The sequence below is a fragment of the Acinetobacter rathckeae genome (assembly GCF_015627125.1).
GTDB classification, from domain to species: domain Bacteria; phylum Pseudomonadota; class Gammaproteobacteria; order Pseudomonadales; family Moraxellaceae; genus Acinetobacter; species Acinetobacter rathckeae.
In genome coordinates this window covers 1-57333 of sequence record NZ_VTDO01000003.1, presented here as the reverse complement: position 1 = coordinate 57333, position 57333 = coordinate 1, and the positions used below count along the sequence as shown (strand labels likewise).

65 protein-coding genes and 5 tRNA genes (1 of these 70 only partly in view) are annotated in these 57333 nt (G+C 39.8%); 56 read left to right on the top strand and 14 right to left on the bottom strand.

Annotated features, from left to right (window positions below):
- On the top strand, positions 1-525 hold the final stretch of the coding sequence (locus tag I2F31_RS05880) for a phospholipase D-like domain-containing protein (protein ID WP_195769364.1). The gene continues 936 nt to the left of window position 1, outside the view; the window shows 525 of its 1461 coding nt (coding positions 937-1461); its start codon lies off the left edge, out of view; the stop codon is at positions 523-525.
- Positions 526-575: 50 nt separating this feature from the next.
- On the opposite strand, the gene I2F31_RS05875 is transcribed toward I2F31_RS05880, so the two are convergent.
- Positions 576-1058 (bottom strand): phosphate-starvation-inducible protein PsiE, encoded by a 483-nt coding sequence (locus tag I2F31_RS05875; RefSeq protein ID WP_195769363.1) that lies wholly within the window; start codon positions 1056-1058, stop codon positions 576-578.
- Positions 1059-1171: 113 nt separating this feature from the next.
- Positions 1172-1372, bottom strand: coding sequence for a hypothetical protein (locus I2F31_RS05870; protein ID WP_195769362.1), 201 nt, complete (start codon positions 1370-1372; stop codon positions 1172-1174).
- A gap of 202 nt (positions 1373-1574) precedes the next feature.
- Here I2F31_RS05870 and baeS point away from each other — a divergent pair, with 202 nt between their 5' ends.
- Positions 1575-3311 carry a sensor histidine kinase efflux regulator BaeS gene (baeS, locus tag I2F31_RS05865; protein WP_195769361.1) on the top strand — a complete coding sequence of 579 codons (1737 nt, stop codon included), beginning with the start codon at positions 1575-1577 and terminating at the stop codon, positions 3309-3311.
- Positions 3312-3326: 15 nt separating this feature from the next.
- Complete coding sequence (locus I2F31_RS05860) at positions 3327-4016, top strand: response regulator (protein WP_195769360.1); 690 nt, start codon at positions 3327-3329, stop codon at positions 4014-4016.
- Here I2F31_RS05860 and I2F31_RS05855 read toward each other — a convergent pair.
- Positions 4013-5455, bottom strand: a complete 1443-nt coding sequence (locus I2F31_RS05855) for a protein adenylyltransferase SelO (RefSeq protein WP_195769359.1) — start codon at positions 5453-5455, stop codon at positions 4013-4015. The two genes, I2F31_RS05860 and I2F31_RS05855, sit on opposite strands and share 4 nt — an antisense overlap.
- 29 nt (positions 5456-5484) lie before the next feature.
- On the bottom strand, positions 5485-6198 hold the full coding sequence (locus I2F31_RS05850; protein WP_195769358.1) for a glycerophosphodiester phosphodiesterase: 714 nt from the start codon (positions 6196-6198) through the stop codon (positions 5485-5487).
- A gap of 160 nt (positions 6199-6358) precedes the next feature.
- On the opposite strand from I2F31_RS05850, the gene I2F31_RS05845 reads away from it, so the two are divergent.
- The 13 genes from I2F31_RS05845 to I2F31_RS05785 all read left to right on the top strand — a co-directional run bounded on the left by I2F31_RS05845 (position 6359) and on the right by I2F31_RS05785 (position 17898).
- Positions 6359-7006 (top strand): phosphoribosylanthranilate isomerase, encoded by a 648-nt coding sequence (locus tag I2F31_RS05845; RefSeq protein ID WP_195769357.1) that lies wholly within the window; start codon positions 6359-6361, stop codon positions 7004-7006.
- The gene (trpB, locus tag I2F31_RS05840; protein WP_195769356.1) at positions 6984-8210 is read left to right on the top strand and encodes a tryptophan synthase subunit beta; all 1227 of its coding nucleotides are present in this window, start codon (positions 6984-6986) and stop codon (positions 8208-8210) included. Before I2F31_RS05845 ends, trpB begins: the two co-directional genes overlap by 23 nt.
- A 364-nt stretch (positions 8211-8574) precedes the next feature.
- On the top strand, positions 8575-9375 hold the full coding sequence (gene trpA / locus I2F31_RS05835; protein WP_195773626.1) for a tryptophan synthase subunit alpha: 801 nt from the start codon (positions 8575-8577) through the stop codon (positions 9373-9375).
- Between the two features lie 2 nt (positions 9376-9377).
- Positions 9378-10274, top strand: coding sequence for an acetyl-CoA carboxylase, carboxyltransferase subunit beta (gene accD / locus I2F31_RS05830; protein WP_195769354.1), 897 nt, complete (start codon positions 9378-9380; stop codon positions 10272-10274).
- Positions 10271-11554, top strand: a complete 1284-nt coding sequence (folC, locus tag I2F31_RS05825; RefSeq protein WP_195769353.1) for a bifunctional tetrahydrofolate synthase/dihydrofolate synthase — start codon at positions 10271-10273, stop codon at positions 11552-11554. Before accD ends, folC begins: the two co-directional genes overlap by 4 nt.
- On the top strand, positions 11541-12602 hold the full coding sequence (locus I2F31_RS05820) for an SPOR domain-containing protein (RefSeq protein ID WP_195773625.1): 1062 nt from the start codon (positions 11541-11543) through the stop codon (positions 12600-12602). Before folC ends, I2F31_RS05820 begins: the two co-directional genes overlap by 14 nt.
- A gap of 207 nt (positions 12603-12809) precedes the next feature.
- Positions 12810-15509: a preprotein translocase subunit SecA gene (secA, locus tag I2F31_RS05815; protein WP_195769351.1), complete on the top strand. Its 2700-nt coding sequence runs from the start codon at positions 12810-12812 to the stop codon at positions 15507-15509.
- Positions 15510-15627: 118 nt separating this feature from the next.
- Entirely contained in the window at positions 15628-15990 is a 363-nt protein-coding gene (locus tag I2F31_RS05810; RefSeq protein ID WP_228285127.1) for a hypothetical protein, read from the top strand.
- A 69-nt stretch (positions 15991-16059) separates the two neighbouring features.
- The gene (argJ, locus tag I2F31_RS05805; protein WP_195769350.1) at positions 16060-17280 is read left to right on the top strand and encodes a bifunctional glutamate N-acetyltransferase/amino-acid acetyltransferase ArgJ; all 1221 of its coding nucleotides are present in this window, start codon (positions 16060-16062) and stop codon (positions 17278-17280) included.
- 233 nt (positions 17281-17513) lie between these two features.
- Positions 17514-17590: transfer RNA gene (locus tag I2F31_RS05800), tRNA-Pro, on the top strand.
- A 41-nt stretch (positions 17591-17631) separates the two neighbouring features.
- Positions 17632-17708, top strand: a tRNA-Arg gene (locus tag I2F31_RS05795).
- Between the two features lie 32 nt (positions 17709-17740).
- Positions 17741-17816, top strand: a tRNA-His gene (locus I2F31_RS05790).
- Between the two features lie 5 nt (positions 17817-17821).
- A tRNA-Pro gene (locus I2F31_RS05785) sits at positions 17822-17898 on the top strand.
- Between the two features lie 834 nt (positions 17899-18732).
- On the opposite strand, the gene I2F31_RS05780 is transcribed toward I2F31_RS05785, so the two are convergent.
- Both I2F31_RS05780 and I2F31_RS05775 read right to left on the bottom strand, forming a co-directional pair.
- Entirely contained in the window at positions 18733-19755 is a 1023-nt protein-coding gene (locus I2F31_RS05780; protein WP_195773623.1) for a phage portal protein, read from the bottom strand.
- On the bottom strand, positions 19752-21524 hold the full coding sequence (locus I2F31_RS05775; protein WP_195773621.1) for a terminase large subunit domain-containing protein: 1773 nt from the start codon (positions 21522-21524) through the stop codon (positions 19752-19754). The genes I2F31_RS05780 and I2F31_RS05775 overlap by 4 nt, the downstream gene beginning before the upstream one ends.
- Positions 21525-21702: 178 nt before the next feature.
- Between I2F31_RS05775 and I2F31_RS05770 the strand changes: the two genes are divergently transcribed.
- The 25 genes from I2F31_RS05770 to I2F31_RS05650 all read left to right on the top strand — a co-directional run bounded on the left by I2F31_RS05770 (position 21703) and on the right by I2F31_RS05650 (position 42180).
- Positions 21703-22518 (top strand): GPO family capsid scaffolding protein, encoded by an 816-nt coding sequence (locus I2F31_RS05770; protein ID WP_195773619.1) that lies wholly within the window; start codon positions 21703-21705, stop codon positions 22516-22518.
- 33 nt (positions 22519-22551) lie between these two features.
- Positions 22552-23565, top strand: a complete 1014-nt coding sequence (locus I2F31_RS05765; RefSeq protein ID WP_195773617.1) for a phage major capsid protein, P2 family — start codon at positions 22552-22554, stop codon at positions 23563-23565.
- Between the two features lie 2 nt (positions 23566-23567).
- Positions 23568-24299: a phage terminase small subunit gene (gene gpM / locus I2F31_RS05760; protein ID WP_195773615.1), complete on the top strand. Its 732-nt coding sequence runs from the start codon at positions 23568-23570 to the stop codon at positions 24297-24299.
- A 104-nt stretch (positions 24300-24403) separates the two neighbouring features.
- Positions 24404-24856 carry a head completion/stabilization protein gene (locus I2F31_RS05755; RefSeq protein ID WP_195773614.1) on the top strand — a complete coding sequence of 151 codons (453 nt, stop codon included), beginning with the start codon at positions 24404-24406 and terminating at the stop codon, positions 24854-24856.
- A complete protein-coding gene (locus I2F31_RS05750) occupies positions 24853-25065 on the top strand; it encodes a tail protein X (protein ID WP_195773613.1) in 213 nt (70 codons plus the stop codon). Before I2F31_RS05755 ends, I2F31_RS05750 begins: the two co-directional genes overlap by 4 nt.
- Before the next feature lie 2 nt (positions 25066-25067).
- Positions 25068-25442 (top strand): putative holin, encoded by a 375-nt coding sequence (locus I2F31_RS05745; RefSeq protein WP_195773612.1) that lies wholly within the window; start codon positions 25068-25070, stop codon positions 25440-25442.
- Positions 25443-25445: 3 nt separating this feature from the next.
- Positions 25446-25727 carry a phage holin family protein gene (locus I2F31_RS05740; RefSeq protein ID WP_195773611.1) on the top strand — a complete coding sequence of 94 codons (282 nt, stop codon included), beginning with the start codon at positions 25446-25448 and terminating at the stop codon, positions 25725-25727.
- Positions 25724-26581, top strand: a complete 858-nt coding sequence (locus I2F31_RS05735) for an N-acetylmuramidase domain-containing protein (RefSeq protein WP_195773610.1) — start codon at positions 25724-25726, stop codon at positions 26579-26581. The genes I2F31_RS05740 and I2F31_RS05735 overlap by 4 nt, the downstream gene beginning before the upstream one ends.
- Entirely contained in the window at positions 26578-27015 is a 438-nt protein-coding gene (locus I2F31_RS05730; RefSeq protein WP_195773609.1) for a DUF2570 family protein, read from the top strand. Before I2F31_RS05735 ends, I2F31_RS05730 begins: the two co-directional genes overlap by 4 nt.
- Positions 26906-27133: an Rz1-like lysis system protein LysC gene (gene lysC, locus I2F31_RS13490; protein WP_407647867.1), complete on the top strand. Its 228-nt coding sequence runs from the start codon at positions 26906-26908 to the stop codon at positions 27131-27133. The genes I2F31_RS05730 and lysC overlap by 110 nt, the downstream gene beginning before the upstream one ends.
- Positions 27117-27641, top strand: a complete 525-nt coding sequence (locus I2F31_RS05725; protein WP_195773608.1) for a phage tail protein — start codon at positions 27117-27119, stop codon at positions 27639-27641. Before lysC ends, I2F31_RS05725 begins: the two co-directional genes overlap by 17 nt.
- Before the next feature lie 2 nt (positions 27642-27643).
- Complete coding sequence (locus I2F31_RS05720) at positions 27644-28090, top strand: phage virion morphogenesis protein (protein ID WP_195773607.1); 447 nt, start codon at positions 27644-27646, stop codon at positions 28088-28090.
- Positions 28091-28488: 398 nt separating this feature from the next.
- On the top strand, positions 28489-29133 hold the full coding sequence (locus I2F31_RS05710) for a phage baseplate assembly protein V (protein WP_195773665.1): 645 nt from the start codon (positions 28489-28491) through the stop codon (positions 29131-29133).
- Entirely contained in the window at positions 29130-29474 is a 345-nt protein-coding gene (locus I2F31_RS05705; protein ID WP_195773605.1) for a GPW/gp25 family protein, read from the top strand. The genes I2F31_RS05710 and I2F31_RS05705 overlap by 4 nt, the downstream gene beginning before the upstream one ends.
- Complete coding sequence (locus I2F31_RS05700; RefSeq protein WP_195773603.1) at positions 29471-30367, top strand: baseplate assembly protein; 897 nt, start codon at positions 29471-29473, stop codon at positions 30365-30367. The genes I2F31_RS05705 and I2F31_RS05700 overlap by 4 nt, the downstream gene beginning before the upstream one ends.
- Entirely contained in the window at positions 30364-30894 is a 531-nt protein-coding gene (locus I2F31_RS05695) for a phage tail protein I (RefSeq protein WP_195773602.1), read from the top strand. Before I2F31_RS05700 ends, I2F31_RS05695 begins: the two co-directional genes overlap by 4 nt.
- 4 nt (positions 30895-30898) lie before the next feature.
- On the top strand, positions 30899-33847 hold the full coding sequence (locus tag I2F31_RS05690; protein WP_195773600.1) for a phage tail-collar fiber domain-containing protein: 2949 nt from the start codon (positions 30899-30901) through the stop codon (positions 33845-33847).
- 2 nt (positions 33848-33849) lie between these two features.
- Entirely contained in the window at positions 33850-34341 is a 492-nt protein-coding gene (locus tag I2F31_RS05685) for a hypothetical protein (protein ID WP_195773598.1), read from the top strand.
- A 96-nt stretch (positions 34342-34437) separates the two neighbouring features.
- On the top strand, positions 34438-35607 hold the full coding sequence (locus tag I2F31_RS05680) for a phage tail sheath protein (RefSeq protein ID WP_195773596.1): 1170 nt from the start codon (positions 34438-34440) through the stop codon (positions 35605-35607).
- A gap of 13 nt (positions 35608-35620) precedes the next feature.
- On the top strand, positions 35621-36136 hold the full coding sequence (locus I2F31_RS05675) for a phage major tail tube protein (protein ID WP_195773594.1): 516 nt from the start codon (positions 35621-35623) through the stop codon (positions 36134-36136).
- Positions 36137-36202: 66 nt separating this feature from the next.
- A complete protein-coding gene (locus I2F31_RS13295) occupies positions 36203-36538 on the top strand; it encodes a phage tail assembly protein (RefSeq protein ID WP_195773593.1) in 336 nt (111 codons plus the stop codon).
- Positions 36505-36666 (top strand): GpE family phage tail protein, encoded by a 162-nt coding sequence (locus I2F31_RS13290; RefSeq protein WP_195773664.1) that lies wholly within the window; start codon positions 36505-36507, stop codon positions 36664-36666. Before I2F31_RS13295 ends, I2F31_RS13290 begins: the two co-directional genes overlap by 34 nt.
- Positions 36663-40502, top strand: a complete 3840-nt coding sequence (locus tag I2F31_RS05660; RefSeq protein WP_195773591.1) for a hypothetical protein — start codon at positions 36663-36665, stop codon at positions 40500-40502. The genes I2F31_RS13290 and I2F31_RS05660 overlap by 4 nt, the downstream gene beginning before the upstream one ends.
- A 5-nt stretch (positions 40503-40507) precedes the next feature.
- Positions 40508-40927, top strand: coding sequence for a phage tail protein (locus I2F31_RS05655; protein WP_195773590.1), 420 nt, complete (start codon positions 40508-40510; stop codon positions 40925-40927).
- 2 nt (positions 40928-40929) lie between these two features.
- Complete coding sequence (locus I2F31_RS05650) at positions 40930-42180, top strand: contractile injection system protein, VgrG/Pvc8 family (protein ID WP_195773588.1); 1251 nt, start codon at positions 40930-40932, stop codon at positions 42178-42180.
- Positions 42181-42184: 4 nt separating this feature from the next.
- On the opposite strand, the gene I2F31_RS05645 is transcribed toward I2F31_RS05650, so the two are convergent.
- Entirely contained in the window at positions 42185-42988 is an 804-nt protein-coding gene (locus I2F31_RS05645) for a DNA adenine methylase (RefSeq protein WP_195773587.1), read from the bottom strand.
- Positions 42954-43154 (bottom strand): Com family DNA-binding transcriptional regulator, encoded by a 201-nt coding sequence (locus I2F31_RS13485; protein ID WP_195773585.1) that lies wholly within the window; start codon positions 43152-43154, stop codon positions 42954-42956. The genes I2F31_RS05645 and I2F31_RS13485 overlap by 35 nt, the downstream gene beginning before the upstream one ends.
- 82 nt (positions 43155-43236) lie before the next feature.
- Here I2F31_RS13485 and I2F31_RS05635 point away from each other — a divergent pair, with 82 nt between their 5' ends.
- A complete protein-coding gene (locus tag I2F31_RS05635; RefSeq protein ID WP_323127566.1) occupies positions 43237-43521 on the top strand; it encodes an ogr/Delta-like zinc finger family protein in 285 nt (94 codons plus the stop codon).
- Between the two features lie 186 nt (positions 43522-43707).
- On the top strand, positions 43708-44064 hold the full coding sequence (locus I2F31_RS05630; RefSeq protein WP_195773582.1) for a Gp49 family protein: 357 nt from the start codon (positions 43708-43710) through the stop codon (positions 44062-44064).
- 292 nt (positions 44065-44356) lie between these two features.
- Here I2F31_RS05630 and I2F31_RS05625 read toward each other — a convergent pair whose 3' ends face one another.
- Positions 44357-44965: a hypothetical protein gene (locus I2F31_RS05625; protein WP_195773581.1), complete on the bottom strand. Its 609-nt coding sequence runs from the start codon at positions 44963-44965 to the stop codon at positions 44357-44359.
- Between the two features lie 22 nt (positions 44966-44987).
- Entirely contained in the window at positions 44988-45428 is a 441-nt protein-coding gene (locus I2F31_RS05620) for a hypothetical protein (RefSeq protein ID WP_195773580.1), read from the bottom strand.
- A 320-nt stretch (positions 45429-45748) separates the two neighbouring features.
- On the opposite strand from I2F31_RS05620, the gene I2F31_RS05615 reads away from it, so the two are divergent.
- The 3 genes from I2F31_RS05615 to I2F31_RS05605 are packed head-to-tail and all read left to right on the top strand — an operon-like array spanning position 45749 to position 47349.
- Positions 45749-45985, top strand: coding sequence for a hypothetical protein (locus I2F31_RS05615; RefSeq protein WP_213014823.1), 237 nt, complete (start codon positions 45749-45751; stop codon positions 45983-45985).
- A gap of 3 nt (positions 45986-45988) precedes the next feature.
- Positions 45989-46543 (top strand): hypothetical protein, encoded by a 555-nt coding sequence (locus tag I2F31_RS05610; protein ID WP_195773578.1) that lies wholly within the window; start codon positions 45989-45991, stop codon positions 46541-46543.
- A 50-nt stretch (positions 46544-46593) separates the two neighbouring features.
- Positions 46594-47349, top strand: coding sequence for a phosphoribosyltransferase (locus tag I2F31_RS05605; RefSeq protein ID WP_195773577.1), 756 nt, complete (start codon positions 46594-46596; stop codon positions 47347-47349).
- 82 nt (positions 47350-47431) lie between these two features.
- Here the strand turns inward: I2F31_RS05605 and I2F31_RS05600 are convergent, their stop codons facing one another.
- On the bottom strand, positions 47432-47782 hold the full coding sequence (locus tag I2F31_RS05600) for a hypothetical protein (protein ID WP_195773575.1): 351 nt from the start codon (positions 47780-47782) through the stop codon (positions 47432-47434).
- An 84-nt stretch (positions 47783-47866) separates the two neighbouring features.
- Here I2F31_RS05600 and I2F31_RS05595 point away from each other — a divergent pair, with 84 nt between their 5' ends.
- The 10 genes from I2F31_RS05595 (at position 47867) to I2F31_RS05550 (ending at position 54771) form a co-directional block, all read left to right on the top strand.
- Positions 47867-48061 carry a hypothetical protein gene (locus I2F31_RS05595; protein WP_195773574.1) on the top strand — a complete coding sequence of 65 codons (195 nt, stop codon included), beginning with the start codon at positions 47867-47869 and terminating at the stop codon, positions 48059-48061.
- Positions 48058-48282 (top strand): hypothetical protein, encoded by a 225-nt coding sequence (locus I2F31_RS05590; RefSeq protein WP_213014822.1) that lies wholly within the window; start codon positions 48058-48060, stop codon positions 48280-48282. The genes I2F31_RS05595 and I2F31_RS05590 overlap by 4 nt, the downstream gene beginning before the upstream one ends.
- A 10-nt stretch (positions 48283-48292) precedes the next feature.
- Positions 48293-48472, top strand: a complete 180-nt coding sequence (locus tag I2F31_RS05585) for a hypothetical protein (RefSeq protein WP_195773573.1) — start codon at positions 48293-48295, stop codon at positions 48470-48472.
- 14 nt (positions 48473-48486) lie between these two features.
- Positions 48487-51207, top strand: a complete 2721-nt coding sequence (locus I2F31_RS05580; protein WP_195773572.1) for a toprim domain-containing protein — start codon at positions 48487-48489, stop codon at positions 51205-51207.
- A gap of 24 nt (positions 51208-51231) precedes the next feature.
- A complete protein-coding gene (locus I2F31_RS05575; RefSeq protein ID WP_195773571.1) occupies positions 51232-51480 on the top strand; it encodes a hypothetical protein in 249 nt (82 codons plus the stop codon).
- A 393-nt stretch (positions 51481-51873) separates the two neighbouring features.
- Positions 51874-52524 carry a DNA cytosine methyltransferase gene (locus I2F31_RS05570; RefSeq protein ID WP_195773569.1) on the top strand — a complete coding sequence of 217 codons (651 nt, stop codon included), beginning with the start codon at positions 51874-51876 and terminating at the stop codon, positions 52522-52524.
- Positions 52521-52820 carry a hypothetical protein gene (locus I2F31_RS05565; RefSeq protein WP_195773568.1) on the top strand — a complete coding sequence of 100 codons (300 nt, stop codon included), beginning with the start codon at positions 52521-52523 and terminating at the stop codon, positions 52818-52820. The genes I2F31_RS05570 and I2F31_RS05565 overlap by 4 nt, the downstream gene beginning before the upstream one ends.
- A gap of 57 nt (positions 52821-52877) precedes the next feature.
- Positions 52878-53198: a hypothetical protein gene (locus I2F31_RS05560; RefSeq protein ID WP_195773567.1), complete on the top strand. Its 321-nt coding sequence runs from the start codon at positions 52878-52880 to the stop codon at positions 53196-53198.
- 85 nt (positions 53199-53283) lie between these two features.
- The gene (locus I2F31_RS05555; RefSeq protein ID WP_195773566.1) at positions 53284-54444 is read left to right on the top strand and encodes a tyrosine-type recombinase/integrase; all 1161 of its coding nucleotides are present in this window, start codon (positions 53284-53286) and stop codon (positions 54442-54444) included.
- A gap of 250 nt (positions 54445-54694) precedes the next feature.
- Positions 54695-54771 (top strand) — tRNA-Pro (locus I2F31_RS05550).
- Positions 54772-54820: 49 nt separating this feature from the next.
- On the opposite strand, the gene I2F31_RS05545 is transcribed toward I2F31_RS05550, so the two are convergent.
- Genes I2F31_RS05545 through I2F31_RS05535 form a run of 3 tightly spaced genes read right to left on the bottom strand, consistent with a single transcriptional unit; the run spans position 54821 to position 57082 of the window.
- Complete coding sequence (locus I2F31_RS05545; RefSeq protein WP_195769349.1) at positions 54821-55300, bottom strand: OmpA family protein; 480 nt, start codon at positions 55298-55300, stop codon at positions 54821-54823.
- Positions 55287-56519 (bottom strand): diguanylate cyclase domain-containing protein, encoded by a 1233-nt coding sequence (locus I2F31_RS05540; protein WP_195769348.1) that lies wholly within the window; start codon positions 56517-56519, stop codon positions 55287-55289. The genes I2F31_RS05545 and I2F31_RS05540 overlap by 14 nt, the downstream gene beginning before the upstream one ends.
- Positions 56519-57082 carry a YfiR family protein gene (locus tag I2F31_RS05535; protein WP_195769347.1) on the bottom strand — a complete coding sequence of 188 codons (564 nt, stop codon included), beginning with the start codon at positions 57080-57082 and terminating at the stop codon, positions 56519-56521. Before I2F31_RS05535 ends, I2F31_RS05540 begins: the two co-directional genes overlap by 1 nt.
- Positions 57083-57333 lie beyond the last annotated feature (251 nt).

Below are 57333 nucleotides of genomic sequence, written 5' to 3'. Positions count from 1 at the left end.
TTGCTAGATACAGCGGAGAAAAATGATCAGGTTGACCTCACCGCTTTTTATTTATCAGACCGACAAGTGATTGGTTCTTTAAAGGATGCACAAAAACGAGGGGTGAAAATTAGAGCGTTGCTTAATCCCAATCAAGAGGCCGTTGCACGATATAAAGACGGTATGCCCAATCAACCTGTGGCACAAGAATTATATGATGTTGGTGTTAATGTACGTTGGTGTGAGCATTGCCATAGTAAAGTGATCTATAAGCGTTCGAGTCATGGTCAAAAAGCAGAACTGATCGTAGGTTCAGCAAATTTAACTGCACGTAACTTACAGAATTATAATTTAGAGACCGATCTGCGTGTCGTGGGTTTAGCAAGCGATCCTATATTTGGTACCGCTCGACAGTCATTTGATCAAACATGGTTTGGTGAAAACAATACACAAAAAAGTGTGAATTATGACATTTACGCCAGTCACTCTCACTTTAAATATTGGTTGTATCGCTTTATGGAGTGGAGTGGTTTTTGTAGTTTTTAATCGCAATCACACTCAGCGTTCATCGCTGAGTGTGATTATGAATAATTATATCATGCAAGTTCATCATCTTCAGGGTTAAGCCGTTGAGGCTTAGTTGAATTTTTTTCCTTAATGATGGATGGGTAGTGCCAAGAAGCATAACGCACAATAAAAATAGCCACAGCTAAAATTAAAATTGCCCCAGAAATGACTAGTAGTCCAACATCTGCTTTATGGTCATGCTGAATGACTGAAATAAGTAGGCGTGTAAGTGCGGTAATGGCAATATAAATTAAAAACCGTACAGGCATATGATTGGTTTTAAAGTAAATCCCGACCATTGCACCCAGTTCTAGATAAATAAAGAGCAGTAAAATATCATCAATAGTGGCGTATTGTTTTTGCGTGAAAATTTCAATGGTGGTATGAACTGCTGACCAAGCAATCATGCAACCAATAATAAACAGTGCTAAATAATGAAATGCTTCAACGGCATAATTGCCAATGCGGTCAAACTTTGCTTCAAAGCTTTGACCTGTTTTTTTTGTGCTCATGAGACAAAACCCTACACTTTGACGTTGTATCTAGTATAAAGTCAAAGTGTAGGGTTTTGTTATTTCTCAAATATAAAAAGTGAAAAACTGAATAAATACGTAATATTAACAGTTTAAGATTGTGGTGGTTTGGGTTGGAAATGAAGCTGACATTGTCCTTCTATGATGTGATCATCGACCTTAACCTGCATGATTGCCCCTGCATTTTGTCCATCACAGGCATGTTTAAAAGCCTGCATGAATGCTTGATCTTGCGGGGGGAGATGCCCATGTTCTTTAAAGTGTTGTTCAGATTTAGGCATAGGCGGTGTCATAGAGCATGCACTAAGAAGCGATATGCTAAGTACACTTAAACAGGCCAAAAGAGATTTATAGGCATAGCTCATATACAAGGTATCCGAGTGGTGTAAAATATTTTATATAAATTTAAACAACCAAGATGGAGAAACAATGTAGAGTTTTTTGTGGCTATGTTGGGTAAAATACACCGTCTAAAATATTCATGAGATTGTTCATTTGAAAGTTCGCCGTTTCCCCATCGCCTTACGGTTATTTTTAACTGTACTCATGACAACAGTTGTGATCACTACGGTGAGCTTAGGTGTTTTTCAATGGGCAATGAAACAGAACTTCACCAAATATGTCGCAGACGTTGAAATACAAAAACTTGATCACTTGGTGGAAAATCTTGCTGGCATTTACAGTATTTACAATGACTGGGGTGATGCGATACAGGCACAGATTTTACAAGTCGAGGGTAAGCCACAAGCTCAAGATTTTGATCAATTGTCACGTATGTGGTTACGCCGTCAGTATGATATTGCTTATCAGCAACGCTATTTTAAAGACAATGCAATTTTAAATGTACCCAATGGATTAGATGCGAGAGAGCGTTCTACACAAAAAAGACATTTCACGGAACAACAAATTCAACAAATGGAAGAAAACTTACCCTCAGAATATCAGCCTTTTGAGGGCATAAAGTTTCCATTGTCTGAAAGTTTAAAGGCTTTTTCTAAGCGAGACCGCCCAGACCCACCGCCATTTTCTACAGATAAGGCCATGGCAAATGATAATAATATGTCTGATGGGGGCTTTTCGCCCAATGATGGTGGTTTAACTTCAAGTAAAACAAAAAACCTTGAGATTTCTAGAAACTTTTTTCCAATGCCTGATCATTTGGGGTTAAGCAATCGATTGGCTTTATATGATACCAATAAACATTTTGTGGTGGGTGAGCCTCAGCAAGTCAATCCAACTTATCGGCCAATTTTACTCGAAAATCAAGTGGTCGGATATTTAGGTTTACAACCTTCATTGGCACAAGATGATGTACTGAGCGTGAACTTCTTTAGCTCACAGAAAAAAGTATTATTTTTAATTTATATTGTGACATTTTTCACCAGTCTGCTGATTGCACTTTGGCTAGCAAATTACTTTAAACAGCCCATTCAACGTCTATTAAATGCGGCACAAGAGTTAACGAAAGGACACTTTCAGCATCAAGTAAAAATACGCCGTAATGATGAGTTGGGCGATTTGTCGACTCAAATTAATGGGCTTGCCAATATATTGAACCAACATGAACAGTCTAGACGACAATGGGTTGCAGATACATCCCATGAGTTAAAAACGCCATTGGCTGTTTTACAAGCACAAATTGAAGCCATACAAGATGGCATTCGTAAACCTACCCCTGAACATTTTGCCGCCATGATGAAACAGGTGAGTAGTCTGAAAAAACTGACTCAAGACTTAGCAGACCTTGCTCAGGCTGAATCACAGCAATTGAAGTGTTATTTAACAGAAGTCGATCCTTGGAAAGTGGTCTGTGATGAAATTGAAAATTTTAGAACCCAGTTTGAACAATCTGAGTTTCAGGTTACCAGTACAGGTACGGGTGCATCTTTACTCATTGACCAAGACCGCTTTCGCCAAGTGGTGGTGAATATACTCAGTAACAGTATTCGTTATAGCGAAAAAGGTGGACAAATACATATTCATAGTAAGCAAACGCATGATGATTGGACATTGATTGTAGATGATAGTCCTTTGGGTTTGACTGATACACAATTAAAGCATTTGGGTGAGCGTTTTTATCGTGCCGATGACTCGCGTGCTCGTACAACAGGTGGTACAGGGCTAGGTTTGGCACTGTCTTATAAAATTATTGCAATGTTGGGTGGGGAGTTAACTTTCCACCACTCACCACTGGGTGGTTTACGTTGCGTGATTCGTTTTTTGAAAAAATAAAATGAGGAAAAGTCTGTGAGACATATTTTTTTAGTTGAAGATGAAGTTGAACTTGCCAGTTTAGTGAAAGACTATTTGGAAGCTGCAGGGTTTGAAGTGTCTGTGTTTCATGATGGTCAAGAAGCATACCAACAATTTTTACAACGTAAACCAAGCTTGATGATTTTAGATCTCATGGTGCCACGTATGGATGGTTTGACCATTTGCCGTAAAGTTCGTCAGCAGTCAGATTTGCCGATTATTATGGTGACCGCACGTACAGAAGAAATTGACCGTGTGTTAGGTTTAAATATGGGAGCAGATGATTATGTCTGTAAACCATTTAGCCCCAAAGAGTTGGTCGCTCGTGTGCAAGCGGTGCTGAGACGTTTAGAGCGTAAAGAAGAGCCTGAACAAGATGATTTATTTGTGATTGAAAAATCACAGCAACGTATTTGGTATAAGCAAAAAGCATTGAGCTTGACCCCTACAGAATTTCGTTTGTTTGAATTGTTTTTAGAGCATGTGGGGCAAGTTTACTCTAGAGCCCAACTGTTAGATTACTTAAACCCTGAAAGTTTCGATGTGGCAGACCGTGTGATTGATAGCCACATTAAAAACCTAAGACGAAAAATTATAGATGCTACCGCACAAGATGTACAGTCAGACTGGATTCAAGCGGTGTACGGTGTAGGGTATCGCTTTGAATACCCAGATCATTTTTAAGATGAACAGCTAATTGCAGTCTCGCTTGCATCTGCATGTGGTGGCTGTACGTCAGATGCATGCTCTCGCTGTGGTTGTGGGGTAAATGGTGTGGCGAGTAAATCAAATAGGCGTTCAACTTCGGAGAAATCATCACACTCAGCACGTTCAATCGCCTGTTGAGCCATTTGATTTCTTAAAATATAGCGAGGGTTATGTTGTTGCATGCGCTCATTTAGCTGTGCTTGGTCTTGATGCGTGCGTATGTTTTGATAACAAGTGATAAAAGCATCAAAGCCATCACGGTCAATACAGTCATCTTTTAAAGCAGTGAACTGTTGTTCTTGTAAGCGAATAAAACTTTGCGTGTAGTCGAGTTGTTCACGCTGTAAGATGTGTAGAAAGTGTAAAGCACAGTCAAAACTGTCTTTATGAAATTGTGGTAACCCCATCTTTAAGCACATTTTTTCTTGATAGTATTTTAAAAAAGTCACTTCAAAATCAGCCAAGCACGCAATCAGTTGTTGCTTAAAGGCCTCTTTTTGTGTACTTGGGGCGAGTGGCATGAGGTTGTTGAGTAAAATAGATAAATTCCAATGTGCCATGCGAGGTTGATTTTGGTAGCAATATCGCCCCTGATGGTCTGAGTGGTTGTTGATCCAGTCGGGTTTAAAACGCTCTAAAAAGCCAAATGGGCCAAAATCGAGCGTTGAGCCAGTAATATTGAGGTTATCTGTATTCATTACGCCGTGAGCAAAGCCAACCGCTTGCCAGTCTGCAATCATTTGAGCAGTACGCTTGACCACTGCATGGGCAAAAGCAATGATGGGCTGGTCTTGCTCTAAGCATTCTGGGGAATGCCATGCAATACACTGCATTACAAAGTCGTTGAGTAGCTCGGGTGCATATTGGTTAATCCACTCAAAATGACCAAAACGAATATGGCAGTCTGAGGTGCGTAATAGCATCGCACCTGGCTCTAGCGTTTCACGTTGTACCCCTTGCAATGAACTGGTAAAACCTACCGCATTGCTTGAGGCAATGCCAAGTGCATTGAGTGCATGACCTGCTAAGTACTCTCGTATCACTGAGCGAAGTACGGCGCGACCATCACCAGATCTAGAATAGGGCGTTGAGCCTGCCCCTTTGAGATGTAAGTCAATCACCTGATTGTTTTTATCTAAAACTTGTGCAATCAGTAAGCCACGACCATCACCTAACTGACCTGCCCAATGTCCAAATTGATGCCCTGCATACACCATTGCCAATGGGCTAAATACATCAAAAGTCTGTTTACCACTACAAATGTCTACCCATGCAGTTTTTTCAGCATCACTCCACTGTAAATCATTGGCCAGCGTAAGGTTAAAGTGACCTGCTTTTGCGCCGTGTAATGGTTTAGGTTGTTGTTGGCTATATAATTTTGAATCAAGTGTGTTGTAGCGACTTTGAAAAAGCATGCAGTGGCTCTCGGCTATGGTATTGAGTACTAAAGGTATTGTTGCATCAGGTGAGGTACATCTGTAATGAGTCCATCAACGCCCCAACGTTTTAATTCAAGAGCACGTTCAGGCTCATTGACCGTCCAAACACTGGCTTTTAAGCCTGCTTGATGAGTTGCTTGAACCCGATCAGGTGTGGTGAGGGTATTGAGCCAACCAATTTGGCAACATGCAAGTTCTATCGCAGTCTTGATGGCATGTTCGGGGTGATCTTCGACCAATAAGCCTCGTTTAAAGGGTGAAGATAAATTTTGTAATGCGGTTAAAATTTTAACATCAAAGCTGGTAATAACGAGAGCATCTTGCCAATCGCTTGAGAGTTGTTGATGGAGTGTTTTAACCAGTTTTTCAGCGTCAAACATAGAAGGAACTGCTTTAATTTCTAATTCTATGTGCGTAAAATCTTGAATGATATTGAGTACTTGTCTAAGTGTTGGTGTTGGCTCTTGTTGTGGCCATTGTGGCCAAAGTTTGCAATGGTTGTGCTGTTCTAAATGATCTACTTGGCAGTTTGCCACGGCGTATGGTGTGCCTGTGGTGCGTAACAAATTATCATCATGAATGACCACTAAAGTCTGATCTGTCAGTTGTCTAAGGTCAAATTCTACAGCTGTAATGCCTAGGTTTTTTAAATATTCAAAACCACCGAGTGTATTTTCAGGGGCTTCATTGCGTGCCCCACGATGACCAATAATTTGCATACATATACCTCAGTGTTGAAATGAGCAATAAAAATAAAATATGTCAAAAAGTTTGCAATTCGATTTGAGTTTGTTAACAATAAAACGTCAGGAAACTGTGGTATGTCCTGCCTTAATTGTGTCATAGCATGGCATCAAATCAATGAAAAAAGAGTAACGCATGCGAACACGTAGCAAAATTTGTGGCATTACTCGGGTAGAAGACGCACGTGCTGCCGTCGATAACGGTGCAGATGCGATCGGTTTGGTGTTTTATCCACCAAGCCCAAGAGCAGTGACCCCTAGCCAAGCCCAGCAGATTGCACAGGTGATTCCACCTTATGTGCAAATTGTTGGTTTGTTTGTCGATGCCAGTTTGGACCAAATCGAAAGCACTTTACAGCATGTTACTTTAGACGTGTTACAATTTCACGGCCAAGAAACACCTGCTGAATGTGCCAGTATTGCTAAAAAAATCGGTCGCCGTTGGTACAAAGCCATACAGGTTCACCCAACCTTAGATATACAGGCTGAAATACAGCGTTATTGTCAGGCCGGGGCAAGTGCGGTATTACTCGATGCATGGCATCCATCGCTTAAGGGAGGTACAGGCCAACAGTTTGATTGGTCGGTATTTCCAAAGGCACAAACTGCACTCATTTTAGCAGGCGGACTCACACCAGATAATGTAAAACAAGCCATCACCACAACAACACCTTTTGCCGTAGATGTCAGTGGTGGCGTAGAGTCGGCAAAAGGAATAAAAGATCATCAACTGATTAAAACGTTTATGCAAGGAGTCCATTGTGGATCAGCAAACGAAGATTGACTACACACAATATCCAGATGCTCGTGGGCATTTTGGTATTCATGGCGGACGATTTGTCTCAGAAACTTTAATGGCAGCACTTGAAGATTTAGAAAATCTATACGAGCGCATGAAAAATGATGCCCAGTTTCTAGCCGAGTTTGACCGTGATATGGCGTACTATGTAGGTCGCCCAAGTCCTCTTTATTATGCTGAGCGATGGTCAAAAGAGCTAGGCGGTGCACAAATTTATTTAAAGCGTGAAGACTTAAACCATACTGGTTCACATAAAGTGAATAACACCATTGGGCAAGCGTTACTGGCAAAACTGTCAGGTAAAAAACGTATTATTGCTGAAACTGGTGCAGGGCAACACGGTGTGGCAACAGCAACCATCGCTGCACGTTTAGGCTTAGAGTGCGTTGTTTATATGGGTGCAGATGACGTAAAACGTCAAGCCATGAATGTGTACCGTATGCGACTGCTAGGTGCAAAAGTTGTGCCTGTGACCAGTGGTTCACGTACTTTAAAAGATGCTTTAAATGAAGCGATGCGAGATTGGGTTAGTCATGTCGATGACACCTACTATATTATTGGTACTGTGGCAGGCCCACACCCATACCCACAGCTCGTTCGTGACTTCCAGTCGATTATTGGTCGTGAAGCACGCAAGCAAATTCAAGAGCAAGCAGGTCGTTTACCCGATGCATTAGTGGCATGTGTGGGCGGTGGCTCAAATGCAATAGGCTTGTTCTACCCATTTTTAAACGATGAATCTGTAAAAATGTATGGTGTGGAAGCTGCAGGTTTAGGGATAGAAACAGGTAAACATTCAGCACCACTGAGTGCAGGGCATGTGGGTGTACTGCATGGTAACCGTACTTATTTAATGAGTGATGCACAAGGTCAGATCATTGAAACGCACAGTATTTCTGCGGGTCTAGACTACCCAGGTGTTGGCCCAGAGCATAGCTTCTTAAAAGACATGCACCGTGTAGATTATGTACCCATTATTGACGATGAAGCACTACAAGGCTTTAGAGATTTAACCCGCATTGAAGGGATTATTCCTGCATTGGAAAGTGCACACGCCATGGCATATGTGACCAAGCTTGCACCTACCATGCGTAAAGACCAAATTATCATTGCAACAGTCTCTGGTCGGGGAGATAAAGACCTCCTCACCATGGCCAATATCGATGGTATTGAAATGGTTGACATGTAAAACATGTTGAAAATAAAAAAGGTACTTACGAGTGCCTTTTTTATTTTGGGTCGATTATGCAAAGACGAGTCATTTTTACTTTTATGATCTAACATATTGTTATTTATTTTCTTTTTACCATGTTTTTGTACAAAATGAGATGAATGCTAAAAAACAAAAATGAAAAAAAAGATATCTTTGATCATTGAGAAAAAAAATGAAATATTGATTAATGTAGGCTTGAGTTTTCACAAGTTTTTACTTCATTCAATGAAGTGATTTGGCTGACTGTGCAAGGCATAAAAAATAGCGTTACAATGGGTTGTGCTTCAAACAACATCAAGTAACTCATTCTATTTAAAACTATGCAAGGGAAATCACCATTATGAGTCGTCTCGCTCAACGTTTTGACCAGCTTAAATCTCAGCAACGCAAAGCACTAGTCTCTTATGTCATGGCTGGTGATCCACAGCCTGAAGTGACTGTTGGCTTGCTACATCAAATGGTTGATGCTGGTGTAGATGTACTTGAGCTAGGGTTGCCATTTTCAGACCCTATGGCAGATGGTCCAGTCATTGCTTTGGCTGCAGAGCGCGCACTTGCAGGTGGTACAAGTACACTTCATGTCTTGGACATGGTGAAACAATTTCGTGAAAACGATTCAGAGACGCCTGTAGTACTCATGGGCTATTTAAACCCGATTGAAGTGATTGGCTACGAAAAGTTTGTAAGCCAAGCACAGCAAAGCGGTGTAGATGGTATTTTATTGGTGGATCTACCACCTGAAGAAGCCTACGAATTTAATCAAATTTTAAAACAGCACGGTCTAGACCAAATCTTTTTACTTGCACCAACATCGAAAGATGAGCGAGTTGCTCATGTTGTTAAACAAGCCAGTGGTTTTATTTACTACGTATCACTTAAAGGTGTAACAGGTGCGGCAACGCTTGATGTAGATGCGGCAGCACAGCGTATTGCCTATATACAACAGCAAACAGATATTCCTGTAGGTGTGGGTTTTGGTATTCATGATGCAGCATCTGCAAAAGCCATGGGTGCTGTGGCAGATGCCGTGATTGTGGGCAGTGTATTGGTGAAGCCTTTTGCAACACTATCTATTGAACAAGCCACTTTGCAAACGATTAATAAAGTTAAGGAGCTTCGAGCTGCGCTCGATGAACAGTAAGTATGAGTCAAGAAGTAAAACCTGCAAAGGTACTAACCCCAAATACGCCGTGGACAGAACGATCTGTACCAGGGGTTTATGTACTGACTGAGCAAGAAACCTTTAAGTCATCGTTTACAGAACCAACGGTTGAATGTCCTGAGTGCCATGCATTAACCACACGTACAGCGATGGCCTTTAATGCTTATGTTTGCCCACAATGTGACGAGCATTTACGCATGAAAGCACGTGAGCGATTAAACTGGTTCTTTGATCAAGTCGATGCAGAGCTTGGCCAAAACTATGTTGCAAAAGACCCGCTAAAATTTGTAGACAGCAAGCCATATACAGAGCGTATGCTAGATGCACAAAAGAAAACAGGTGAGTCAGAAGCTTTAGTGGTGTTACAAGGCCACATTAAAAATATTGCCATGACCGCATGTGCTTTTGAGTTTGACTTTATGGGTGGCTCAATGGGTACAGTTGTTGGTGACCGCTTTGTGCAAGCTGCTGAAAGTGCGATTGAAAAGAAACAACCTTTGATCTGTTTTGCAGCTTCTGGTGGTGCACGTATGCAAGAAGGCATGCTGTCACTCATGCAAATGGCAAGAACATCTGCTGCCATTGAAAAAGTAAAAGAAGCTGGCTTACCTTACATTGTTGTACTCACTCACCCTGTGTATGGTGGTGTGACGGCATCACTTGCAATGCTGGGTGATGTACATCTTGCTGAACCTAAAGCCATGATTGGTTTTGCGGGCAAACGTGTGATTGAACAAACAGTACGTGAAAAGTTAGAAGAACCGTTCCAACGTGCAGAGTATTTGCTTGATCATGGTGTGGTCGATCAAATTGTTCATCGTCACTCATTACGTGATACTGTATATCGTATTGTTGGTAAATTGATGAACGTAAATTGAACATAGCCTCACCTTTAAGTACAGATGATCTGATGACATGGCTCAACTATTGGGGCCGTGTTCATGTTACAGGTATAGACCTTGGTTTAGAGCGGGTTTTACCTGTAGCAGAAAAACTTGCCATTACCAAGCCTCAAGCCAAAGTTATTACTGTGGCAGGAACCAATGGTAAAGGTTCAACCACTACTATCATTGCACAAATTCTAAAGCATGCAGGGTATCGTGTGGGGCTTTACCAATCACCACATATTTACCGTTTTAATGAGCGTGTGAAAATATCTGGTGTTGAGGCAACAGATGCAGAGTTAGTAGAGGCTTTTGTTGCTGTAGACCAAGCACGTAGAGATTGTGGATTAAGCTTATCATTTTTTGAAGCGACAACATTGGCGGCATTTTTAGTATTTAGCCAACGCCAATGTGATGTTTTAGTCCTGGAAATCGGTCTAGGGGGTCGTTTAGATGTCGTTAATATTATAGATCCAGATGTTGCTGTCATTACTAATATCGGACTTGACCATATAGACTGGTTAGGTGACACGATTGAGAAAATTGCCAAAGAAAAAGCAGGCATTATTCGTCCAAATATTCCAACCATATTTGCAGGGCAACAAGCCTTGCCACAGGCAATACAAGAGAAAGCCAGTGTATGCCAAGCACCGTTATATTGTTATAACCGTGACTTTTTTTACCAAGAAAATAGCACCACATGGACATTTTCAACGCCTGCGACCACTTTAGCATTACCCAAAGGGAAGCTGGCTGTACACAATGCGGCAACTGCTGTGGCTACCGTTGCTGTGAGTGGCTTAAATGTCAGTGATGAAGCGATTGCTGCAGGTGTACTGGAAGCAAATATTGCAGGGCGTTTTGAAATTGTAGCGGTTGAGGGCAAGACTGTGATTCTCGATGCAGGGCATAACCCGCACGGTGTAGCTTTTTTGTTACAGCAACTCAATACATTCTTAAAGCAAAACACTCAATACACAGAAGTGGTCAGTGTCTTTTCCATGCTTACAGATAAAGACATTGATGCAGTGATAACTCAATTAAAGCCTCGTATTTCATCATGGCATATTGCCGCACTTAACACACCACGGGCGGCACCGATTCAGAAAATTCAAGTTGCTTTAGAGGACCAAACGGTCTATGTTTCTGAAAATATTCAACACGCCTTTCAAAAAGCATTACAGACTTTACAATCACATCAGATTATACTTGTGTGTGGTTCGTTTCACACTTTAGAAACGGTTTGGGAGTCTATAGCACATGTCCATGAATAATAAACAACGTTGGATGGGTGGCGTTGTTCTGCTTGGCGGCGGAACATTACTTGCAGCATTACTTTTTAAGGGTGCACATGAAATTAAAGAAAATCATACGCCAGAAAATGTAAAACCAGTACAACAAACAGTGATTGTACCAAAGGTAAATACGCCTGCTCAGCCTGAAGAAATGCAGTCACTGCAACCTGTTACAGTAGATATTGAAACAGAAAAACGCTTACTTGAAGAGCAAAAACGGGCAAGAGAAAAAGCCATTGCAGAGCAAGAAGCAAAAACACAAAAATATCTAGCGCAACAACAACAGGCAGAAGCGGCCGCTGCGAAAAAAGCTGCCCAAGAGTACGCACAAATTAATGCCCGTCGTGCCAAAGAGCAAGCGGCTGTAGACATGCCGCCAGAAGTGACAGATAAGCCAAATCAACAAACATTAGATGAAAAAAAACAAGCCCTTGAAGCTAAGAAAAAAGCAGATTTAGAGAAAAAAATAGCAGATAAAAAACAAGCAGATGCTGCGGAAAAGGAACGCAAACGTAAAGAACTTGAAGATGTAAAAAAAGCAGAGCAAGAACTGAAGAAGAAAGCTGAGCGAGAGCAGGCTAAACGTGATCATGATGAAAAGGTCAAATTGCAACAAGCACAAGAAGCTAAGCAAAAAGACAAAGAAAAGTCACAGGTAGATGCAGATACGGTTAAACATAAAGTTGAGCAAAGTCATAGCCAAACAGAGCATGAATTAGATCAAAAGAAAAAAGCCGATGCTGATAAAGCACGTGAAATGATGAAAGATGAAGGTGATCATAAGAAATGGATGGTGCAGGTTGCATTGGCTGCCAATCAGGCTAATGCAGATGCCATTATTGCCAAGCTTAAAGCGAAAGGATATAAAATTACAACCAGTCCAACGTCAAAAGGTATCCGTATCATGGTTGGGCCGAGTAAAAATAAAGAGCGTGCCGATACATTACGTAAAAAAATTCAAGCAGATGAAAGCTTAAATATGCCATCTGCTTGGGTGAATGAGTGGGTACCATTGGAAGATCGCTAATAGAAAAGTGAGCATGTTACACACCAAATAAACGACATGGCCTTATGGTGGTGCTGATGAATCTATCAAAATAGGCAAAAATTCGCGTAATTTTGACAATAAAGTCAGAGTTTTTGTGCAAAAAACTTGTACTTCCAAAAACTAACACCATAATAAACATTAACGACAAACATTTATTTTGAACTAGCCAAAATTAGAGAGTGATTCATGTTGGAAAGTCTGATCGGAGGTATCTTCGGTACTAAAAATGAGCGAGAGCTCAAACGTATGCGTAAAATTGTAGATAAAATTAATGCGCTCGAACCGACGATCTCTGCGCTCAGTGATGCAGAACTATCGGCAAAAACACAAGACTTTAAACAGCGTTACCAAAATGGTAAAACGTTAGACAGTTTTTTACCAGAAGCGTTTGCCGTTTGCCGAGAGGCTGCCAAACGTATTATGGGGATGCGTCACTATGACGTGCAACTGATCGGTGGTATTACCCTGCATGAAGGCAAAATTGCTGAAATGCGTACAGGTGAGGGTAAAACACTGATGGGTACCTTGGCGTGTTACTTAAATGCGTTAAGTGGCGAAGGTGTACATGTCATCACTGTCAATGATTACCTTGCACAGCGTGATGCAGAGCTGAACCGCCCATTGTTTGAGTTTCTAGGCCTAACCGTTGGCACAATTTACTCTATGCAAGCCCCAGATGAAAAAGCACATGCCTACGCTGCTGACATCACTTATGGTACGAACAATGAGTTTGGTTTTGATTACCTACGTGACAACATGGTGTTCTCATTTGCAGAGAAAAAACAACGTGGCCTAAGCTATGCCATTATTGATGAAGTCGATTCCATCTTAATTGATGAAGCACGTACCCCACTCATTATTTCTGGGCAGAGTGAAGACTCATCACAATTGTATGCAGCAATCAATGCGATTCCACCAAAACTCCACCCACAAAAAGAAGAAAAAGTGGCAGATGGTGGTCACTTCTGGATTGATGAGAAACAACGCTCAGTAGAAATGACTGAAATAGGTTATGAAACAGTTGAAAAAGAACTGATTGCCATGGGCTTGCTCGATGAAGGTGATACTTTATATTCAGCAACCAATTTAAACCTTGTACACCATGTATCTGCTGCTATTCGTGCCCATTTCTTATTCCAAAAAGACGTACAATACATTATTCATGATGGTGAAATTGTCATCGTAGATGAGCATACAGGCCGAACCATGCCGGGCCGTCGTTGGTCAGAAGGTTTGCATCAGGCGGTTGAGGCTAAAGAAAAATTAGAAATTCAGCCAGAAAACCAAACATTGGCAACCACAACATTCCAAAACTACTTCCGTCTTTATAAAAAACTTTCAGGCATGACAGGTACAGCAGACACTGAAGCCTCTGAAATGAAAGAAATTTATGGCTTAGATGTTGTACTTATTCCAACGCATCGCCCAATGATTCGTAAAGACTTAAACGATTTAATTTACCTAAACCGCAATGGTAAATACGATGCGATTGTTGCAGAAATTAAACGTATTCAAGAAACCAAAGCGCCAATTTTGGTGGGTACAGCAACGATTGAATCTAGTGAAATTTTATCGCATAAAATGACACAAGCCGGCATTAAACATGAGGTGTTGAATGCCAAACAACATGAAAGAGAAGCTGATATTATTGCCCAAGCAGGTAGCTTAGGTGCAGTAACCATTGCTACAAACATGGCTGGTCGTGGTACAGATATTTTGCTGGGTGGTAACTGGAAAGTAAAACTCGCTAAAATTGAAAATCCAACAGCTGAAGACGAAGCGCGACTCAAAGAGCAATGGCAACTTGACCATGAAGCAGTTTTAGATGCGGGTGGTCTACATATTATTGGTTCAGAGCGTCATGAATCTCGTCGTATCGATAACCAATTACGTGGCCGTGCAGGTCGTCAAGGTGACCCGGGCTTATCACGCTTTTACTTGTCACTAGAAGATGACCTTATGCGTATCTTTGCAGGTGACCGTGTTATTGCCATGATGCGAGCAATGGGCCTCAAAGAAGATGAAGCTATTGAACATAAAATGGTGAGTCGCTCGATTGAAAATGCACAACGTAAAGTAGAAGCACGTAACTTTGATATACGTAAAAACCTACTGAAGTATGATGATGTGAATAACGAACAGCGTAAAATCATCTACTCGCAACGTGATGAAATTTTGGTTGAAGAGTCACTACAGAACTATCTAGAAGAAATGCATCAAGAAGTGATGACAGGTTTTATTGCTACCTTTATACCACCAGAATCTATTCATGATCAGTGGGATATTGAAGGCTTGGAAACAGCATTACGTACAGACTTACACATCGACTTACCAATTCAACAATGGTTAGATGATGACCGTAGATTGGATGAAGAAGGTCTAGTAAGACGTATTAGTGATGAAGTCTTGACACGCTACCGAGATCGTCGCCAGAACATGGGTACAGAGATGGCTACTGTACTTGAGCGTAACTACACATTAAACGCTTTAGATCGCCACTGGAAAGAGCACCTCGCTGCAATGGATTACTTGCGTCAAGGTATTCATTTAAGAGGTTATGCTCAAAAGAACCCAGAACAAGAGTATAAAAAAGAAGCATTTAATCTATTTGTAAATATGCTTGGTGTGATCAAAAGTGACATTATTAATGACTTGTCTACAGTCCGAGTTCCTTCACCAGAAGAAATGGCAGCACTTGAAGCACAACAGCAAAACAGTGAATTGGTTTTTGAGCATGACAGTGTTGATGGACTCACAGGTACAGTTACTCAAGATAATGCAGTATCAGAGGTAGAGCCTGAAGAAACTGTTGTGCCTACCAGTCGTAATGCACCATGCCCATGTGGTTCGGGTTTGAAGTACAAACAATGCCACGGCAAAATCTAAAATAGCCTTTTACAAAAGCAGAACAAGAGTTCTGCTTTTTTGTATTTATTAGGTCATTACAGGTACTAAAATTGAATAGAAATTTTGCTATAGTAATCAGTAATACAACAGAGATAATATGACGATGAAAATAAAACATGGCCTTATGGCTTCTTTAATCATGGCATCTACAGTGGCGATTGCTGCACCTACAGAACCATTCACAACAACAGTAGGTAATGTAAAAGCGGCTATGGGGCCTCAATTGGCCGAAGTCAGCTCAAAAGGCAATACACTCACAATTATTAGTCCACGTACAGGGATTAGTTACACACTAGATAACACCGAAGGACGTAGCGTGATTCTACAAACAGATGCTATTGCAGCAGCAAATAATGTCACGGCCAAAAAAATCATTGCCCAAAATCCTGCGGTATCACAGACAAGTCAACTCAGTGCAGAAAAAGCACTTATTGATATGTCTGCACAGTTAAATCCATAAAATTAATAGGTTGGGTAAGTATTTACCCAATATTAAACTCTCTTTATTTGTCATATATTAGGAAACATCATGGCGGTTGGCGATATACACATACCACAAATGCAAGCAGTTAAAGGCTTAAAAATAGGCTCTACACAAGCGTATGTTCGCTATCCAAATCGACGCGATCTAGTTATCTTTGAGTTTTCAGAAGGCACACATGTTGCAGGTATTTTTACTCAAAATGCTTTTTGTGCAGCCCCTGTTCATGTATGTAAAAAACATCTGAATATTGAAAATAGTCGTTACTTGATTATCAATACAGGAAATGCAAATGCAGGTACAGGTGCAGAGGGTATGAAAAATGCCTATGCCATGTGTGAAGCTGTTGCAAAAGAAACTGGTGTTAAAACCGAGCAAGTCCTGCCATTTTCAACGGGTGTGATTGGTGAGCAACTCCCAATTGATCGAATTACTCAAGCGGTTAAGCCTGCATTAGACACTCTAAATCAAAATGCATGGTTAGATGCAGCTCACGGCATTATGACCACAGACACCATCCCTAAAGGTGCATCTACACAAATTGAGCTTGATGGTATTATTTATAACATGACTGGCATCAGCAAAGGTGCGGGCATGATTCGACCAAATATGGCAACCATGCTTAGTTTTGTTGTCACAGATATTCCAATAAGCAAAACATTAGTACAACAGCTACTTAAAGAATCAGCAGACCAATCTTTTAACCGTATTACTGTAGATGGCGATACATCAACCAATGATTCATGCATTTTTGCGGCAACAGGTCAAGGTGGTGGGCAAGAAATTCAAACAGAGCAAGATCCAAGATATGTGTTAGTAAAAGAAAAACTCTTTGAAATTATGAAGCGTCTAGCACACCTGATTGTGAGAGATGGAGAAGGTGCGACTAAATTTATTACCGTAGATGTAAAAGGTGGTAAAACAACACAAGAATGTTGTGATGTGGCGTACAGCATTGCACATTCACCCTTAGTGAAAACAGCCCTTTTTGCATCAGACCCAAATTGGGGGCGTATTTTATGTGCGATAGGGTACGCGAATATTACCGAACTTGATGTCGAAAAAGTGCAAGTTTGGCTTGATGAAGTACAAATTTGTGAAAATGGTGGTCGGGCACATAGATATACTGAAGAAGAAGGTGTTCGTGTCATGTCAAAACCAGAGTTAACGATTCATGTTGATCTGGGGCGAGGAGATGCTCAGGACATCGTTTATACCTGTGATTTATCATATGACTACGTTAAAATTAACGCAGACTATAGATCATAATTGAACATAAACAACCAAGAAATTTTATATATTTATCTAAAGTTTCTTGGTTGTTAGATTTTAAGTTGTTGAAATGAATAAAAATAGAACAAAAAATGCAAAGTATGATGAATAAATGTTCTATTAACTAAATAAAGTGCTTTTTTTTAAATATATAGCTTGACCTAATGCAACTCCAAGCATAGAATGCACACCGTACCGCACGATGTGTAGTACGAAAAGCTGAGAATAATCGGAGCATAGCACAGCCTGGTAGTGCACCTGGTTTGGGACCAGGGGGTCGTAGGTTCGAATCCTACTGCTCCGACCAAAAATCGGCAGAGTATAGATACTTTAAATAGTATCAGTTATGCGCCTGTAGCTCAGTTGGATAGAGCATCCGCCTTCTAAGCGGATGGTCACAGGTTCGAATCCTGTCAGGCGCACCATAGTTGTCTGGTAGGTAAGAACAACCGTTATGGTGGATGTAGCTCAGTTGGTAGAGCCCCGGATTGTGATTCCGGTTGTCGTGGGTTCGAGCCCCATCATTCACCCCAATTTACGGAGCATAGCACAGCCTGGTAGTGCACCTGGTTTGGGACCAGGGGGTCGTAGGTTCGAATCCTACTGCTCCGACCAAGTATATAAAAATCAAGAGTTTAGCGTGCTAAGCTCTTTTTTTGTGCCTGAAAAAAAGAACAAATAATTATGCTTATAGACTGTATTAATGAGAAAGTCTTTCATACCAATATGAGAGTTTCCATTCCCATTTCATTCCCACGAAAAGTACCAAGTTAGATGAAAAAATAAGCAAAACATAGATTTTATATTTTTTTATAGAATTTCTAGGGTAGTCATTTTTAGAGGTAATAAAGTAATATTTTTATAATTAACATTTAATATCAATAAGATATAGATATATACTCAAGTAAGAATTAGGTAATATTTAAGTAATAAGTTACTGTATAAAAAGGTGATGATGTTAATAATTTACTATTAATAAAAACAATGAGTTATAAAATATTACTTCTGATATTACAAAAAATTACATCTGTTGGTAATATGATTTATATATATTTTTCAGCAACTTATATATTGATATTACTTTATTACCTCAAAATTGATTTAGGTCATAGAAAAATACATTTTTATGTTCGATGGTATTTATCAAGAACATATATATTTACTGTTTTTGTAAAAATGTATTTCCATAGTGAAATGCAGTATTCAATTTTCAAAAATAATTACTGTAATCCTTACAGATCATGGTGTTTCGACATATAGCTCATAGTGGTTTGTGCTGTAGTAGAATTGCATCAGTTAGAGGAACCGCAGGTGGGTGGGCAACTGCGCTCGGCTGGGGTAGGTATTGTCATTTCGATCATGTCTTCCAAATAGCTGTAAAATTGAAAGCAAAAAAATCCCCATCTTTTTGATGGGGATTTTAAAGTTATATTTACATCATATAAAAGATTAAGAAGTCCCTTTCAAATCATAATATCTAAAACTAATCACCTCATCACCAGCCCACTCATTAATCTGCATGAGTCTTGATTGAAGCGGTACAATTTCATTTTGATAAAAGACTTGTGCTGCGTCTGTAATTGAACCAAAGCCACCTGTATTATTTGGCACAATACCCATCAGCTGCGGTGGTACACGAAGCGATGCCAAAATATCGTCACGAGTAATGCCTTTAATACTTGCAAAGTCATCTTTGGCTGCAATTTCAGAAATCGGCATAATTTGAATACCATCTTTTTGCCCATTGGGTGAGTAAAAAAATAGATTCCTAAAGTTCCCTGGCCCCTTGCTATCTTTCATGGCCGTTCTGAGAGCATTAATATCGTTTGGATCTTGAGATGCACCTGTCACATACATCACAAAGCCTGCATGTGAACCATTGTTATAGTATTTTCTACGAAATAATGTGGCAGACTCGTTGAGTAGGGCACTTTGTAATGTGCTGATATATTCAGGTGAGCCATATAGCTCTTGGTCGATATCCGTTTCACGAATATGGCAAATACTGTCTAACTCAAAAATCCAATCGTCCACACCATCATAATTATTATTGATTAAATAAAACTGGTCGTCTTTACCCACACGGGTGTATTTGGCCAATGATGGTTTATATTCAATAGTACTGCCCAATCGAGATTTTACATTTTCTAAATAGGCATTGCCCGACCAAATAAAATCAAGGGCAATTTGCTCAAAGGCTTTTCGTTTAAGCAAAGGGTGGGGCTTAAATAGGTTGGCCAAAAAATTCCGCTTAAATACAATGCCGCTGCTTAAATATGGGTTAGATCGAAACGATTTTGACAATCCAGTCATACTCACTTGTGGCTCATAATAACGACCATTGAACCAGCACTCAAAATAATCTGATAAATCATGGCCATCAAGTACAGGTACAGGGTCGCCAAAGGTAAACGCTTCAGGTGACACCTGCTGAGTCATATGTGCTGTTGGTTCTGTGATAATGTCGGTCATGATGAAAATTCCAAGTAAGATTTATTTGATGTGCTTTGACCTTCAAGCGGTTCATTGTGTACGGCATGCATGAGTGCCCAAGCGAGATCGGCATGTCCTGTGGCTTCTGAACGTCCTGCGGTAAAGGTCATTTTTTGTTGGCTGGCGGTCATGGTTTTTTGAATACTCATGAGCGATTGGCTTAAATCAGTAAAACCATTGTCGTACTCGAGGCGTTCTTTGCGAATCACATCTTGCAACTTAAACACCAGCATGGCTTTCACTTCAGGTGAATAACTAAACTCGGTGAGATTTGGGAAGAACTGTTTTACTAACTGAGCCACGCCCGTTCCCATACCTGTGCTATCAATGCCGATGTACGTCACGTTGTAGCGAAGGGTGATTTGTCGAATAAACTCCGCTTGTGCTGCGAAGTCATCACCTTTAAGTTGGTGACGTTCTAATACTCTAAATTTATCAGTTGGATTTTCAGGCGGTGCGACTACGACTAAGCCTGCACTATCGCCATTTAAAGCAGGGTCATAACCAATCCATACAGGGCGATTACCAAAAGGCCGAGTATGAAATGGCTTGTAAATCGCTTCCCATTTTTCCCAACTATCGACCATGCATTTTTGAAGCATTTCTAATGGGAAAATAGATAAGCTGTCATCAACAAACTCACACATAAATAGATTGGCAAACTCATCAACTGAATACTCAAAACGCAACTCATCAATATTAAACAAGTTACAGCCTGAGGCTTTCGCATCTAAAACAGTCACAATATGTCGCCACATTCTATCCTCACACAAATGACCATTTTTTAAATTGTCATGTGAAGTATCAACATTGAGTTGTTGGTCTTTGGCTCTGCGTTTGTTAAAGCGTTCACCTGTCCAGAAGTCATAGGCTTGATGGGTAATGGTAGACGGTGTGGAAAAATAAGTTTTACGCCATTTTTCATGTACAGACATTGCTGAAGCGACTTTATTCAGCTCATTAAATCCATACGTCCAAAAGAACTCATCAAAATATAAATTGCCATGATGCCCCTGAGCGGTTCGTGAATTTGTGCCTAAAAATGTCAGGCTTGCACCATTGGATAAAATAATCGGATCGCCTGTCAGCTCAACACCGCATGCTTCAAATGCAAATGATTTGATGTAACCTTTAAAAATATGAGCTTGAAACTTAGATGCAGATAAAAAGATTTGATTACGTCCTGTTTGTAATGCATCGACCAGTGCTTCACGAGCAAAATACCACGTTGCCCCAATCTGACGGCTTTTGAGAATGACCCGTGTCCGTTGGTTCATTTCTCGATACCACTGGTGTTGATAGTCAAATAAACTATCTTCAAAAAATGCAATCAACTGCTCAATTTGTTCATGATCAAAGTGATTGGCCTCTTTTTTACGTGGTGCTTCATTTCGTTTACGCAGGTTCGGGTTTAAATCCGATTCACCACCGCCATTTCTGAATTTCTCAACACGAGCAAACCGCTCATACTGACGCATCAGTAAATCAATTTCCTTGCTGTCACCACTGGTTTTTTTATTTTTTAAAATTAAGGTCATTAAGCGAATGACTAAAGCATCTTCAATACGGTTTTCAGGCTTTTCTTTTTCCCATTCATCACGGGTTTTCCATGCTTGAACAGTACGCTCTTTTTCATCAAGGGCTTGAGCAATATCGACAATTTTCCAGCCTAGCCAGTATAAAAACTTGGCTTTGAGCTTGTTATCAGCAACTAATGCAAGGTTTGCAATCGGAGACAAGTCATTCATAAAAAAAACGTGCAATAAAAAATTATTGTCACATTGACAGCAAAAAATACTTGTCGCAGTCACTTTGAGTTGTATAACGCAGTTATACAACTCAAAGCCGTTGCGATGAATACGCTTTATTCATCATTCTGCACCTATTCAGCGATTGAACCGCTTTCATCTCAAATAGGTCAGCACAATGAGCAAAGACAACGAACAGAAAAAATATAAATCGGCATGGTTTCGAGTAGCCACCGCAGGTGACACCACAGATGGCCGAGAAATATCAGCCGAGTGGATTCAACAAATGGCACAAAGCTATAGCCCACAAACCTATGGTGCACGAATCAATGTAGAGCATATTCGTAGTGTTTTACCAGATAGCACATTCGGTGCATATGGTGATGTGACTGCCCTAAAAACTGAAAAAGTCACTGTGGATGGTGTAGAAAAAGACGCTCTTTTTGCTCAAATTCAGCCGAACCAAAACCTATTAGACCTCAACAAAAAAAATCAAAAAATCTATACATCGATTGAAGTCAATCCCAACTTTGCCAAAACAGGTAAGGCTTATTTAGTCGGTCTTGCGGTGACAGACTCACCAGCATCACTCGGTACAGAGCAGCTCAAGTTCGCTGCAGGTGCAAGTGTTAATCCACTGGCCTCTCGTAAACTTGACCCCGACAACCTATTTGCTGAGTCGCATGAAGTCACATTTGAGTTTACTGAAGAAAAGCAAAAAACCTCAATTATTGACACGGTGAAAAGCATGTTTAGCAAAACCAAAAGCGAAACAGAACAAAGCTTTTCACAAAACGAAGCAGCCATTTTAGAAATTGCACAACAAACAGCGAACCAAGGTCAAAGTGTAGACACGCTACAAACCGACTTCAATGCACTAAAAACAGAGTTTGATGCCTTTAAAGAACAGCTCAACACCACACCAGCCAAAGAGCCACGCCCAAAATCAACCAATAGTGTCTATAGCGAAGAAATAGGCGAAGTTGACTGCTAATCCCAATATTTAACATTAGAAGAGAGTAAACACATGCTTTTAGCAACCCAAAGAAAATTTAATATGAGCATGGCACACCTGGCCAAACTCAATGGTGTCGATTCAGTTGAAAAGAAGTTCACCGTTACGCCATCCATTCAGCAAAAATTAGAAGATAAAATCCAATTATCATCTGATTTTTTGAAGCAAATTAACGTTTTTTTGGTCGATGAGCAATCAGGTTCTGCCCTTGGTTTAGGCATTACTCGCCCGATTGCATCACGCACCAATACAGATGCACAAGATCGTCAAGCATCAGACCCAAGTGGTATGGATGAACGTGCTTACTTTTGCCGTCAAACTAACTTTGATACTGCGATTAAATATCGCAAGTTAGACCAATGGGCAAAATTCAAAGACTTTTACCCACGCTTGAGTGCCATGATCCAAAAACGTCAAGGTCTTGACCGTATCATGATTGGTCTTAACGGCACATCATATGCCACCAATACCGACATTGTGGCCAATCCAAAACTGCAAGATGTCAACAAGGGTTGGTTGCAAAAACAACGTGAAGAAAATCCTCAGCGAGTACTTAGCTCAGGCAAAGTTAATGCAGGGAAAATTACCATCGGAAAAACAGGGGACTATAAAAACCTTGATGCACTGGTGATGAACCTTGTCGATGAAATGATTGATGAAGTCCACCAAGACAACCCAGACCTTGTGGTGCTGTGTGGTCGTAAATTGCAATCAGACAAATACTTCCCACTGGTTAATAAAGACCAACCCAATACCGAATCCTTAGCGGCCGATATGATTATCAGCCAAAAACGTATGGGTAACTTGCCTGTCTATGCTGTGCCATTTTTCCCTGAAGGCACGATCTTAGTGACTACATTCGATAACTTGTCGATTTATGTGCAATCAGGTGCTCGTCGTCGTGCCGTGATTGACAACCCAAAACGTGACCAAATCGAAAACTTTGAATCATCTAATGAAGATTACTTCATTGAAGATTTAGGCTTGGCGGTGATGGCTGAAAACATTGTCTTAACAGAGGATTAAGCATGAACTTAGCCCGTCAACACTACCAAAAACATAGTGCAAAGGAGGAAGCCGCACAGGCTTCCGAATTTGGCAGTATGAAAAATGCCACGGCATACCAACAACTGCAGATGCAACTCAAAAGCGACCAAGCTCGCTTGAGCCAAGTGCAATCGACTTCACGTAAAGTCATGCTCAAACAAGATTTGATCGAAAACTATATGCCGTATGTCAACGGCATTTTAGAAGCCAAGCCTGCGGTAGACGATGAAATTGTCAGTCGCATGCTGATCTGGAGCATTGACATTGCCGACTACCAAAAAGCCTTAGAGATCGGTCACTACATGCTGACCGCTAAATTATCTTTACCTGATTCATTTAGCCGAAAAACAGCCACATTCATGACTGAGCAAATCGCAGATGATTTTCTTAAAGAGTTGAAAAATGGCAGTGAAGTTGACATCACAGTGCTACATCAACTTGAGCAACTCATTAATGATGAAAACATCGACATTAACGAGCGAGACATGCCAGAAGTGGTCAAAGCCAAGCTGTACTTGGCTTTGGGTAAAGCATCACTGGCCCTGGTAACGGCTGACACTGAACAAGACCTTGGGTTTGCAAATGATGCAAAGCGTTATTTAGACATCGCTATTGGCTTAGATGATAAATGCCGTGGCAAAACAGATCTCAATAATGCCACCAAACTCATTGAGCAGATCACACAAAACATGGCTACCTCACCCGTAGCTTAACGAGTGCCCAGCACCGCAAGGGCGAACAATGGTCGTGATCATACGACACAGTAAATCTTCATAGAACCATTGTTCCCACCCTTGCACTAAACACGAGGTTTTATATGGGCTTTGTTGCCAACGGAAATACGACCAAAAGCAATATCACCATTGCTTCAAAACGTCAGTTTTTTCCAACGATTGCACTCGACGATATTAAGCAAGAGGTTCGAATTGATGGTGCAGTCACAGATGCACGGATCAAACAAGCCTTGCTTGAAGAAATGATCGATGTAAATCGATTGCTTGCCAGTCTCGTCCAACCCGACAAAACCTTAAGTGACCTTGCTACAGACCTGATCGATGGCCAAGCCGATACCGAGATTCTGTATTTTTCAGCAGTGGCCAATGGGGTTGCTGCCAAAATTGCCGAAAAGTACCGAAACTACGACAGCACCAACTCAGGCAATAAACGTGCTGAAGAAATCAGTGCAACCATTAACGAATACAAACGAAATAAAGTCTTTGCCATACAGCAACTCAAAGGTGAAAACCACTCCATTGTGGAGCTGATATGAGCAGAACAGTGAAATCGATTCAAAACGACACCATCGATAGCATTTGCTGGCGTTACTACGGACGAAGTTCAGGTGTTGTGGAACTGGTACTACAAGCCAATCCACAGCTTGCATTTTTTGATGCCATTTTACCGATGGCCACCGATGTATTACTCCCAGATATTGCCACACCCCAAAAAACAGAAACAACAATAAACCTATGGGATTAATCATGCCAGAACCAACCGCACCCATCGCCATCGTAGCTACTGCAGGAGCAGCATCACTTTTACCTTTTGTAAATGGTGATGCCTTGTTTGGTGCAGTCATTGGTGCTGCATTTATTGCGTTTTATACCCAAAACGTCAGCTACAAAAAACGCATTGGCACTTTTTTACTTTCCACCGCAATCGGCTACTTACTTGAACCAGAGCTGGTCAATCGCACCCCGATTGATAGCCATTCAACCGCAGCATTTGCCATTGCTCTGGTTGCCATCATTATTTTACAAAAAATTATTGCATGGCTAGAAAGTGCATCACTGCAAGACATTTGGAACACCATACGTGGTAAACCCACCGACCCAACAGACGACAAAAAGGAGTAAACCATGTGGGAATCTCTCTATTCAGCCATTGCCGTGATCTGCTACCTCATTGCAGCAACACGAATTTTATGTTTTGACAGCTTACAAACAAAGACCCATCACAACCGTATGCACCAGGCGATTGCAACACTACTGATTGCTGCATTTGCAGGGCAAAGCATCAATATCATTTTTTTAAAAGATCCTGTCACTATCTGGGATGCCTTTTTTGGCGTGGTGCTTTTGGCCGTGGTTTTACGTTCTAAAGGCAATATTGCCAGCATGTTTCGGAGTAATACCTTATGAGTCTTTTAAAATATGGAAGTAAAGGTGCTGAAGTTTATGGATTACAAAAAGCACTAATCCGACTGGGCTTTACCGATGCCCAAGGCAAACCACTGATTGCCGATGCAGATTTTGGATTAACCACTGAATATGCCGTGATGCAGTACCAAAAAAAAGCAGGATTGGTGGCTGATGGCAAAGTGGGTGATAAAACCCTCCAAGCCCTTGCAGGAAAAGACACCAGTAAATGCCTAAAAGACAGTGACTACCAAGCCGCAGCCAAACGTCTGAATGTACCAGAGTTATACATTCGAGTATTTGGTGCAGTTGAAAGTAATGGCCAAGGCTTTTTAGACAATGCCAAACCCAAAATACTGTTTGAACGCCATCGTATGTATGCCTACTTAAAACAAAAAATGGGGGAGGGTAAAGCCAATCAATGCATGGCAGCACAGCCAAATATTGTCAATACAGTTGCAGGTGGTTATCAAGGCGGAATAGCAGAGTACTACCGCTTAGCGTTGGCACAACAGATTGATCTAGAGTGTGCCTATCAGTCGACCAGTTGGGGGCAATTCCAAATCATGGGCGAAAATTGGCAAGCACTGGGCTATAAAACCGTTCAAGACTTTGTCAATGAACAATTCAATAGTGAATCTGCACAGCTTGAATCGTTTATTCGCTTTGTGGAATGGAAAACAGGCACGGTGAATAACCAAAAAGTGAAGCTAATTGATGCATTGCGTGAAGGCAATTGGGACATCGTATTTACCCTATACAACGGGGCAAATTATAAAAAACTCGGTTACCAAGCCAAATTCCAAAAGGAATGGGATCACCTCGAACCATTGTACGGAGTGAAACCTGCAGCATGATCACACTTGCCCTGATCCGATCATTCATCAAGCCAATCCTGATACTGCTTGCCATTTTCAGTGTTTGTATTGGCTTCAAGTACTACAACCATTTACAGCAAAGCATTGGCACACTTGAACACACCATCAAAACCCAAAACGACACCATCACCGAGCAAAAACAGATTGTTGAGCAGCTTAAACAGCAAATGACACAGCAACGTGTCGTGATGAACCAACTCCAAGCCAAACAAGAGCAACTCAATGTCATGGCACGACAGCGACAAAACAGCATCAAAGAGGTGTTTGCACATGATCAAATCAGTAAAAGTTGGGGCAGTCAGCCTGTCCCTGAGTCTATTATCCGCATGCTCAAGCCAACCGACAGCAATCACAGTCAACAAGAGCAACTATCCAGTACTCAGCCCATGCCAACCCGAACCGATCAGCATTGAAACCAATGCCGACCTTGCCACGGCACTCATTCAAAGAGACACTGAACTGGCACAATGTGCATTAAAGGTCGATAGCATCATACAAATACAGGCCATAGAAAATGAAAAAGCCCAATAGCCTACGCAGTTTTTTACTAGACGCTATACCAGAGCTACAAAATGATCCTGACCGGTTACTGATATTTGTAGATGAGGGCAGTATCAAAAGCACCATGGCCAATGGTTTGTCTTTTGAATACAGTTACCGTTTAAAAATGATTTTAACCGATTATGCAGGCGACCTTGCTGCAGTCAGTATTCCTGTCTTGGATTGGGTGCGTATCAATCAATCCGAGCTTTTAGTCAATTTAGACAAAGTACATGATGGCATTAAATTTGAGGCTGAAATCTTAGCCAATGATAAAGTCGACTTAGTCATTGATATGCCACTCACAGAACGAGTGATCGTCAAAAAAGACCAAAACCAACTGAGTGTCAACTACCCAGACGAGCCACAATATACCAAAGCCGAACCTAAACAACAGGTCTCACTGATTGACCAAAAAACAGGGCAAGTGATTACATCTTGGATGTCCTCTGAACAACAAGAAATATATACCCTTGATATGCCTTATCCGAGTCGATAACCATGGCAGAACTTGAAGCCTTACCCGAACATTTAAATGCCCTGGTGTTTAAGCTCAGCGAACAAGAGCGTAAAAAACTCTTAATGCAAGTGGCTCGTAAGATTAGGCAAAGTCAAAAAACAAGAATCACACAACAAAGCAATCCCGATGGGTCAAAGTATATCCCTCGTAAAAACTTGCGTGGTCGCAAAGGTAAAATTAAACAACGCATGTTTAATCAAATTAAAAATGCCAAATACTTACGCATTGAGAAAATAGAACAAGGTGTAGCGATTGGTTTTAATGAACGGCTTTCAAGGATTGCACTGGTGCACCAAGAAGGTTTAGTGGATCGGGTCGATCGTACATCTCGTTCACCCACTGTGAAATATGCCAAACGTGAGTTATTGGGCTTTACCGATGCAGAAATTGCGTTGATTGAGAGTGAAGTGCTGAATTATTTAAATTGATTTTTCAGTAGCTTTAATAGTTCATCGCATAGCTAATTTTCACAAACTTAACATTGATTGGTAAGCCTTTATTTAGCTCTAAAAAAAGCCCGAACTTGTTATGTTGATCAGCAGTTTTTTTAAACCAGATAGTATTGCTTGGCTCAGCCAATGGCTTTTTTTCTTGTAATGTCTGTGCATGAACAATGCGGATGAATAATAAATACATACTTAAAATAAGCAATATGCGAAAACACTGGCTGAATGTCATCATAACCCTGAAACGATAGAATGTAGTCAATAAGTATCTATCCTTTCAGGAACTCTCACCATATTCCAAAGCCCCCTTTGAGTTGTATAACTGCGTTATACAACTCAAAGCACATGCAAAAACCATAAAAATAAAACACGATGGCATCATGAATGCCGACACCAATAGACGCTTAGAAAACTTGATCCGTATTGGAACAATCGCTAGCGTTACACCCGAACAACCTTTTCATACCGTTACAGTCAACTTAGGTGACATCGTAACCGCACCCTTACGCCTACTTAACATGCGAGCAGGCACAGATAAAACCCATGATTTACCCAGCATTGGTGAAGAGTGTGTGGTGATAAGTCCAAGTGGTGAATTGGCACTCGGCATTGTTATTTGTGGCCTAAATAATGAAAATTTTCCAACACCCTCACAAAACCCAGACATCAAACTTAGAGTCTTTGAAGATGGGGCAATCATCAGCTACGACACTAAAAATCATGCATTACAAGCCATTTTGCCATCTGCAGGCACTGCACTACTGACAGCAAAAGGTGGGATTACCATCAATGGTGATACTACCATCAACGGAAATCTTACCACCAATGGCAATGTACAAACCAATGGCAACACCACCATGACAGGAAACAACAGTGTAGGTGGTAGTCAATCCGTCTCTGGTACCAGTCAATCGACAGGAAGTATTAGCACCAGTGGCGATGTCAGTGCAGGTGGCATTAGTCTGAAAAATCACAAACACAATGGCGTGAAAGGTGGATCAGACACATCAGGAGGTGCGGTGTGATTTCAAAAGACACAGGTCAGCTACTCAGCAACGAAATTGATCGTATTAAACAATCTATACAAGAAATACTTTCCACGCCTAAAGGCTCACGCATCATGCGTAGACAGTTTGGTTCAGATATTCCAAACCTAATCGACCAACCATTGAATGACATTTTAATCTTGCGTATTTATTCAGCAATTTACACACCACTATTGCTGTGGGAAGACCGCATCAGCATAGAAAGCATTGCCGTCACTCAATTAACAAAAGGAACGATCGACATTTCACTCGAAGCAGTACATATGTCGAGCAATCAGAACCTAAACTTAAATATACCGTTAAAAATGGGTGCAGCATGAACGTCATCTTTAGTCAGCTAACACCACCGCAAATGATCGAAGTCATCGACTTTGAAACACTACTACAAGAGAGAAAAGAGCAACTCATTGCGAAATGGTCAAGCATAAGCGACCAGGACTACGTTAGAGATATGCTAAATCGTGATAGCGAACCACTCACAAAGTATTTACAAGAAAATGTATATAGAGAGTTGCTACTTAGAAACCGCATTAACACTGCATCACAAGCTGTACTGCTGGCCTATGCCACAGGTACAGACTTAGATGCTGTTGCAGCAAATTTTGATGTCAAACGCTTAACGGTCGCCGCAGCAACCAGCACCAGTGCTGCAGTGTATGAATCCGATGAAGATTTACGTACCCGGACACAAATGAAATTTGATTCACTCAGTACCGCAGGACCAGAAAACGCATATAAATACCATGCCTTTTCAGCCGATGGCCGTGTGGCAGATGTTTCAGTAACATCCCCAAACCCTGCATATGTCAACATCACCATCTTGCAAAAAGATGCCGACAAAAACATTGCATCTACAGAGCTGATTCAAAAAGTGGCCAATGCCCTCGCACCTGAGAGTGTTCGTCCTATTGGTGATCGTATTACTGTAAAAACGGCAGAAATTATTGAGTATAGTATCGATGCATCTATATATATTGGAAAAGACCCTGAAGGGGCAACCCTCTTAGAGCAAGCAAAAAGTAATATCTTAGCTTATACCACTAAACAAAAACGCCTCGGACGCTCTATTTATCTCAGTGAAATTTATGCACAACTGCATGTCACTGGTGTCAGCCATGTTGTCCTTAATACCCCAAAAAACGACACCATTTTAACAACAGAACAAGCCAGCTTTTGTACGAACATCAACCTGACGTTAGCAGGTGTTGAATGAGCCAACTATTGCCCCCCAATGCCACAACATTTGAGCGTTATTTAAGTGAAGTCAGTCGTAAAAATACCGAACTTGCAGTCAACATCAAATCTATCGCACAGATTGATCAAGTACCTGACCAATTCCTATCATTTTTAGCATGGCAGTACTCGGTTGATAGTTGGGACAACAATTGGCAACCCTCACTCAAAAGAGAACGTATTAAGGCCGCCTTTGCACAGCATCAAGTCAAAGGTACAAAAGCTGCAGTCCGTGCAGTACTGGCACAGTTTGGCTTTGAATGCACATTCACCGAATGGTTCGACATGCAACCCATCGGTACACCAGGCACGTTTAAATTAGAGCTTGATTTAAATGGCATGGAACTTACTGAAGAAACTTATATCGAAGTCAATCGCTTAGTCAAAGATGCCAAGCCTGCAAGTCGTCATTTAACCAATCTTATTATTAATGTTTTACCCCTATGTATTCCGTACTATGCAGTCGGTGTACACAGTGCGGAAACGGTCACCATCTATGTAGAGTAATGCTATGCCAACATATAAAGGTATTTTAACAAATAACGGTAAAGCACTTTTTGCCAATGCATCAATCAATAGTAAGATTAACTTCACCCATATTGCTTTGGGCGATGGTAATGGCTCAGTACCAACACCAAGTGAAAACCGCAGTGCATTAATCAATGAAAAATCTCGCATTGCCCTGAATGCTGTTGGTATCAATCCAAATAACAACAATCAATTGGTCTGTGAAGCTATTGTCCCAAGCAATATTGGTGGTTTCACTATTCGGGAACTTGGCTTATATGCAGGTGATGTCCTTGTTGTACATAGCAACTACCCAGCCACAGTTAAACCCACAGCAGATGACGGTGCTGCACGTGAACTGAACATTAAAATGGTCGTCAACATACAAAATGCAGATGTGACTGCTGTTTATTTAGATGACTCTCTTATCTATGCAACACGTGAGTGGGTAAAAACCAACTATATTCCACGATCTGATCTTGTAAATGACCTCAGCACGGGTGGTAGTAGCAAACCACTTTCAGCTGAGCAAGGTAAGGTGCTACAAAACAATAAAGTCCAACTTGACCCATCGCCTACAGCACAAGGGGCGTACGTGGCATGGAACAAAACCAGTGGTCAAGGTCGAACTGACATCATTAGCAGTAAAGGTCTTGGCGTTGGTGGGTTTGAGTTTTGGAATGGTAAAGATGGTAATTTTTCAAGTATTGCAGTCATTGACTCAAACGGGAACTTCTCCAAAAATGCAGCATCGGCAACTAAGCTCCAAAATGCACGGAGCATCAACATTACAGGCGATGCTACAGCATCTGCCAGCTTTGATGGCACATCCGATGCACAGCTCAACCTCATTCTAGCCAATAGTGGTGTAGTTGCAAATACCTATGGTACAAACCTTAAAATCCCAGCACTCAATGTCAATGCCAAAGGCCTGATTACATCCGTCACCGAACAAAACTTACCTATCGTTAATGATTTAACCACAGGTGGTAGCAGTAACTTACTCTCAGCAGAGCAAGGTAAAGTATTACAAAATAATAAAGTCCAACTTGATCCATCGCCATCAAACCAAGGATCTTATATGGCATGGAACAAAACCAATGGTCAGGGTCGAACAGACATTGTAAACCATCAAGGGCAAGGGACTGGTGGCTTCGAGTTTTGGAATGGTAAAGATGGTAACTTCATAAGCATCGCCACTATTTACTCGGATGGCACATATTCTAAAAATGCGGCATCGGCAACCAAGCTACTCAACACTCGTAAAATCAATGGTACAGACTTTGATGGTACAACAGACATCAGTATCAAACGTATCGACAGCTCTGGCGATCTAGCCCTGATTAAATCAGGCGGTGGTGCAACAGGGCTTAATTTATTTCAAATCTACAATAATGGCTACCCTGCCATTTATGGAAATCTATTGCACATTGGTGGTGCAGGAAACAATCAACTGGCGTGCAGTTGGTCTGGTGATAACAGGCTATATCATCGTTCAAAAACAGATTTATCCAATGACTGGTCAAACTGGAGTACTTTGGCATTCACCACAGACAATGTTTCATCGGCAACTAAGCTCCAAAATGCACGGAGCATCAACATTACAGGCGATGCTACAGCATCTGCCAGCTTTGATGGTACATCCAATGCTCAGCTTAATCTCAGTTTAGCCAATAGTGGGGTGACTTCAGGAAATTATGGCACAAACCTAAAAGTGCCACGCTTCGCTGTTAATACAAAAGGCTTGATCACTTCAGTCACCGAACAAAACTTGCCTGTGATCAATGATCTCTCGACAGGAGGTAGCAGTAACTTACTATCAGCAGAGCAAGGCAAAGTGCTACAAAACAATAAAGTCCAACTTGATCCATCGCCAACAGCACAAGGGGCATTTATGGCATGGAATAAAACCAGTGGCCAAGGTCGAGCAGACATTATTAGCAGTAGAGGCCTTGGTGTAGGTGGGTTTGAGTTTTGGAACGGTAAAGATGGTAATTTTTCAAGTATTGCAGTCATTGACTCAAATGGTAACTTCTCCAAAAATGCAGCATCGGCAACCAAACTTCAAAATACTCGCAATATCAACATTTCAGGAGATGCCACAGCCTCAGCAGGCTTTGATGGCACATCCGATGCACAGCTCAATCTCACTTTAGCCAATAGTGGAGTGACTGCAGGTAGTTATGGTAGCAACCTCAAAATTCCAGCACTCAAGGTCAATGCCAAGGGTTTGATTACATCGGTCACCGAACAAAGCATACCTGTAATTAATGATTTAACCACAGGTGGTAGCAGTAACTTACTATCAGCAGAGCAAGGTAAATTGCTACAGATCACTAAAACCCCACTTTTAGATGATAAAACAGTCCCATTAAACCAAGGCTCGTATATTGGTTGGAATCGTAATGTCGGCTTAGGCCGTATGGATTTGATTAATCACTATGGCGGTGGTTCAGGCGGATTTGAGTTTTGGAATGGGAAAGATGGTAAGTTTACAAGCATTGTTACCATTGATAGCTTTGGCAACTACTTGGGAAATGCGATATCAGCAAATCGACTCCAAAACGCACGAAACATTGCACTTTCAGGTGACGTATCAGGCAGTGCAGATTTTGATGGTACAGGTAACATTAACATAAGCACTGTGCTTAATAATTTTCAAAACTCTAAGGCACAAAATGGCTATAGCTTTTTAGGCAACGGCATCATTATGCAATGGGCAAAAATCAGCGGAAACACCAGCTCAAACCGAACCATCACGCTCCCTATTACCTTTCCAAACGCAGTCACTTTTTTTAGTGGGACTTACGCAGCAACCAGAGATGGAAATTCAACAAAAAATATTTCATTAGACACACGAAACTTAGCTACGTCTAACATTTCATCATTACCTGTTTGGATCGGGTCAGCTGACTATGAAGACGTGGTATACATCTTTGCCATAGGGTATTAAACATGATTTATTTTAGTGAAAAACAACAGTCTTTCTACGACTCAAACTTAACATACACCGAACAACCAGATGATCTTGTAAACATCACTGAGGAACAACACAGTGAAGCCTTAGAAAAAATCAATGATGGTCACTATGTATTTTCCGATATGACTTATTCAGAACAAAAGCCAACACCTTATCATGTTTGGCAAGACAAAAAATGGCAAGACCTCCGTACCGATGCCGAGAAGCGTCAACAGTTTTTACAAACACTGACACCACTGACTCAACGCCAATTTAAATTGATCTTGCTTAAATATGATTTACTTACGGCCATAGAACAGCAGATCAATGCAATTAAAGACACCAAAACACAAGCACAGATCAAAATTGAATATGACTATGCCACCACATTTGAACGAGAAAGTGAAACCATAGTCTATATGTCAGGCCTAATTGGCCTAAGCTCAGACCAAGTCGACACCATGTGGCAACAAGCTATGGCACTTTGAGTTGTATAACTGCGTTATACAACTCAAAGCACATGAAAAGAGACATTAATTCTGTAAACCTGTGATTTGAAAAATACCAACAATCACAGGTTTTTTATGTCTTCATACCACCATGGTGTCAAAGTACTCGAACTTGATGATGGCACACGACCAATCCAGACCGTTGCATCATCAATTATCGGTACAGTTGTCACTGCCTCAGATGCAGATGCAACCACATTCCCCCTTAACAAAGCTGTACTCATTACCAACCCACAAGCAGCACTCACCAGTGCTGGCACAAAAGGTACATTGGCCAAAGTTCTACAAGCCATTGCAGACCAGGGCAACTATGCCACGGTTGTGGTTCGTGTCGAACAACTCAGTGATGCTGCAGCACAAATTTCTGCCGTAATCGGTGGCAGTAGCAATGGAAGCTATACAGGACTCAAAGCATTACTTGCATCAGAAGCACAGCTTGGTGTGAAACCACGTATTTTAGCAGTCCCTGGTTTAGACACACCTGCAGTGGCTACCGCTTTAGTCTCTATTGCACAACAGCTCAGAGGCTTTGCTTACGTTTCTGCGTATAACTGTAAAACAAAAGAAGAAGCTGTGGCCTACCGACAGACCTTAGGGGCTCGTGAAGTCATGGTCATTTGGCCTGACTTTTTAGGCTGGGACAGCACCGCCAATGCCACCACGACCTTTGATGCCACTGCACGAGCCATTGGCTTACGTGCAAAAATTGACAATGAACAAGGCTGGCACAAAACGCTGTCAAACGTGGTAGTTAATGGTGTCACAGGCATGAGCAAAGATGTCTATTTTCAACTCCAAGACTCAAGCACAGATGCCAACTACCTCAACGAACAAGAAGTGACCACCATCATTCAACGTGATGGCTTACGTTTTTGGGGTTCACGTACCTGTTCAGCAGACCCACTATATGCATTTGAAAACTACACACGTACTGCACAAATCTTAGCAGATACCATGGCAGAGGCTCACTTTTGGGCAGTCGATAAACCACTATCACCAAGCCTTGCACGAGACCTCATCGAAGGCATTAATGCCAAACTACGTGAGTTAATCAATGCAGGCTACTTACTCGGTGGTGAGTGTTGGATCAATCCAACCAGCAATAGCAAAGAAGTACTTAAAGCAGGGCAACTTCTCATTGACTACAGCTACACACCTGTACCACCGCTTGAGAACCTCACACTACGCCAACGCATTACAGACAGCTATTTAGCCAGTTTTGCTGCCAATGTCACTGCAGGATAAGGAGTAAAACACTATGGCTTTACCTAAAAAACTCAAAATGATGAACCTGTTTAATGAAGGTAACTCCTACCTTGGTCAAACAGGTGAAATCACGTTACCCAAACTCACTGCCAAATTAGAAAATTGGCGTGGTGGTGGCATGATGGGCAACGTCAAAATCGACCTTGGTTTTGCCGATGATATGACCGAATTTACATGGAAACTCGGTGGTATTGACCCACTGGTGCTTAAACAATTTGGTGCAGCTACCATCTCTGCCTACGGTTTACGTTTTGCAGGCTCATACCAGCGCGATGACACAGGTGAAACATCTGCACTCGAAATCGTTATTCGTGGTCGTCATGAGGAAATTGACTTTGGCAATGCCAAAGCAGGTGACGAAACTGAACAAACCATTAAAACAGTCTGGTCGTATTACAAGCTTTCAATCGATGGCCAACCGATCATCGAAATCGACATTCCAAACCTTATTTATGTGGTCAACGGCAAAGACATGTATGCCGAACACCGTAAAAATATTGGCCTTTAAGTTTCCACCCCTCTACATCTACATAGTGGTGTAGAGGTTTTTTTACATTTTTTTGGATAAAACAATATGACTACCCCAGACCAGATCGAAAATCAAAAAGCCATTCAACTCGACACCTATACAGTCGAATTAGATGAACCAATCAAAGTCGGTGGCAGTGAAATCAAACAGCTTGAACTCCGTAAACCCAATATTGCAGCATTACGCAACATTAAATTGTCTGAACTTATGCAAGGTGATGTTGCCAGTATCGTAGAGATACTACCTCGTGTCTGCACACCATTTCTGACCAAAGAACAAATCAACCAACTAGAACCTGCCGACATCGCACAAGTCGGTGGTGTGATTATGAGTTTTTTGCAACCGAAATCAGTACGTGCGGAAATGTTTCGCCAACAGTAGAAGATGCCATCGCAAACATTGCGGTGGTCTTTCATTGGCCACCGCAAACCTACAATGACATGTCTTTAACTGAACTGATGCAATGGCATCAAAAAGCCATTGAACGAAATGGAAATGATGCCGAATGAAACCGTTACGCCTAGAAGTACTTTTTGGGGCAAAAAATAGCTTATCCCCAACATTAAAAATGCTAACGAGCAGTAGTCAATCTGCTGCTTCAGCATTTAAAAAAACCCGTGAAGAAATTAAAGCCCTTGAAGAACAACAAAAACAAATTGATGGTTATTTAAAACAAAAAAAAGCACTAGAAAGCAATACATCAGCCTTACAAACAATGCATGAAAAACTGGCTCAACTTCGTAAAGACATGGCCAGTAACACAGCAGAAAAATTTGCTACTGATTTAAACAGTGCGAAAGTTAAACTGGCAGCAACTAATGCAGAAATAAAGCGTCTAACTGATCAACAAAAGAAAATAGACCTATTTTCATCTCAAAAAAAATCACTGCTTGAAACACAAAAAAGTTACGATGCTTTAAAACTAAAAATTAAGGCACTAAAACAAGAAATGCAAAATGGTTCATCTGCAAAGATGAATAAAGATTTTGCGACAGCAACCAAACAAGCTGAACGTTTCAAGAGTAAAATTGAACAGCAAAATATCAGCTTGCAACGCTCACGTGATGCACTAAAAGAGGTGGGAGTCAGTACACAAGGTCTAGCAAAAACTCAGTCCCAACTGCGTAATACAATGGAGCAACTCGGTACAAGCCAAACCAAACAAGCGACCAGTATCAATAGTCTAAAAAAAGCATATGATGATGAAAAAAAAGCACTTGATCAGCTTTCAAAACAGCTCAATAGCACCGATAAAGAGGCTAAAAAATTAGATAACACCGTTCGTGAGCAAAAACAAAAGTTGCAAGAGCTAAAAAATGGATTAAATAGCTCAGGTACATCAACACAAAATCTAGCTGAGCATCAACGTAGCCTAACCAGCCGAATTAATCAGGCCAATGGCTCACTTGAGGCACAAAAAACTAAACTTAAAAACCTCAATCAAATTCAACAAACCCACGCTAGATATCGTGACAACACACAAAAAGCCACCACGGCAGGCATTACCATGGCCACGACAGGTGCAGCCACATTTTACTCAATGAAAAAACCCATTGAGGAAAATAAAAAAATAGATATCGAACAAAACCGTATTGCATCACTTGGTCTTGGTAAAGAATCTACCAAAGAAGCTATAGACTACGCTCGTGCCATGAAAACATTCGGTACCAGTACGCTAGATAATATGACCCTTGTTCGTGATGGTATTACCGCATTTGCAGACGTACACCATGCAAAAATGGTTGCACCCATGCTGGCAAAAATGAAATTTGCCAATGAGGCCATGTATGGTCAAGAACATGGTGCAGATAATGAAAAAAAGTTCATGGATATGCTCAAAGTCATTGAAATGCGTAATGGTTTAAAAAGCGAAGGGGCCTTTAAAGAACAGGCCAACATGATACAACAGGTCATCACTGCAACTGGTGGCCGAGTGCAACCAGAGGAATGGTTAAATCTTATTAAAACAGGTGGTATCGCAGCAAAAGGGGTTGATAACAAGTCGTTTTACCACACCCTAGAACCATTGGTACAAGAAATGGGAGGATTTAGAGTCGGTACAGCTCTCATGTCTTCATATGCAAATCTATATCAAGGAAGAACAACCAAACGTGCAGCTAAAAACTTAGAGAAATTTGACCTGATTGGTGACCCATCAAAGGTACGTCATGACAAAACAGGCAATTTATCTTATCTAGATATCGGTGCAATCAAGGGTGCTGATCTCTTTAAAAAAGATCAATTTGCATGGATGGAACAAGTACTTGTGCCTGCCTTAAATAAAAAAGGCATCACCAAAGAAGGCGATGTCATCGATGCGATTGGTAGTATTTTTTCAAACCGAACAGCGTCTAACTTAATTGCAACTATGTACCAACAGCGAGAGAATATTCATAAAAACCAAAAACTCAATGCTGGTGCAGACAACATAGACCAACTGAATGATAAAGCACAAAATACGACAACGGGTAAAGAACTTGAAGCTCGAGCAAAACTACACGATGCCTATCTAGAGTTTGGTCACACCATACTTCCCATTTACACCAGTGCCATTGTCACCGCAACCAATGCATTTAAAAACATGACAGGATGGATGCAACAAAACCCAATGTTGGCTAAAGTCATTGGTGTCGGTCTAGTGGGGATTGCGACTAGTCTGATCGCCATTGGTGGTGCATTAGTGGTGTTCTCTCCCCTCATTATGAGCATGCTCAGTTTACGGCTCGTCATGGCATCACTCAGTGGCAGTGGCACAGCCATGGGTTTTGTTTTTAAAATGCTCATGTCACCACTAAAACTGTTTGGTACAGCCATGTTGTGGCTGGGTCGTATAATGCTCGCTAACCCAATCATCTTGGCTATTACAGTTATCGCAGGCGCGGCCTACCTTATTTATAAAAACTGGACACCAATATCAAAGTTTTTTAGCAATATCTGGCAAAAAATAAGCCAGCTATTTAATTCAGGTGTCACTGCAGTAGCTGGCTTCTTTACAGGCTTATGGACATCCATTAAAGACATTTTTAACAGCATAGATCAAGTATTTGTAAACAATCCCATCTTAAACTTCCTACTACCGCTGATCGGCATCCCACGTCTTATCATCAGCAACTGGGGAAGTATCAGCCAATTTTTCACAGGCTTGTGGCAAACAGTCAGCAACAGTGCATCAAGTGCATGGAACAGCCTTACTACAGGTACATCAGAGGCATGGAACAGTGTTGTAATGTACTTTAGCCCACTCGGTGAGTGGTTTAATGCTCAGTGGCAAACGGTAAAACAAGGAGCAACCGATCTATGGGCAAGCTTTAGCAGTGGTGCGAGTGACACTTGGAACAGTTTAACCACCACATTTGCACCTGCAGGGGCGTGGTTTAGTGAACGCTGGAACGACATCAAAAATGCCTTTAATGGTGGCCTTGTTGGAGTAAGCTCACTCATTATCAACTGGTCACCAATCGGCTTATTTTACACCGCATTTTCGTCTGTACTCAGTTGGTTCGGTATCGACCTGCCAAGCAAGTTTACAGGCTTCGGTGGTATGATTATCGATGGCCTCATTTCAGGTATAGAAAAAGGCTTCGATAAACTAAAAAATGTCTGGACAACCATCAACTCATGGTTACCCGACTGGACACGCAAGAGCATGGACATTCATTCACCCTCACGTGTTATGGCAGGGCTTGGTGGCTATGTGGTCGATGGCTTAACGGTAGGCCTAGACAAGAGATTTCCATCACTTAAAAGCAAATTCAACCATGTGCTTGGCGTATTTAATCAGCCAATTCAATCACCACAAGCCACTTTACCAGATGTATCACAAGACCATGTCACCCCACCAAATAAAATACTCAGTCATGTACAGCAACTGGGAAACACGGTTGCACAGCGAATCAATCAACAATTTCCAACCCTTAAAAACAAACTAAGCCAAGCATTTGAGCAGTTTAAAAACATGCCCTTGGTCAGTGCATTCATACCAAGCCAGTTCAATCAAACACGAGACTACAGCAACCCAATCGAACAACCTAAAACAGATCTGCAGACCCGTTTTAAACACTTTGCACAGTCGCTCACTCAAAGCAACGCCCCCGAACTACAAAACAGCCCAAGCGTACTGTCAAACATCCAACCCATTGTAGAGAAAATTAAGAGCTTCACGCTCAGCAATAGCCCAACAAGCAACACGCCAGCCACAATTGAGGGAGATACCTTTCATGTCACCTTTCAAACACAAGCAGGACAAAATGACAAAGAACTCTTTAATGACTTTAAACGCATGATTGAAGAATACGACCGAAAAAAACAAATTCGACTTCGCAACAAATTTACAGACCAGGACTAAAACACATGATGATGATATTTGGTGTGTTTATATTCAGCATACCGACAGCAACATACCAACAACTACAGCGTAAAACCTCATGGCGATATGGCAGTAACAACCGAGTGGGTGACATGCCTGCCTATCAGTTTTTGGGGCGTGGTGAAGACACCATCACCCTACAATGTTCAATCGTGCCTGAGTTTGGCTCACAAATGAGCCTCACCGCACTGAGAACCATGGGCGATTTTGGTAAAAGCTTCCCTTTAATTGGCGGAACTGGAAAAGTTTATGGTTTATACAAACTAGATGACTTAAATGAAACACAAACCTACTTTTTTAAAGATGGCAAACCTCGCAAAGTCGATTTTACACTGACTCTCACTCAAACCATGCGACCAGGCACACTCATTGGTAATGCCGTGGGTAGCCTCATTGGACTATAAATATGAGCATTGGCCAAATGATCACATCTATCACACAAAAAATGGCAGACAACAATCCTACTGCCATTTATCGCATACTGGTAGACGAACAAGACATCTCACCCAAAATAAATAGCAGACTCATTAAACTCAGCATTGATGACCATCGTGGCTTAGAAGCCGACAGCATCAGCCTTGAACTATCAGATCATGACGGAAAACTCAATATTCCACCCAAAAATGCAGAGATCAAAGTCTGGATCGGCTGGCAAAATACAGGCCTTGTTTACAAAGGTAAATTTATTGTCAAAGAAGTTGAACACTCAGGATCACCCGATGTCATACACATACGTGCAACAGGTGCAGACCTTAAAAAAACCTTTAAGCAGAAAAAGGAACGCAGTTTTAGCAAAAAAACCATCGAGCAAATTGTCAGTCAAATTGCATATGAACACGACCTGATACCCAACATCAATAGTACACTGGCACTCATCACACTGGCACACATCGACCAAAACGAATCAGACGCTAACCTCATTACTCGTATTGCAGATGAGCATGATGCCATTGCAACTGTAAAAAATGGCATTTTACTATTCATGCCAAAAGGACAAGCCGAAACAGTCACAGGCAATGAGCTACCCACGGCAGAAATCACCCGTATTGATGGTGACAGCCACCGCTATAGTATGACCAATGGTGGTGATGATATCAGTGGTGTACTTTGCTATTACTACGATGAAAAAAAAGCACAAAAACAAAAAGTCATCATTGGTGATACAGACGAATATACCAAAGACATGCGTCATATTTACCGTGACAAAGACACTGCAACACATGCAGCAAAAGCCGAATTTAATCGACTCAAACGAAAAACGGCCACATTTAGTTTAAGCCTAGCCTATGGCATGCCTGAACTGATTCCTGAAATGCCATTGGTCTTTTTAGGGTTTAAAGCTGAAATTAACGATATTATATGGCTTGGTACAAACATCAGCCATCAGCTCGACTCGTCTGGTGGCTATACCACCAGTATTGAAGCAGAAATCCTTATCCCGGACAGCGATGATATTGCCCAACTGGTCGATGAAGAAGGTGGAAATTATACAGGTGTGATTGCCTATTACAAAAACGGTAGCACAACACAAAAAATCACCCGTGGTGATCAAAAGTCACCAAAACGACTGACTTACTTATATAAAAACAAAGCCACCGCAACAACTGCAGTGGCTAGGGAGTGGAAAGAATTACAGAATCAATCTAAGGGTAATTAGCCCATTAGAAATTATAAATAATTAACTCATTACCATTATGATCCGCAGCTGCAGCTTTGCTATTAACAGACCAACGAATCTTTTTATGGGTAATTTTATAGTCTTTAAATAGCTCACGGACTTCGGGCGTATCATTCAAACTAAGGATAAATTTCCCTTGGATATGGTCTAACTTTTCTTTTAAATCGTAAAAGTCCTGTTTTGACCAGATCCCTTTACCATAAACATTTTCACAGTCCCAATAAGGCGGATCTAGATAAAACAACGTATCTGGTGCATCCATACGCTGAATAATGTAATCATAACTGCTATTCTCAATGGTGACGTGCTGTAGCCGTTCATGAATAGATAACAGATGTGATCTTAGTTCACTGCCTAGTTTGAGGCGACTTTTACGATCACGAGAATAAGAAAAACTACCATCGAGCTGACAACCAAATGCGGCACGTAATAAATAATAAAACTTCGCTGCACGTTGAATATCGGTTAAGCCACGATCATTCTTTTTCATGTCATTAAAGAGCGTACGAGAAAAAAGCTGATACTCAAACTCTTGCAAGAATGCATCAAAGTGAAATTTTAAAATCCGATATAAATTAATTAAATCGTCATTAATGTCGTTAATCACTTCAGAGCTAGACGCTGTTTTTTTAAAAAGTACCCATCCAGCACCGCCAAACACTTCAACATAAGCCTTATGTTCAGGCATCATGTCAATAATGGTACGTGCAAGTTGTGATTTACCACCAAGCCAGCCACTAAAGCTGTGGCCACTAGGATTGTATTGTGGTGAGAGGTTTTGTGTCATGGATATTACCTGAACAATGTTGATGCTCTTGGCATTCAGGTAAGGTACTCGCGGTACGCTGAAAAGTATTTAATGTTTTGCAACGAGTGCATTTGATTTCGATAACATCAAAATGCCGAATTTTCGCTAATAGTTTAAAACAACAGCGACATTTTATATTTGTCATAAAATTTCGTCAGATTGAAAAAACAAGCTAAATAGTAAATAAATTGCCACAAAAGCACAAATATATAATCTTTTTATTTATAATGATTGTAAATACAACCAGAAAAGAGACCATGGCATCAAAGAATCGCTTTTCATGTCCACATTGTGATCATAAGCTCGTTTTAAGAACAAGTAAGTTAGAGAGTCCATTATTTCGGGTGGTTTATTTCCAATGTACCAATATCAAATGCGGTTTTTCAGCCCGTGCAGAATTTGCAATCACTCATCAGGTTGCCCCTAGTGCAATACCCAATCCTTTAGTGAGTCTAGAGTGCTATGGTGAAAATGATGATAAAGAAAAAAATAAAGGGCTTAGGTTTAAATGATAACCATAATAGTAATTGTGCAGTGTTTTGTTTGGCTCATTTTAGCTACAGCAATATGGATACAGCATAGAGTAGCTGCCATATTCTTTTTATTTTTTTCAATTTACGTGGAACTACTTAAAATGCAAGGCAGTAGTTAAATAAGTGATAAACGGCATAACCCCATTCAATTCAAAGGACAAAGAAATGACTAAAGTATCAGAACAAGAGCTTCAGGAAAAATCAGTAGCTCCACGCTTAACTCCTGATCATATTGCATCAAAAATTAAAGCCATTCGATATGCAACAGGTGAGGATTTTGAATTTGCTTGGAAAGACAGTGATTATCAAGGTTGTGGTGCACCACAATTAACAATCTGTATTTTATCGTTAGAAAATGGATTTACTGTCATTGGTGAATCAGCATGTGCAAGCCCTGAAAACTTTGATCTATTTATTGGCCAAAAGATTGCATATGAAAATGCACTGAATAAAGTATGGCAACTTGAAGGCTATTTACTAAAAGAAAATTTATACCAGACGAAGCTTGATAACAATTTTTGATACCAATTAAATTTAAATAAAAACCTTAGTCATTAATGTGACTGAGGTTTTTTATTTTATAGGGTTTACATTATTTTTGACGATAACCTGACCTGTCAAACGGTGGATCAGGTTCTAGGTGAACGCAATTGTGCGTTTACCTATGTTATCAATAGGATAGGTATGGTCAAAATGACCATATCCTAATACACTACTTTGTTTTTAAAGGTTAATCCAAAATTGGACTGAACAAAACGCAAATTTTCGTTTTGCTTATTTACCAATAAGATATGAAATAATTACAGTACCATTATTAATAATGTTCATCTAAAATATGCTCTCGGACGTCTTTCGATGTCTTATATGTTGTACTAGTCCACTGATCTTTTAATAATATCACCCTCTGAGATTGAAAAGTTCTTTCTCCATCATCTGTATCTGCATCAAAATACCACTTATTATTTTCATATCTCTTATAAACATGGGTAATATCAATACCTCGAATGGTGATGTTTTCATGAGCATCTTCATACTTAAGAATATACCGATAAAGTGGAATTTTAGGTAAATGGGTATAAATATCCCAGTCATAATCTTTTTGAGGTTGTAGCTTTCTTTTTTCCTCATCAATGACTTCAGATCGAGTGCCTAATTTATTAGCTAAATCATTTGCATACTTTTCTCGCTCTTGTTGCGAGCGACTTATTTGCTTTTGGCTAAGTATTTTACTGGGTAGGTCATCGTTGCTTGTCGTATTTTCTGGCTTTTGCTTAAGAACATCACGCTTAAAATCTTCTTTTAAATTTGCCCAATCTTTTTTAAACTTAGCATTATTTTTTTCTTGATTTTCTTTACTAAATTGCCCCGTAACAACAGCATAAAAGAGCCAAAAGCAAAACAGTAGTATAAAAAAAATAATCATTTTAAAGTCTTTCTAATAATTACTAACGAACAATGCTATATACACATTGCGTTGAACCACATCTAGCCCCTGTTATTGTTACACCACTGATTTTTATACTTTGAATAGATTGACCACTTTTCATGGGTTTAATGAGTAAATCCATGCTTTGTTTACCTAGAAGCTTTTCGGTAAAGCTAATTGCCATCTGCTCTGCTTTTTTGTTTTCTTCTAATTTCTCACGACGTAAAAAAAGCCAAGCGACTTCAATCGTTTCTTTATTTAACTGTAACTCAAGACCAGTACTTGATGTTTTACTGTAATAATAAATTTTAGTAGCGGAATTATAACTTGCAGATACATCCTCAACTTCAACAGCTTTTTGGCCAACAAGTCCAAGTATATACGAGTCACTTTTAATATTATTTGCTGAGTGACTAACCCCTGAAATACACAGTAAAAAAACAGCGAGTAGCTTTTTCATAATCTAATTATTATAAAAAATAGTGAATCACTATCTTGACATAACGGCACACTATCGGCAAGATGTAATCACACAGCAAAATCTGTGTACAGGACTAGGAAACCTGCAGAATTCTACGAGCGCATAAAATATCGTCGCTTTAGCGACTATTTTTTTGCCTAAAATGTCTAATCAGCTATACTCGTTATGGCAGATCGGGCAGGGCAGCTTCGCGCTGGCCGTACTCGTAGAACGGTTTTCCTAGCCCTGCTCAGTCTGCCACCATTACCCTAGGAAAGTGATGGCGGTAGGTTTAAAAACTTATCTACGAGAATATAGTCATGAAAGCATCTAATCATGTGCTTAAGCACAGCCATACCTCACACATTCGTGTAAAAAAACGTCCTATCAAAACTCAAAGTCATGTCATTGAACATACACCAGTTTATGATTTAAAAGCCTTTGAAAAACGCCAAAAACAACGTAAATTAAATCAACTGGTTAAAACAACGTTCAGCCATTGCTTTGTCTTTGTAATGTTCACGTTTGCATTCTCATTACTATTTATTGGGGAATAAGCCATGAACGATAATATTATTCCTTATGTACCCATTGCAGATCGTGTACAGGCAACGGATGAAAAAAGTGAATTACTGTGCTGTCAGTTTTTTAATTTGATCGATCACCTGGTCAAGTCACAAATGACCTTTAATCATGACACCAGCAAAGGGTTTATATCCATTGCACCAGATCAGATTAATGACTTGGTTGAACAGTTGCCCGAAGTAACCGAGGGCAAAAAATTTGATCTCAATATTCTAAAACCATCTTTAGAGTGTTTGATTTACCCAAGATATATAGGTGAACAAACCATTGTCAGTCCAATTTGGAATGGCACGTCGGTAACAGTCTGGCAATTTCAATTAAACCAAATTGTTAGAGACAAGACGATGAAAAAAAATGAAGATGCAGAACTAAACTTGGATCAAGCGTTGTCATCATTGCGTATTTGGAGACAGTCATTAGAAGTGTCAGCAGATAACAAAGATGTAACTTATCAAACCACAGACTTGATCTATAAACTCATTGATATCGAGCAGAAATTAATAAGTGTACAAAATAGTGTAGAGTTATAAAAAATATGCGACCCTCATTTATGAGGGTCGTATCAATCAGAGAAAACAGCATGTCACATCAATATATACGAACATCATGGCAACACTTCCCTAAGGTTTATGTCTTTTATCCACTCAACACACTAAAAAAAGCCTCAGAACAAGATTATTATCAGGCAAAATCAGGTGACGTATTATCAGCGTTTAATTTATTGGCAGTAAAACTAGACACCTACGATAAAATCATTCAATCTGAGCATATCTTTACACCCAATAATCCAATTCTTGTGCCTGTACTTGCCATAGAAGCATTGGGCAACAACCGAATTCCTGCTGTATTTGCTGAAATGGTTGCAGAAATATTGAACTTACAGGTCAGTAGTGAGATCGTACAAACTGTAAAAGCAAATCATACCAATGCAGGAGCATATGAACGTATTGTGCGACAGCCTCGCTTTGAAGGATATGTTGAATCAGGCAGAAACTACATTATTATTGATGATACTGTTGCAATGGGCGGAACGCTTGCTGCTCTAAAGGGCTATATCGAATCACAAGGAGGGCATGTCCTTAAAGCAGTGACGATCACTGGACTAACCACCCCAGAATTTGATATCCGACCTTCTGAAAAAATGCTAAAATCGGTTATACTCAAACATCCAAACCTTTCACAATGGTGGCAATATGAATTTGGTTTCCCCATCGAATACCTCACACAAGGCGAACTCGGACACCTACGGACGCCAAGCTCACTTGACGAAATCAGAGATCGACTCATTACGTCAGGATTTCAAAGTAGCCATGAATCAAGCGAGAACATACATTAAAAGCAATAAGCCAAAAGGCTAAATCAGCTCGCAAAATTTTAGGGATACACTTTAAATGGTGTATCCCTTTTTTTCGACATTTTTATTGTTCTAAGTCTTTTGCGTAAACCTTTCCTAAGTTCAGCAAAGCCTCTTGCCCTTCAGGACTCAACTGTCTATAGGCTTTCAAAAGCAAACTTTCTTCACTGGTCAGCCCACTATAGTCAGGGTCAATACCAAGCAATACATATCGAATGTCAATGCCTTGTTGCTGGAGCTTTGCCAAATATACCCACTGATCTGGCACATGCTGTGTTCGTACATACGCACCTAGCGTATTTTCACTTGCACCAATCTCACGAGAAAGCGTTTTAGCACGAAGTTTCTTTTGCTCAAGTTCAGTTTTAAATCGCTGGGCAATATCAGCATTTAAATTAGGCTCGTCAGAAAGCATAAAAATATTTCCCTTAACTATTTAAAGAACAAAATAATGTGCTATAGTGGCACTTAGCACACCACTATGAGCTTAGATTACCTTATGAGCATAAAAAAATCACCCGAATTCCTTACCAGAGCACCAAAGCTTTCTGAACCAAGAGAGCGAGTCGTGTTCTATCTATCAAAAAGCGAACTTCGTGAAATAGAACAAATCGCACAACAAACCAATAGAAGCCGTTCAAGCATCATTGGTGAACGCTACAGCAAAGGCAAAGCACAGGAACAACAAGCATGAGCATCAACTACAAAAAGCAAAACCGTTCAAATCGTTACAACGTCAACTTAACCGATGACGAAGCAGACTTCTTTGGTGTCATCTCAAAAATGACAGGTGTTCCAAAGGGCACAATCATTCGCCAACTAGCCGTTAAAGGTGCATTACAAGAGCTCACAGCCGAACAAGAATTTAACCTAGAGTCAGTCTTAAGAAAAGGCGCAGGTGAGCCCCTCTACTAGGAACTGAGCCATGCAAAAACATGAAGTAGCACTCTCAGACCAAGAGAAAGAACTCGTCATAGAAGTTCAAAAAATGATGGGTTTTAACAGTATAGAAGAAACGATTGAGTACCTTGCCAAAAAACGCATTCATGAAATGTTAGCAAAGTTGGCAGGTGATGAAATCAAACGAAATAGAAAAATTTGCTAGGTAGTTTAGACAATATGATGTTTCCAGAAACCAGAGCACTTGTGATTGAAAAGCTACAAGATGTATATAGCTTCAAAATCAAAGCAGGTAATAAACTGCGAGGTCGTTGCCCTGACTGCAACCACAAAGAAGCATCAGCATGGGTCTATCCTGAAGAGCCGTGGGTAGTTTTCTGCCCACGTAAAAATCAATGTGGTCATGAAAACCATGTGCGTGACTTATTCCCGGAGTTATTTGAAAAATGGGAAAAACGCTTTACACCAACCCCTGAAAATCCAAATAAAACCGTAGAAGCATATTTAACAGAAGGTAGAGGCTTTCCTTTAGATCAGTTAAAAGCATTGAGCTATTCGCAAGAATATTACAAAAGCCAAGAGCATAACAAAGGCTCAATTACACTTCGTTTCCCAATAACAGATCAAGCAGGCAATGAAGGTTGGTGGCAACGTATTTTAGATGACCAAGGCATATTGCAAAAAACCACCTTTAAATTTGGTTGGGAATCTAAAAACCATGCGTGGCTTACACCCAATACCAACTATATCGAATCAAAAGAAATTTGGATCACCGAAGGGATATTTGACACCATCGCATTATGGCTATCAGGTATTACCAGTGTTTCAGCATTAAGTTGCAATAACTACCCATCTATTTTTTTAGAGCATTTAAAAGAAAAATGTCATCAAGATAAAAAGTCATTGCCTAAACTGATTTGGGCTTTTGATAACGACCCAGCAGGGCATGCTGGCATATTTAAAAACATTGAAAAGGCTATCGAACAAGGTTTTGAATGTGAAGCTGCACTTCCACCATCAAATCGTAAAAAAACTGACTGGAACGATCTATACAAACAAGATCGACTCGGCTTTCATGACGTAGAAACTTATAAATATTATGGTGCATTACTTGTTGCTGAAAAAGCTGTGGATAAAGGCATACTTATCTACAAGCACAAAGGTACAAAATCATTTCCATTCGATTTTAATAACCAAGTCTATTGGTTTAAATTAGATATGGACAAATACGATGATTATTTAAAAAACATCAACTTTGAAACAGATGATAATGAAGACTGGTTACAAGAAGAAAAAGATAAAGAAACCTCAGAAAGACGAGATGCTGCATTACTTCATGCCACTGAAGCCAAACTGATTATGGATTGCCGTCCACGAGGTTTGTACTATCAATATATGGCAGAAATTGATGAAGCAGATTATTACTTTCAAATAGATTTCCCTCGAGGAGCAAAAACCATAAAAAATACCTTTAGTGCATCACATATATCATCTGCATCTGAGTTTAAAAAACGCTTACTGCATGTTGCACCGGGTAAATTCTATAAAGGGAATAGCACACAGCTTGATGCTTTTTTAGAAAGAGAATTGACTGACATTAAACGAGTGGAGCTGATCAACTACGTTGGTTATCACGCAGAGCATAAAACTTATGTGTTGAGTGATATTGCATACCACAATGGAAAACAATTTCTAATTAATAAAGAAGACTATTTTGAACTGCCACGCCACACCAACTTAAAGTGTAAAGCCCCATTTTCATTGAATATCAATTCACAAATGAATGATTATAAAAAAGAATGGGTTACAGACTTTATTGGAGCTTATGGTGTACGTGGTTTGATTTCACTTACAGCCTTTTTCGGTAGTCTATATGCACAGCAAATTAGAAAAAGACACAAATCATTTCCATTTTTTGAAGCAGTAGGTGAACCAGGAACAGGTAAATCCACACTATTACTCTTTTTATGGAAACTGTTTGGCCGTATTAAATATGAAGGTGTAGATCCTGTTAAATCGACTAAATCAGGTTTAATTCGTACATTTAGACAAGTATCAAATCTACCAGTCGTGCTTGTTGAGTCAGAGCGAGAAAATGATCGGGGTGTCATTAAACAATTCGATTGGGACTCCCTTAAAACTTTATTTGATGGCGGTTCGTTAGGTGCACAGGGTGTAAAAAATGGAGGCAATGAAACCTATGAGCCACCATTTATGGGCACAGTGATTGTTAGCCAAAATGCGGAAGTGGCTTCAACAACACCCATTATGGAACGCATTGTTCAAACTAAGTTTGTTAAAGAGCAACTGACGAAAAACAGTTTATATGCGTCACGTCGGCTTGAAAAATATGAACCACAAGATGTTAGTCAATTTATTTTAAAAAGTTTGGCTAAAGAGTCTGATATTTTACAAACGTATGAACAAGGCTTTAATAAATATGATGCTGTTTTACATGATGAAAAGTACAGTATTCGTAGTTCACGTGTTGTTCAAAATCACTCACAATTTATGGCGTTATTTGATGCTTTATGCACACATATTGTTGATGTACCAAAGCAGATCCAAGAACAGGTACATGCTGAACTGATTGCCATGGCACAGACTCGAGATAAAGTCATTAAATCAGATTCAATTATGGTACAGAACTTCTGGAATACATTTGAAGAAATAGAATCATCTATTCCAAAACTACAAAGTAGTGAAACTAATTTAAATCACTCAGCAAAAACCAACCTGATTGCCATTAACTTTCCTCATTTATACAAAGTGGCAGCAGATTATCGTTATTCACTACCAGAGTTAAATGAATTACAAACGGCACTACGTCACAGCATACATTACAGATTTCTGGAGGTGAATAAAGCCATTCAAAGCAAGATCACAAACACCACGAAACGATGCTGGATATTTGAAAAGCCAGTGTCGCAACGGGATTAATCCCACAATCACAGGAAGCTAATTATGAAAAATCAGAAAGATTTAAATCATGTCGGTGAGAAAATAATTGAAACACTACGTGAGAAATTTCCAAACGATGAATTTTACATTCAAGAAAAAATTGATCGTTTAGCAATGATGCCTAACAAACACGACACTTTTCACTGGGCATTATGCCAGTTAGATGAATGTAACCTTTTCGCATTATTCGAAAAGTTAGGTATAGATAAACGTGGTTATAACTTCTACAACCATTTGTTTAAATGTCTTTAATCTAAAACACACATACAAAAGCGGCCACTTCTGTATGTGTCACACAACCACTGGAGAGCAATTATGCAAATTAAGTCTAACCTATCGAATGCGGTACTAACACCCCATTTAATTCACGCGAACTTTTATAAAAACCGAAAACAGCAGGTAAAACATGCTCTGGTCCAAAACAAAACGGTCTGCAAGTAATCAAACCGTTCACAAATGTGAAAAAGAACAGAGTAAAGAATGGCGGCTTCGACAAGTCCCCATTCTTAAAAATTTATCTAGCAATGCTGTTTTAACTAAAAGATAGGTTTAAGTCATGAATGAGAAAAAATATGCACAGATTTCTTTAAATCAGATGGTTTTGGGAAAAGATTTGCACAACCCGATTAAGGGGATTTTTGGGGTGTGGCAGTGAAAATATTTAATGGGTTTGCTGGACTGGGTGGTAATTCAATGCTCTGGCAAGAGCATCAAGTGATTGCTGTTGAAGAGAATGAAAAAATTGCAGCAGTTTATAAAAAATTACACCCAGATCACGAAGTGATTGTTGATGATGCTTATAAGTATTTTAAAAATAATCATGAGCAATTCGACTTTGCCTGGTTTTCTCCACCGTGCCAAAAGCACAGTAGAATGATGAAAGCTACTCGTCACAAAGTGGCTGATTATCCTGATTTTCGATTATATGAGCTGATTGTTTTTCTTGAGAATTTTTACAAAGGTGGCTGGATTGTTGAAAATGTGGTTCCTTATTACAAGCCATTAATTCAACCAACAAAAAAAGTTGGCCGTCATTTATTTTGGGCGAGCTTTGATATTTATGCTGAAGAAGTTAAACAACCCAAGGGATTCATTACAAAGTCAAATTTGCGGGGTAAGCAAGAAATGATGGATTGGCTTGGTATGCAGTTTGATGAAGTTATTTATTACAAAGGAAATCATTGCCCAGTCCAGGTTTTAAGAAACTGCGTTCACCCGAGTGTTGGTAAGCAAATTTTAGATAGCTATCAAAAAGGGATTGTGGTTCAACAACAATTATTTGGAGCGATAGCATGAACACATATAAATTTATTGCATTGAATGGGTTGGAGAAGGCGAGAACTTATCTAAATTTTGGTGCACCTTTTTCGTTAGCCAAAATAACACTCGAAAACGGGACTGTGATACTCGCGGATGACATAAAACAAGCCATAGCTGATTTTGAGTTTGTTAGTAAATGCGGTGGGATCAAAACCCGTTGGAAAGGCATCAATTTAGGCGAAATATCCGAAACCATGAAGAGTGATTATACGAATGTTTTTAGGTTTGAATATCAAATAGGAGAGGTTGATAAAGAAAGCAAAGTGTATTGAATATTTGGAAATATGTATTCAAGAAAAGAAAAATGAACAGGCTTTGGAAAACTAATTATGTCTAAATATCATTGTGAATGCGGTGGTTTAATCCTCCCAGATTTCGACTCATTTAAACTTGGTGATACAGTCAACTGTATGTTTGAAACACACAAGCCATTAGGTAATGGTCTTATAAGTGTTAATCAACGAGCATTTACAGGTATTATCATGAAAATAAGTGGTGATGACTTCGATATTAAATCTAAAAATAAAATTTATGATTTAAAACGTGGTGAATTTACACCTGCAGATGCACCAGGACCTATTGAATATTTCAGAATTGGAAAATGCTCTTGTTCTGATGGTATAGACGAAAACACACTTCCATTTATTTAAACACACCTTTCATGCACCTCTGCTCAGAGGTGCACTCATTTAAAATAAACCAAATTTAATGAAATACTTAAGTGTAGGATAACATATGTCTGCAGGACTGGAAATTCGTGGAAAATCAATGCGTATCTGGATGCGACCAATTGTCGGTGAGCAACTTATAAAAGAAAAACTCGACTGGCCACAAACACCGGATAATATTGAACGTGCTAAAAAATTAGCAGAACTCATTAAATTAGAGATACAGCTAGATAAATTTAATTTAGTGAAACATTTCCCTAACTCAAAACATTTAAGCAAAAACCAAATGTCATATTACATCGAGCAATACAAGGAATTGATTCGCCTAGAAGTCGCTCCAAGTACTTTTGATGGCTATAACAGCAATATTAAAACCCATATATATCCACGCTGGGCACAAATTAATCCAAAAGACATTGAAACAAGTACAGTCAGAAAATGGATTAACCAATTAAAAAGTGACCTTGCACCCAAAACAGTACGTGAAATTGTGACTCGTTTAGCATCAATTCATGAGCTTTGGAGACAGGAAAATAAAGTACCCTATAACCCGTTTGAAACAATTGTGATTCAACAGCTCGACGGTACAGAGCCTGATCCATTTACAAAAACAGAAATATCAATGATCCTAAATACAGAATCAGATAAAAGCATGACCAATTTACTGCCTTGTATTTTTTGGACAGGATTATCTATATCAGAACAGATCCCAATTGCATGGGAGGATATAGACTTAGAACATGGCACAATCATGGTGAGAAGAAACTATGTGAAGGGCTTTTATAAGGTCACTAAAAACAGACGTAGAAATCGAAAAATCAAGCTACTAGAACCTGCTATTAAAGCATTAAGAAAACAATATGCTAAAACAGGCAATAGTTATTCAAAAGTAGTTAATGTTCTACAACGTGATAACCGTACATACAAACAAGAAAAACTTCGGTTTGTTTGGATTAACCCAGAGCAAAATGCAACATTTGAATATCATGAGCTACGCTATCGCTGGCGTAAACACCTTGCACAATCAAATGTAAGAATAAGAGGAATAAACCAAGGTCGCCATACTTTTGCAAGCCAATTGTTGTCGAGTGGGCAAGTACCTCCAGAATGGATTGCAGAGCAGCTTGGCCATAGTGATACATCAATGATTTATAAACATTATGGAAAACTAATTGCAGAAGATTTACCAGATTACATTACCAAGCTGAATAACTACATCACCATGTAATTTGAATTACCGATTCATTACTCTATAAATTACTAAGCGATCTAAACTTAAGTGCCTAAAATATAAGGCACTTTTTTTATACATTACTTTATTACTCGAATAAATATATAGGTGCAATTAACAGTAAGTAATTTTGGGTAATTCCCATATGAGGTTTTTAAAAGGAGGAGGTTCTGATTAAGTTGTTATTTTATATTAAAAAATTACGGTTATTATCTAGGGTTCGAGCCCCATCATTCACCCCAATTTACGGAGCATAGCACAGCCTGGTAGTGCACCTGGTTTGGGACCAGGGGGTCGTAGGTTCGAATCCTACTGCTCCGACCAAAAAATACCGCTTTAAACAGCGGATTTTTTTTGCCTAAATTTTATGTAATTAAGGCATTACGATAATTGTTACTCTACGGTTATTTGATCTGTGCTCTTCAGTATCATTTGGGCTAACTGGCTCAGATGCACCACGACCAATCACTGTTATATTTGCCATCTTAAATCCATTTTGATAAAAAATCGTTGCAACACTCTGTGCTCTAATTTTAGAAAGCTTGGCATTATACTCATCACTTCCTACCCCATCTGTATGTCCAATCACTTTAAGTTTATATAGTTGATACTTTCTGAGCTCTTGTGATAGTTTTGTTAGACTTACTTGCTGTTTGGGGGTGATTTTTGATTTATCGAAATCAAATAAAATACGCTCGGGTAGACCTAGTGCCCAGCCCTCAGAGGTTAACTCAAAGCCCTCATGTTTTAGCATGAGAGATTGTTTGTAATTAAGGCCACCAAATTGGCAAGCTGAAAGCAGGTAAGTGCTTAATAGAATAAAAGCCATATATAGTATTTTATTCATGATCATTTGGCCTGTATATTGAGTGGTGTATAAACCAATTTACTGAAGAGTTCTTTGCTTTGTACATTGCTTGATCTGCTTGGGTAATTAAGTCCTCTAGTGAGGATGCATGTCTGAAATAGGCAGCACCAATACTAAAGCTAAAAAGTATTTCTTGTTTATTAAATTGTATGGAGCTGTTTTGGATCTGCATTAAGGTTTCAATGTGGTCAAATAACTGCTGTTGGTTGAATATGTTTGTTAATATAATTGCAAATTCATCTCCACCTAGTCTGGAGATAAAACAATCATTTAAAAGGGTAGATTTAAATCGATTTGCCATTTCAATAAGTACGCTATCACCAGCAAGATGACCATACCTATCATTGATTAATTTGAAGTTATTATTATCAATAAATAATAAAACTGCAGATGATTTTTCATGTGGTTGGTTGAATATATTAATTAAAAATTGATAAAAATAGCTTTTATTCGCCAAACCTGTTAGTGAGTCATGCTTTGCTTGGTGTGATAATTGGTGGTTTTCATCTTGCAATTGGTTATGCCAAGACTGAATTTCGGAAAGTAACTCATTAAACACATGATTTAAATTTTGAAATTCCTGAATTTTATTGTCAGGGAAGCGTAAATTATATGCTTTTTGATCACTTACCAGTTGGGCAATATGGGTAAGAGGGTAAATGGATTGCATAATAAAACGATACGTCACTTTCGCTGAAAACCAAAGTGTCATGAGCATTGCTGCCATACATGCAAAAATTGCGAAAAATATAGTAAATAAAAAATGCAAAGTTGCTTCGGAACTACCGTAAATCTGTATGACCCCAATTTTTTCTTGATGGTAGATAATAAAATTAGAGGGTTGTTTTAAGAACCAGTCATTTAGAAGGTTTTCAAAAAAAGAAAAACGGACTTTTGACTTTGTGCTACTTCCAATTAAATTATTTTTATTATCAAAAACATAAATGGTTTTAATAGAGTGTGTTTGCGTATACTCATTCAATACTTGTTTTAGAGTGACTTCATCTCTAAATACAAGTGCAGGTTGAATGCGCTCACTGAGTGTATTGCCAAGAAGGTTAATATTCTGTTGGACATAAGTCTTCATGATAAAAGTTGAGAGGGAAATAAACATCAAAAAACATATAAAAAGCATAACCAGAAAAGCAATAAACTGAGACTTTCTAAAAATGCTACGCAAAGATGTTTTTTTGAGGGTAGGCATTAAATACCCTCCATATTTTTTGCAAGAAGTAAAACTCTTGGATCAATATGTAATTTGGATCGAGCTAAGGCGTCTAAGTTCACATTGAATGTATACTGGTCTTTTCTTTTATACAAGCAAAAAATAACTTGTCCTTCACATTCAAGATTGTTTTCTGTGAAAGAGAGTATGAAAGGGCGGAAATTATTTTTAATAATATTATTTTGCTGAATTATGGATATATTGGGACTGAAAAAAATTGCATCACACTTGTGATTGTTTAGATCTCTCTCACTAATAGAGGTGACATTAAAAGAAGTCTTTTTATACTCAATTTCTTCTTGAAATATTGATGCAATATCATGATTTTCTAACACGCAAAGTAAGGGTTTTTGTGAATCCCATTTAGTATAGCTTAAAATAGCAAGCGTCAATGTATAGGCGTTGTGTGTATATCCTGCAGTTGCTAGCCCTGATAAAAGGCTTAGACCTATACAAGTGATAAGCCGTTTTAAATGATAAAAGAGCATACATGATATGAAAATATAATTAACTCCACTTTTATTATACTGAAAAAAGTTCATAAAATCACCAATTGTATGTAAAAATGCTCAATTAAGGATAAAAACCGACCATCCGAATAGGATAATTAAAAAAAGGTATTGCGTTTGTTATGGATTGATCTATAATGCGTATCCATCGGCGGTGCTGTTGGAAGAAACTTCTTAATAAACAATATCTTAGTTAATTAGTTTAGGGTTTAGGTCTTAGATTGATTGGTTAAGGGAGTTTAGTTAGGGGGTAGAAAAAACTTTCAAAAAGCATTTGACAAACT

Bases quoted from the DNA above. Each gene is read 5' to 3' on its own strand.
- I2F31_RS05875 (WP_195769363.1), bottom strand. From the start codon at position 1,058: ATGAGCACAAAAAAAACAGGTCAAAGCTTTGAAGCAAAGTTTGACCGC.
- I2F31_RS05870 (WP_195769362.1), bottom strand. From the start codon at position 1,372: ATGACACCGCCTATGCCTAAATCTGAACAACACTTTAAAGAACATGGG.
- I2F31_RS05855 (WP_195769359.1), bottom strand. From the start codon at position 5,455: ATGCTTTTTCAAAGTCGCTACAACACACTTGATTCAAAATTATATAGC.
- I2F31_RS05850 (WP_195769358.1), bottom strand. From the start codon at position 6,198: ATGCAAATTATTGGTCATCGTGGGGCACGCAATGAAGCCCCTGAAAAT.
- I2F31_RS05845 (WP_195769357.1), top strand. From the start codon at position 6,359: ATGCGAACACGTAGCAAAATTTGTGGCATTACTCGGGTAGAAGACGCA.
- trpA (WP_195773626.1), top strand. From the start codon at position 8,575: ATGAGTCGTCTCGCTCAACGTTTTGACCAGCTTAAATCTCAGCAACGC.
- accD (WP_195769354.1), top strand. From the start codon at position 9,378: ATGAGTCAAGAAGTAAAACCTGCAAAGGTACTAACCCCAAATACGCCG.
- I2F31_RS05820 (WP_195773625.1), top strand. From the start codon at position 11,541: ATGTCCATGAATAATAAACAACGTTGGATGGGTGGCGTTGTTCTGCTT.
- secA (WP_195769351.1), top strand. From the start codon at position 12,810: ATGTTGGAAAGTCTGATCGGAGGTATCTTCGGTACTAAAAATGAGCGA.
- I2F31_RS05810 (WP_228285127.1), top strand. From the start codon at position 15,628: ATGACGATGAAAATAAAACATGGCCTTATGGCTTCTTTAATCATGGCA.
- argJ (WP_195769350.1), top strand. From the start codon at position 16,060: ATGGCGGTTGGCGATATACACATACCACAAATGCAAGCAGTTAAAGGC.
- I2F31_RS05780 (WP_195773623.1), bottom strand. From the start codon at position 19,755: ATGACCGACATTATCACAGAACCAACAGCACATATGACTCAGCAGGTG.
- I2F31_RS05775 (WP_195773621.1), bottom strand. From the start codon at position 21,524: ATGAATGACTTGTCTCCGATTGCAAACCTTGCATTAGTTGCTGATAAC.
- I2F31_RS05770 (WP_195773619.1), top strand. From the start codon at position 21,703: ATGAGCAAAGACAACGAACAGAAAAAATATAAATCGGCATGGTTTCGA.
- I2F31_RS05765 (WP_195773617.1), top strand. From the start codon at position 22,552: ATGCTTTTAGCAACCCAAAGAAAATTTAATATGAGCATGGCACACCTG.
- gpM (WP_195773615.1), top strand. From the start codon at position 23,568: ATGAACTTAGCCCGTCAACACTACCAAAAACATAGTGCAAAGGAGGAA.
- I2F31_RS05755 (WP_195773614.1), top strand. From the start codon at position 24,404: ATGGGCTTTGTTGCCAACGGAAATACGACCAAAAGCAATATCACCATT.
- I2F31_RS05750 (WP_195773613.1), top strand. From the start codon at position 24,853: ATGAGCAGAACAGTGAAATCGATTCAAAACGACACCATCGATAGCATT.
- I2F31_RS05745 (WP_195773612.1), top strand. From the start codon at position 25,068: ATGCCAGAACCAACCGCACCCATCGCCATCGTAGCTACTGCAGGAGCA.
- I2F31_RS05740 (WP_195773611.1), top strand. From the start codon at position 25,446: ATGTGGGAATCTCTCTATTCAGCCATTGCCGTGATCTGCTACCTCATT.
- I2F31_RS05735 (WP_195773610.1), top strand. From the start codon at position 25,724: ATGAGTCTTTTAAAATATGGAAGTAAAGGTGCTGAAGTTTATGGATTA.
- I2F31_RS05730 (WP_195773609.1), top strand. From the start codon at position 26,578: ATGATCACACTTGCCCTGATCCGATCATTCATCAAGCCAATCCTGATA.
- I2F31_RS05725 (WP_195773608.1), top strand. From the start codon at position 27,117: ATGAAAAAGCCCAATAGCCTACGCAGTTTTTTACTAGACGCTATACCA.
- I2F31_RS05720 (WP_195773607.1), top strand. From the start codon at position 27,644: ATGGCAGAACTTGAAGCCTTACCCGAACATTTAAATGCCCTGGTGTTT.
- I2F31_RS05710 (WP_195773665.1), top strand. From the start codon at position 28,489: ATGAATGCCGACACCAATAGACGCTTAGAAAACTTGATCCGTATTGGA.
- I2F31_RS05700 (WP_195773603.1), top strand. From the start codon at position 29,471: ATGAACGTCATCTTTAGTCAGCTAACACCACCGCAAATGATCGAAGTC.
- I2F31_RS05695 (WP_195773602.1), top strand. From the start codon at position 30,364: ATGAGCCAACTATTGCCCCCCAATGCCACAACATTTGAGCGTTATTTA.
- I2F31_RS05690 (WP_195773600.1), top strand. From the start codon at position 30,899: ATGCCAACATATAAAGGTATTTTAACAAATAACGGTAAAGCACTTTTT.
- I2F31_RS05685 (WP_195773598.1), top strand. From the start codon at position 33,850: ATGATTTATTTTAGTGAAAAACAACAGTCTTTCTACGACTCAAACTTA.
- I2F31_RS05680 (WP_195773596.1), top strand. From the start codon at position 34,438: ATGTCTTCATACCACCATGGTGTCAAAGTACTCGAACTTGATGATGGC.
- I2F31_RS05675 (WP_195773594.1), top strand. From the start codon at position 35,621: ATGGCTTTACCTAAAAAACTCAAAATGATGAACCTGTTTAATGAAGGT.
- I2F31_RS13295 (WP_195773593.1), top strand. From the start codon at position 36,203: ATGACTACCCCAGACCAGATCGAAAATCAAAAAGCCATTCAACTCGAC.
- I2F31_RS05660 (WP_195773591.1), top strand. From the start codon at position 36,663: ATGAAACCGTTACGCCTAGAAGTACTTTTTGGGGCAAAAAATAGCTTA.
- I2F31_RS05655 (WP_195773590.1), top strand. From the start codon at position 40,508: ATGATGATGATATTTGGTGTGTTTATATTCAGCATACCGACAGCAACA.
- I2F31_RS05650 (WP_195773588.1), top strand. From the start codon at position 40,930: ATGAGCATTGGCCAAATGATCACATCTATCACACAAAAAATGGCAGAC.
- I2F31_RS05645 (WP_195773587.1), bottom strand. From the start codon at position 42,988: ATGACACAAAACCTCTCACCACAATACAATCCTAGTGGCCACAGCTTT.
- I2F31_RS13485 (WP_195773585.1), bottom strand. From the start codon at position 43,154: ATGACAAATATAAAATGTCGCTGTTGTTTTAAACTATTAGCGAAAATT.
- I2F31_RS05635 (WP_323127566.1), top strand. From the start codon at position 43,237: ATGATTGTAAATACAACCAGAAAAGAGACCATGGCATCAAAGAATCGC.
- I2F31_RS05630 (WP_195773582.1), top strand. From the start codon at position 43,708: ATGACTAAAGTATCAGAACAAGAGCTTCAGGAAAAATCAGTAGCTCCA.
- I2F31_RS05625 (WP_195773581.1), bottom strand. From the start codon at position 44,965: ATGATTATTTTTTTTATACTACTGTTTTGCTTTTGGCTCTTTTATGCT.
- I2F31_RS05620 (WP_195773580.1), bottom strand. From the start codon at position 45,428: ATGAAAAAGCTACTCGCTGTTTTTTTACTGTGTATTTCAGGGGTTAGT.
- I2F31_RS05615 (WP_213014823.1), top strand. From the start codon at position 45,749: ATGAAAGCATCTAATCATGTGCTTAAGCACAGCCATACCTCACACATT.
- I2F31_RS05610 (WP_195773578.1), top strand. From the start codon at position 45,989: ATGAACGATAATATTATTCCTTATGTACCCATTGCAGATCGTGTACAG.
- I2F31_RS05605 (WP_195773577.1), top strand. From the start codon at position 46,594: ATGTCACATCAATATATACGAACATCATGGCAACACTTCCCTAAGGTT.
- I2F31_RS05600 (WP_195773575.1), bottom strand. From the start codon at position 47,782: ATGCTTTCTGACGAGCCTAATTTAAATGCTGATATTGCCCAGCGATTT.
- I2F31_RS05595 (WP_195773574.1), top strand. From the start codon at position 47,867: ATGAGCATAAAAAAATCACCCGAATTCCTTACCAGAGCACCAAAGCTT.
- I2F31_RS05590 (WP_213014822.1), top strand. From the start codon at position 48,058: ATGAGCATCAACTACAAAAAGCAAAACCGTTCAAATCGTTACAACGTC.
- I2F31_RS05585 (WP_195773573.1), top strand. From the start codon at position 48,293: ATGCAAAAACATGAAGTAGCACTCTCAGACCAAGAGAAAGAACTCGTC.
- I2F31_RS05580 (WP_195773572.1), top strand. From the start codon at position 48,487: ATGATGTTTCCAGAAACCAGAGCACTTGTGATTGAAAAGCTACAAGAT.
- I2F31_RS05575 (WP_195773571.1), top strand. From the start codon at position 51,232: ATGAAAAATCAGAAAGATTTAAATCATGTCGGTGAGAAAATAATTGAA.
- I2F31_RS05565 (WP_195773568.1), top strand. From the start codon at position 52,521: ATGAACACATATAAATTTATTGCATTGAATGGGTTGGAGAAGGCGAGA.
- I2F31_RS05560 (WP_195773567.1), top strand. From the start codon at position 52,878: ATGTCTAAATATCATTGTGAATGCGGTGGTTTAATCCTCCCAGATTTC.
- I2F31_RS05555 (WP_195773566.1), top strand. From the start codon at position 53,284: ATGTCTGCAGGACTGGAAATTCGTGGAAAATCAATGCGTATCTGGATG.
- I2F31_RS05545 (WP_195769349.1), bottom strand. From the start codon at position 55,300: ATGATCATGAATAAAATACTATATATGGCTTTTATTCTATTAAGCACT.
- I2F31_RS05540 (WP_195769348.1), bottom strand. From the start codon at position 56,519: ATGCCTACCCTCAAAAAAACATCTTTGCGTAGCATTTTTAGAAAGTCT.
- I2F31_RS05535 (WP_195769347.1), bottom strand. From the start codon at position 57,082: ATGAACTTTTTTCAGTATAATAAAAGTGGAGTTAATTATATTTTCATA.